This is a genomic window from Streptococcus sp. SP8, from assembly GCF_030440045.1.
GTDB classification, from domain to species: domain Bacteria; phylum Bacillota; class Bacilli; order Lactobacillales; family Streptococcaceae; genus Streptococcus; species Streptococcus parasanguinis_I.
On sequence record NZ_JAQFJL010000001.1, the window covers coordinates 115344 to 173014 of the forward strand.

Sequence of the window (57671 nt, forward strand, 5' to 3'; positions counted from 1 at the left end):
CTTGAGTGAAACCAGCTCTTCAGCCAAAAGTTAGCAATTTTCATCTTTCATCAATAATTCCTGCCCAATAATCAAAATTCTCCTCAAGATAAAGTAACACATTAAATAGTTTTAAAAACTCTTCTTCTGAAATCTCGTCATCCCAACGTCCATGTCCAATCATGTGTCTATTTGGATAGTTAATAGTAAATCGTTGGGTATCTGCAAAAAAGTTATAACACCAATGCAAAAGGCCGTAGTCAAAAACCGTTTTTTCTCCTGGACTTATTTGCTTATTAATTTTTCTTATCGCCCTGTGTCCAACTGCTATCATCTTATCTGCATCACTAGATAATGGCTCTGCTAATCTATTAAGTGCTCCATCAATAGCTAATGAAGCAAGGGTGTAGGCTGCATAGTAGTTTTGTTCTGAATAACTCATTGCCATTGACTGGATTAGATGATAAGAAAAATACTGTGATTTCGCCAAATACTCTACGTTAGATGTATCTGCAATAATCTCTTTAAGATTATCTAACCACTCTACCTCAATTTCTTCAGTATCGTCTAACAAAAGCTGATTAACGACTGCTCTGTCTTGGAAGAAGATAACCCAGCCTTTATCAGCAAAACTTTCTACTTTAGCGATTATCCCTTTTCTCTCTTCTTCCGTGTATGGAGTAAGAGCATTTTTTACTACCTCAGATAAATTTAAAAGCTGTCTCCTTAATTCTATGCGGTAGTCTGTGGCAATACTTTGTTCTAAGATTTGTGACATTTTATTTAGACTCTTGAACAGTTCCTTATTCTGTTCTAAAAATCTCTTCGAACCCGATTGTTCTATCATACTATTTATTTTCTTTGGAAGTTGTGCAATTTCTTTATTTTTCAACAGGCTTGTAGCAGCTGCTATTCTTGATAGATTAGCTTGTTCTGCTACTTTAGGATAAGTTGCAATAGTTGATAGTGCGTCCTTTATAATATGTTTAGATAATTTTTTTATGGGGTCGGCAGGGCTCACATTTACTTCAGTTAAGGATGAATTGGCTTTTATTGAACCTGTTTTATAATTGATGTCTAAACCTTTCTGAGCATTTGGGATAAAGACATTAAATTCATTCATGATAACATCGTCTTCTTCTACTTCAAACGCTTCTTTATTTGGCGTTTTAGCTTCTAAAATAACACCTCTAGGAAGGTATTCAAATTCTTGCTCTGCCCCTTCTGAATTCTTTTTAAAGATAGGCGTAACTCTATATTCAACATCAATTCCTTTTTCTAATGTATTAAGTATAACATTCTCAAAATAGAACATACCACAAGCTTTTCCAGTTTTGTGCTTAGTATTAGCTCGATTGCACCAATTAGTGATCATAACGAAGTTTTCCCGTTTACGGTAATCAAATTCGTCACAATAAGCAATAATTGAATCTGCTATTAAATGTCCTCGATTAAAAATATCCTCACTTGAATACACTGAACAATCAATGTCTATTTGTTGTTTGCCATAGGCATTATCAGGTTTAGTGCTCCAGTCTAAATACTTCCCTTTTTTTTCCTTATGAGTCTCGGAAGATTCAGAATTATCTTTGTTTTTATTAAACCGTTTAGACAACAATACCTTTATTGTTTTAATTTCAATATTTTGTTTTTCGTCCAAAATAATTTTATGCTGACAAATACTAGGCCATTTATCATCATCAAACATCTTATTGTTATTCAGAATGTAGAATCCACCGTCATCATATGAAGAATTTTCTAGCAAATTCTTTAATTTAGGGTAGTCAAGGTAAGCTTGTTTAATATCTAATTCTGAAGGCTTTAACTCTACTGTATATTTATCACTACGGCTCATATGTTGTCCTCCTAAAAGTATAATTTTCCTTTTCTAAATTATAACACGGCTTTTACATGATTTAATCAGATAAATATAGAACTAAAATGTACATTATTCCATCTCACCACATCTACTTCATACCCACTAAAATGTACAATTGAATCTACTACATAATCACTTTAACTCACTACCTAAAATATACATTATTCACCCCTAAAATAATGTACAAAACAAAAATAAAGTACACTTTTTAAAGAATGTACTTTATGCTTCTAATTCAGTTGTATCAATTGTTTAGCTCATGTTAAGTCAATTGTACATAAACTTTTAGTTTTTTAAAGTTGTCGTCTATTCCTCAGAATTACTTGAAGAACAGGAAAAATTCGATAACAAAGTAGTCGATCTATTCAGTTATAAAACCTATGAAGGTCTTTCTGCTGGAACTGGCCACTCCTACTTTGGAGATGTAGATTATACTCTTACTTATTCAACTGAGAATATCCCTCATGGTTTCTCCTCATTTAGTGATAGCTTTCTTCTATACTAATAAACGAAAGCGAAAAAAGTGATTTTAGCATTATACTGTAGAAATAAATATTAACTATAGTAATGATTAACTTTCTAAAATATCTTCAATAAGCGGTTCTATCCTCTGGATAATAAATCAGAAATTCTGAACTGCATGTAAACTCTATAAAATTCAAGTTACTTCAGAAATCAACATCTTCAACAATTTTTTAAACTTACCTAAATATATAAAATAAGGAGGAAAGTTTGTCAACCTTCCCCCTTATGACCTTTTGAAAACCTCTTTCAAGGATTTCACGCCGTCGTGGCACTAAAATATAACTATATTATTCTATCATAACCAGCAACTTTTTGCAACACTTACTTGCCAATTCTATTAAAAAAATTTTTATTAATATCAAACTTCAATAGTAACATGTTTTTTAAGTAATATGATTGAATAGCTCGATCAATCCTTTTAAGAGAGAATCTATTAAAAGAATTTAAAATTTTTAAACTTTGATAAAACTTTAAAACTCTATTATTCCTTTTAGGAGTAAGTAACAAATCAGATATAAAAAGTCTATTGATTAGAATACTATTTCCCGTCCTATATCTGGTTATGAGACCAAAGTGTGCCAATTGGTTTCTCAACTCACGTAGTATTTCACAAGCGTTAACAAATTTCTCCCGACTCCCACTAATAGAGGAATCAAATCCCATCTCACTCATAATTTTATTTTGTATAGCAATGTCTAATCCTTGAAATAAAACCAACAAGTCATTTAACATTAGTGTATCAATAATAACCCAAAGCGGAGGATTTTTATAGCTAGAAATATATGGATATTTTATTTTACAGAAGTCAGAATAAGATAATTCAAAAAATCTTCCCTCTATGTTTTTAATTTGAATCGTCACATTCATAGAACCACTTAATGAAGAAATATAACTAGGAGTATTAGAAATTTTTATTGAAAATCTCCCTCGGTATTGATTTTTTTTAAGGTCATCAACTATTCCATCAAAATCACCTTCTAGGTTGTAATATCCGTTACGAGAGGGACTAATTTTACCTGTAAATATTACATCTTTAATCTTGGCAGAAATATTATGCTCTCTAAAAAAAGAATGCGTTTTTCTATTATTTCCATGAGTATAAAAATACTCTGTAAAAGAATTTCGATTGTGTGCTATCGGTAGCACATAACAATTGATATCTAAATAATTTAAGTTAGAAGCAATACCACTATTGCAATGAACTTTTGAAAATTCGTATGCAATTCTCGACTTCAGTTCAACCTCAATTTTTTCGATTTCTTGAAATAGGTACTTAGCTATATTTCTATCCAATGTGTATATTCTCTCAAAATCTTTAAAAGAGACTCTTTTCATATATTTTTTAGGGTTAGAGGTCTCCAAAAAAATAGTTTCAAAACCATTTATAGAATTAAAATAATTTTTCTGCTGAATAAAACTTTCCATCCCTGGCTCATCGGTAATCTTCAAGTTCCTGTCCCGTTGAATCAAAATCTGCTCTTCAATAGTCTTAAACTCTTTTTCTCTAGTCATATTTTATTATCCATCTGCAATATCTTTGATTATATTATACTTTTGAAAATATAAGTATCAAATATAAAAGCATTAATAGTTATTTTTCTTGTTTACTTTCAAAGTCATTTAACAATTTCAGTATACCACAAAAACGCAAAATAGGCTGTAACGAAAATGTTTTCCCGCTGTTATTACAGCCTTTCTTTTTCTGTAACTGTACCTCAGTTCCCTCAGTGAAGGGTACTCTAATTTTCCCATCCTCTTAAATGCTGATGTGGTCTAGAAGTTAATTCATCATAACTCCTTCAAATATATCTAAATCTAGTATCTGATACCTCTAATCACGTACCTCTCATCATAGATTTTATATATTCCAAATAATCGTAATCCACCTACTTGTCGTTACGATGCAAACCGCTATATATTATCAGCTACTTATCCTTTTTAAACGTTGGATAGAATTTGTTTATGTAGTAGGTGACTCAATGGAGCCTGATTTACCTGATGGCGATGTAGTATTGATTAAGCAATCAACAAATATCGAAGATGGACAAATTTATGCGGTTGAGTTAAATAATCAAACCTACGTTAAAAAGGTGTATCTCCATAAAACCTATCTACGACTTGTTTCAATAAATGAGAAGTATGATGATATTTATGCGCCTTATGAGGAAAATCCTCGAATTATTGGAAAGATAGTGGGTAACTTTACTCCTATTGAGGAGTAAAAAGAGAACGATTAAGAAGACTATATTGCCTTCTTAAATATAGTGTTAGGTATGTAAAAGTTAATGATAATATCAAAAAACGATTTCCATCAGGAAATCGTTTTTTAGAACAAGTTCATTCTAATATTACCACCAAATTTTGGCTTACTAAGAGCAATTTGTGCTAATTGATTAAGAGTTTGCTCACTATTTTCTTTGTTGTAAAATTTAAGCCCTTTGATAATAACATCATCTACTTCATCCTCGAAAATTAAATCGTCTTGATGTTCAGTGATGTAGGAAAGAAGTTCTTCTTTCCATTTATCTTTTTCTACTAATTGCTCGCCTTTAGGTTCAATAAAAATTTGAAGGTAATAGTCTGCGTTTTGAAGAAGTAAGATAAAGTCTGGTTGAAAACCTGAAAAATTGATTTCTCTTGGGTTTTCTTCGAATTGGTGCAGTTTTAAGTATTTAACTTTGTCTGTCCCTTTAAGCATATTTTCATCCATACGAATTAGAAAAACATCTCCATATTTTTCTCTTAGTTCATCAATATGGTTGGCAATAGCATTAACTAGGTTTTCTTCGTTCCTATTGATTATAGCTGATTGATAAGCAAAAAAGTCAAATTTTTCAAATGGAATGTTATATACCTTTTGTTCGATAAATGAAATACTTTGTTTGGCTGTATCATAGTTAGGTACTCGTTTACGATAATCGGCCAGATATTCTGAAATAGGATATCCAATAAAACGATTCGTTCCCCTCTCTTTTTGATATCCAGCTTTTATTTTAGAAGCGAGTACATTTAAAAAGTTGTCAACAATTTTTAGTTTCTCAATAGCTGAAAAATCTTCAACGATAGTTTCCTTCTCTGTCGTGACAGATAGTACAAGGTTCGACAAGTCTAGCCAATTTTCACCCCAAAAATCATCCATAGATTTAAGATTTGGAAGATATTTTCTCAGATTGTCAAATCGGTAAAAATTAGAACGATTAACTGCTTTTTTAAAGTATCTAATATCAATATCTCTTAATTGGGATATTTTTGATTCTACTTCTTCTGCTGCAAGGTAGGTTGTTTCATATGTTGATTTGAAATAAGGTACGTTAGCTATCTTCGATACATCAATTCCATAAGAACTTAAATTTACATAATGTTCATCCGAAATTTCCTCGGTTTCATTATAGTAAAGTTTACCTGTTTTATAGATTTGAGTTTTCTTGAATGATGACTTCAATTTAATTTCAATTGGAGGATTTTTTTCATCTTTTCCAGTAACAAGATTCATCTTATCAAGTGATGCCATTAAATTTTTGATGTATTGTGGCTCATTAAGAGTATGATAGTGCAATGTTTCCAATAGAAGACTTGCTATTTCATCGGATTCATCAAATCGTCTTTGGTATGAGATTTTTTGATTTAAAGGGAAAGGATTATATCGTGCTCCACGTCCAATCAGCTGAGCTTCTGAATTGGTTGATTTAGCATCTCTGTTATCATTTTTCTTACCCAAATTACTAATACGAACAATATCATATAGATTTAGGACATCCCAACCTTCTGTTAATTTTGCCACAGCAAAAACTACACGATACAGGTTGCTTGGTGACTCAAGCGAATTGAGCGCCTGATACTGTCCTGTTTCTAGCAATCCTTTTGCACCGCTATCTGAATCATTTGCATTTAAAATCCTAGTTGGTGCAAATCCACGCTTGATTTCTCGGACAACGGTTGAGAGATCATCATATTCAAGATAATACTGATAAGCCAGTTGTAGGGTATGACTTTGCTCTTCTGATATACTTCTCGATTGCGAAACAAGGAACTCACTTAAACTTTCCACTGTCAGATTTTCAATCATCTCATTGAATAAATTATTTGCTTCATAGGAAGCATCAATTTTATGTGATTTAAAAAGGATGACCGGTTTTATTTCAACACCAAATTTTTCTAGAGCGAATTTGCGACGATATTCACTCAGAAGAACGGTACTAAGCATGTTATCTTCATTGGAATTCCCTGTTTGAATGCGTCTTACATTTTTGGAATAGCGCTCTTTAATGTATGAATCCAATGTATAACGATAAACAATCTTATCTCGATATTTTTGATAAATAGTATCATCGTCAAAATCAAGTGTTGCTGTAAATTCTAGCAATAAGTTGTCATTATGTGCATCAAGAAGTTTCAATAGACTCATTTCCCATGAAGCTTTTTCTAATTCGATTTTTGTTTTCTTCTTAGTAGAAGCAGAATAATGATGAGCTTCATCAGCAAGAATAATCATTTTTGTTTTTTGATAATCGTTCAAAGACATGATATTTTCTGCTTGATTAAGTAATTCATTTTTTAATGTTTGAATTGAAACAAATTTGATGTTGATAGAATTTGAAAGTGGAAATTCTGGAAATCTTCCTGAAATCTGGTTAATAACGATATGTTCACCGTCAATTTCTAGGTTGGAATTGAAAAGAAACTTAGTAGATTGAGCATTTGTAAGGTTGTCAATTGTTTTACTCAGAACTCCATTTGTATTTACAGTGAACAGAAAGTTTTGATACCCTTTTTCTTTGTAGAGATAGAGTATTAAACCAGCCATCAAATCAGTCTTCCCAGATCCAGTTGCCATATTGAACATAAGCTGTCTTGGCTTTCGAAACTTGAAAGTATCTGATGTTTGAGTGTAGTGGAAATAGCGAATAGCTTCGCTCTGATAAGAGCGCGGTTCATGTTTGAGATTTTCTATAATATAGTCTGGTAATTCCCAACCATGTTGCTCGTTCAAAATATCCATGTCCAACTGTTTCAGCTCATCGAAGAGTTCAAACGTCAGCTCTCTCTTCTTTGTATTTTTAGCCATAATTACTCTCCGTAAAAACTCTTATTAAAATCATAATCTGATTGAGATAGTTGCGATTTAATAGTTGCATCATCGATTTCAGAATAGTTGTGGTAGAGCTGATTTTTATCAATAATCTTCACGAGAATTTTTTTCTGCATTTCAAATTCTTCATCCCAGATAGATTGATTGACTTCTTGTAAATCCACTCTGAAATCAAAATCAAGTGTGGATTTCATATCATCAAAGATAGTTTTCAATTCATCAGAATTTTTAGAGTTGAGGACAGCATCAATAAAGGTTGAGTTTTTGTTCATCAACTCAGCATAAATAAATGAACCCCCACCAGTCCAATTGACGTCTTTTGAGATACCACCTTGTTCGCCTGTAATCACCTTTTTCAAACGTTCAACAGAAATTGTCTTAATATAATCCATCTGTTCGATACCGATATATTGGCGGTTCATTTTGTGGGCGACAGCTGCAGTTGTGCCAGACCCCATAAAGAAATCAAGGACAAGATCGTTTTCAGAAGTTACTGCTCGAATAAAAAATGCTAACAGACTTTCTGGTTTAGAGTATGAAAAGTCAAAACCTAATTCATTCAAATGAGTTTTAGCATCCTCATTTGTGCCTACTCCAAATATTTTTGATAAATAGCGTTCATCAATAAATTTTTCTGGGGCAACATTGCCTGCTTCTGCTTTTTGATATCGAATAGAAAATTTATCTGTTTTAATAACAAAGTCCCCTCCTTTTGAAACTTCGTTATCTAGATAGTCTTGTCCCCATTTAAACTTACCTGTCAACCGAATGGCATTTTTATTTTTCCCATTTTCAATTATTAAATCGTCCTCAAGAAATACTGACGGTTTTTGCCCAGCACAATGATGTCCATCTGGAATATTAAATCGAATAACTCCTGCCTTGAAACTAAGTGTCCCAATAGGATTACTTGAATTTAATAATGGTGCGTCTCCATTTTCTGCATCCTTACCAATCCAACGAACACTTGGGTCTTTCTTCTTTTCATAAGCATGGATATATTCCACACCACTACGACTTTTTTTCCCAAGTGAGTCAGCGTTATCAGTATTCCGCCAAATAAAAGTTTCAACAAAATCATTCTTCGCAAAAACATTATCCATCAACACTTTTAAATAGGCTTGACCATCTTCTGCCATAGAAACAAGCAACACTCCACCGTCATCCAATAAATCTTTTGCAACTTCTAGTCTATTCTTCATAAACGTTAACCAAGTGGATAACTTAAAATTCGAATTATAAGGAAACGTATCGGCATCTTTTATTCCCTCAAAATAGTACGGTGGGTCGATATAAATCAACTTCACTTGTCCAGCAAAACGTTTTTTCAAACTATGGAGTGCTAACAGATTATTTCCTTTGATAATCAGATTATCCGTATCCTTGATTTCTGATACAGGTGAAGAGCCATTTTTTTCATATTTCTTAACATTTTTGAAAATCTTGTCATCAAGGAGGACATCAATCTCCTCTCGAGCAACTATCTCATTTAAAAAGGGTTCTTCAGCATCTTCCTTCGATACATCATCTTTACTCATCCCTGCCTTCAAGATAGTATCTTTGTATGGAAAATTTAGCACAACATCTGCCACTTCATCCAAATAACGATTATTCGTTGATAGTCCAATTTTGTTAATGTAACGTGTGTAAGAGTTTGACCAATATTCATCAACTTCAAGCATTTGAATTATATCGTTGATTTTCAAAATAATCGCACCAGCAATATTCTCAGTAAACGCTTCATTTAGAATTGGATTTGTTAAGATTTTTTCAACCAAGTCAGGTTTATAATTATCTATATCTGTTATAATTACATCTTTTTTCAACAAACCTTCAACGACATAGCGCTCATCAAAACTTTCCACCACTTCACGCAGGGCTTGTTGAATCTTTGTTTCTAATTTTTGGCTCATGCAAATACCTCACTTTCAATTGCAATGAAAAAAACTTGTTTTTGAGATTTGTAATAGATACGATTGATTATATAATCATTGTATACTATGTTCGTGTTTATTTCATGCATTTCCTTTGTTTTTTGATACATATATTATATCAAAATCCATAATTTTATTAAATTCTATATATTAAACAAATTTAGACTTTTGCTCTCAATTTTTAGTACATAGAGTTTTAAATAATAGTACTATCTCACATTTATCCATTAATTTAATAAAATAAATTAATTTTTATTTATCGAAAGAGTTTTTAAGATCATTTCATCATCCCAATTTGAAATATCAATTTTTACATTTTTATCTGTACACATAGATTTAATCAATCTTAGTAAATTTTTATCGTCCGCAATTGAGAGTAGATTATCGTAACACTTAATCACATCTTCATTATCAGAAAAAACAATTGGAATTTTTCCTAATGTTTTATTTAATTCTTCTACTTCTCCATAATAGTTATCCTTCAACATAAACCTATTACCAAAGAATTCGACAACAAAATCTCTCTTCATTTTCTTAACCAAGGTTTTACGTTGATAATACTCTGAAATAAAGACACCGATAAGCCCTGATGTGAGGACTGAAGTAATAATAGTATTGATAATATTCAATTTAAAACTTCCTTTCGCAGCTTAATAATTACATTATATCATTAATTAATGATATTTTATTAAAGTGGATATTCAAATTTGTGTTAAAATAGTGTTATAAATTTGAATTAGAGGTTATTGTGATGGAAAATCCTTGGATAGATACTACTTCGGAAATATATAATGGTGAGAAGATAATCGTTGCTACCGCGGACCTGAAATATATTAAAAAGCTATTAAATTCAAAAAAATATCCCCCAGTAGATAAAGTAGACGATGATGCTAATGAAGAAACAAAGAAAGCAGCCAAAGAAAAATACAAACTCCGACTAAATGTTTATCCTCAACATTTTGTTGGTGATATAGATAATGCAGAAATTATAATTTTAAGTTTAAACCCAGGATACAGCACAGAATATTATGATGCTTATAAAAACAGCACTAATAAAAACGGCACTAATTACGAACAAATCATAAAAGAAAATCTAGAAATGAAACAGCCATTCTTCCACGCATTTGAATTAGCAAATGAAAGTGATCTAGGATATTGGGGAAATAAAATGAAATGCTGGGTTGAGGACTATGATGAAAAAGATAATAAAACAATTATTGAATCTTTAAAAAAGATAACTGAAAATATTGCACTTGCTGAGTTCTTTCCCTACCATTCTATATCTTATAACGATATGTATGACAAATTAGGTAAAGGTACTTCTCCAAATAGTAATAGAAAAATAAAAGATTACCTTCCTACACAAAAATTCCTCTTTGAAAAAATAAAAAAAAGAATCGATGACAAAGATGATAGAGTGATAATAATTCTTACTCGTTCCTTTGCAAAATGGTACGAAGCAGTCCCTGAATTGAAAAATTACGAAAATTGTTTTGAAGTGAACAATCCTAACAATCCTTCTTTAAAACCAGAAAACATCTTAAAAGTGACAAGAGTATCGGTTGAATCAAAAATTAACACTTTATTAAATGAACTTAATAAAGAAGTTTAAACACAAGAACAGTAGCTATCAATAAAATAGCTACTTTATTTTTAAAAATGTACAATTGAACCACCACTTCTTCTGCTATTACTTGAGTAAAAAATGTACAAATCAATTTCTTCGATTAGAGGATATTATGTACTAGAAAACATACAAAAAACCACTCCAGAATAATGTACAAAACGAAAATAAAGTACACTTTTTAAAGAATGTACTTTATGCTTCTAATTCAGTTGTATCAATGGTTTAGCTCTTGTTAAGTCAATTGTACATATACTTTTAGTTTATATAGGACTGTTTTGTATCTCTATCTATAATAGATTCCTTTTAAACACAATAAAATCAGCAAATCTCATGGATCTACTGATTATTTTCTTCTCTAACTTATTTTTCTACATATCGAAATGGAATCTTGCTACCACAGAGCCAATTATAGACTCGGTCATTGACTTGAACATTCATAGCTTCGTGGGCATATTCTGGCATGATTAAATGCTCTTTTGGACATTCTAATCGATTATAAATGGCAAACTGCGTTTCAGGATAACAGACATCATCATCCAGCCCTGTAATCATGTGAACCTGTCCTTTGATGCGATGGGCAAAGTTTTTTACATCAATATAGGCCAATGTCTGCATTAAACGATCTTCGGTTTCGTGGAACGGATCATGGAACTTGAAATAACGGAAAAGCTCGTCATAGGCCTCACTGGTATTTCCGATCTCTAATACCCGTCTGAAATCCGATAAGAATGGATAAATGGCGACTGTTCGTTGGATTCGGGGATTTAATCCAGCAGCAATCAGGGCCAGGGCACCACCTTGAGAGGCTCCGTAGCTGGCAAGTTTGCTGTCATCTACTTGAGGAAGGTTGGCTACAATTTCAATTAACTGGTAAAGATCTAAGTAGACATCCTTATAAAAGAGCTCATCCGGACCTTCCACAGCTCCGCGGATAATCTGTCCTTTTACCGTATTTCCAAATGGCGAGCGATCTCCGTCGGTTGAATAGCCTGACTGCCCTCTCACATCCATAGACACAACACCATAGCCGGCTACTGTATAAGCTAACATATCAGCCCAATCCCAACAACGGCCCATATAGCCATGAAAATGGAAAATAACGGGAACCTTTTGATCCGTTTTAGGAAGGATCATTCTTGAATAAACAAGCCCATCTCGTGTTCCTTTAAAGGTTAATTCATAACAAATCACATTTGGAATGCTGAAATCTCGTTCTTCGAGCTTGTATTCTGGCAGTTCAGTAATCTTTGCTAGGGCTTGATTCCAAAAAGCATCAAAATCTGCGGGAACCTCATCCCGTCCCTTGTAATCTTTCATTGTTTCTAATAATTTGGGATCTTTCATAAAATCCTCCTTAAGCATGTGTAATCGCTACCAAAAATGTACCATATTTACCTAAGGATTGCAAGAGACAAATAAAAATTACATAACCGAAATTATGTAATTTAATTATAGATTCAAAAACAGACTTAATTGTTTTACTAGATCTGGATTAGTGGGTAAAGCTGAATGATGAGCCTTACGACCGTTTAAATTCACTTCTGTATAGGCTTGTTTCTCAAAAATAGATTGTGCTGCTTGTGCACTAGAAAGGGGGACGATCCCGTCTGATTTCCCAGCAAAGCTACCGACAAAGTTAAGGACCTCTACTTCTTTTTCTAAGCGATGCTTCCATTTTTGAAAATCGTCATACATTTCTTGATTGAATTGGTAAGGACTACCAATAATAGCGAGCTTGCTCACGGTCACCTTCTTTTTCTCTAAAAAGCCACTTTCCAATAAACCAGTCAAAACCAGTCCACCATTAGAGTGACCCACTGCCTTAAACTCAGTAAAATGATAGTGATCAAGAAGATAGGTTAAAGCAATTTTAAGGGATTCGATTTGCTGCTTGATATTGCTGTAGCCATCTCGATTATTCTCAAAGCCAATCACAATCATAGGGTTTGGCTCTTTTGTATTTAGTCTTCCTTCCATCTCTATAGAATCATCTTTATTGACCTTTATTTTTAAGAGACTTTGCTTTTTTCTAGAAAAGCGATGGAGCATACGAATTGTTCCATTGAAACGCTGAATACTGGCTGAACTCCCAGGTACAAAGATAATCGGTCTGATCGGTGGTTTCTTCGACCCTTTTGGGAATTCAAAGGGCTTGCTGTGCGAAGAAAAGAGTCTTCCAAAGAAACGAATGAGTTGTTGAAATAGTTTTTTTAACATGTTTCCTCTAGTACTAGTTTCTAAAAGAACCCAGAACAGTGTGTTCCAGGCCCTTGCTAGAAATGATTATTTCCGCTTTTTCTTATTCTTGCGCATTTGTTTGGCCATCTTGTTCATCGCCCGTTTCATCATGAATTCGCCGGCTTTTCCTTTGAGACCACCACCAAACATTTGGCTCATATCAGGCATTCCAGCGCCTCCGCCAAGAGCTGACAAGTCAGGCATGCCACCTTGTCCCATCATGCCTTCGAGGGCAGACATATCCGGCATTCCACCAGGCATGTTTTTCGGCATGTTATTTGGATTGAGGCCCATTTGTTTCATCATCTTGTTCATGTCGCCAGAGAGGACGCCTTGCATCATCTGCTTGGCTTGGTTAAAGTCTTTGATGAATTTGTTGACTTCGACAAAGCTGTTTCCTGATCCAGCAGCAATCCGACGACGACGGCTTGGATTTAATAAATCTGGATTTTCGCGTTCAGCTGGGGTCATGGATGATACGATCGCACGTTTGCGAGCAATTTCTCGTTCATCGACCTTGAGGTTCTTCATAGCTGGATTGTTGGCCATCCCTGGAAGCATTTTGAGCAGATCTTCCATTGGTCCCATGTTTTGAACTTGGTCTAATTGATCGATGAAGTCATTGAAATCGAAGGTATTTTCCCGCATCTTCTCAGCGAGTTCAAGAGAGCGTTTCTCATCGTATTCTTGAGAAGCCTTCTCGATCAGCGTCAGCATATCCCCCATACCGAGGATCCGACCAGACATGCGGTCTGGGTGGAAGGTTTCGATATCAGTGATTTTTTCACCAGTACCAGTGAACTTGATTGGCTTCCCAGTAATCTGACGGACAGAAAGGGCCGCACCACCACGGGTATCCCCATCGATCTTGGTCAAGATGACCCCAGTCACTTCGAGCTGTTCATTGAACTCACGCGCCACATTGGCCGCTTCTTGACCGATCATAGCATCGACAACCAAGAGGATTTCATTTGGTTCAGCAAGGGCTTTGACCTCACGCAACTCACCCATGAGTTTTTCATCGATTTGCAGACGACCAGCCGTATCGATCAAGACATAGTCATTGTGATTGGCTCTCGCCTGTTCCAAACCTTGACGAACGATCTCTACTGCAGGGACTTCTGTACCAAGTGAGAAGACAGGGACATTGATCTGTTGACCAAGGGTCTTCAACTGGTCGATGGCCGCTGGACGATAAATATCGGCCGCAATCATCAAAGGACGCGCTTTTTCTTCCTTGACTAATTTATTAGCTAATTTCCCAGCAAAAGTTGTTTTACCAGCCCCTTGAAGACCGACCATCATGATAATGGTTGGAATCTTTGGAGATTTGATAATTTCTGCTGTTTCTGAACCCAAAATCGCAGTCAATTCTTCATCGACAATCTTCACGATTTGTTGGGCAGGATTCAGGGTTTCAATGACCTCATGACCTACGGCCCGCTCGCGGACGCGTTTGATAAAGTCTTTTACAACAGGGAGGGCAACGTCGGCCTCTAAGAGGGCTAGACGAATTTCTTTGGTTGCCTCTTGGACATCCGCTTCAGAGATTTTCCCTTTCTTACGAAGATTTTTAAAGACGTTCTGTAAACGTTCGGTTAAACTTTCAAATGCCATTATTTTCTCCTATTTTTTCAATTCAGTGGAAATCGTCCGAAATGTTGCAAACATTCTAGTTCTTCGGGTGTGACTTCTTTCATGATTTCATTTGGATATCCCCAACAGCTAAAACCTATTTGCATAGCTTTGGAGATATCATTGGGCGAGATAATCTGTAGTCGAGTAGGAAATACTTCCTCTGCGACTAATAGTTTGCAAGGTATTCCTTGATAAATGACGAGACTGTCCATAATCACTCCCGATTATCAATGCTTGATAAAATTTCAACCTGCTCTTGTAGAAAAGTATCTTCCGGATAGCGTTCTAAAATCTGATCAAAAATCTGGCTGCGTACAATGTAATCGGAATACATATGGAGTTTCATTTCGTAATCTTCCAAAATTTTTTCTGTACGTTTAATATTGTCATAGACCGCTTGACGGCTCACTCCAAACTCTTCTGCAATCTCAGCCAAGCTGTAGTCATCTGCGTAATAGAGCTCGATGTAGTTCATCTGCTTGTCCGTCAAGAGCGCTGCATAAAACTCAAAGAGCGCATTCATTCGGTTGGTTTTCTCAATTTCCATACCTTTCATTATATCAAAAAAGCCCGCTAAAGACTAGCAGGACTTGATGCTTTTTGAGCTTGAAATAAGAGTATCTATCATTAGAGTTTCAGTGCCAACATATTGACCGTCATCCCTGCTGCAGTTCCCATTAAAAAGATGGTATCTCCTTCCTTCACATAGCCATGATCCAGTGCATAGGCTAGGCCGAAAGGCACGGCTACCGAAACCATATTACCATAATCACTGACAATATTGAGGTACTTGTCTTTGCTAACTCCCAATTTGTCCATGACGAGTGGCAAGGCACGGCTTGCTTGGTGAGGGATAATGTAGTCTACAGCATCTTTAGAAATGCCTGATTTCTCTTGGAATTCTTGGAACATTTCTGGAATAACACGGGCAGAAAGCAAAAGAATCTTCTTCCCTTTCATATCAAACATGAAATCAGTCTTGGTTGCTTCAGAGTACAATTTCGGATGATAAGCTGTCAAACCACCACGAATTTCAGTATCATGGGCTCCCTCAGACCAGGTACGTTGCATACTGGCAATGATTCCTTTATCTTCCTTTGTTGCTTCAAAAATAAAGGCTGTAGCTCCATCACTAAACAATTCAAAGCTTTCTTTTTGTTTGGGATTCAGCCCTAGGCTTCCTACTTCACTAGATACAATCAGCACCCGACGGTATTCACCACCTTCAATCAGATAAGAGACAGTGCTTAAAGCAGATACAAAACTGGTACAAGTGGTATTGATATCCATAGCAGGAATCGTCAGTCCCTTGGCCACGCGCTCATGGATAAGAGCTGCTGTACAAGGAATGGGCTGAACACCAACTGCACTAGCCGAAACCAGGCAGTCGATGTCTGACATTTCAAGTCCCGCATGGTTTAAAGCCGCTTCAATCGCACGCGCTGCAAGATCAATCTGTGTTTCTTCTCCTTCTTTCACACGGTAACGAGTCTGGTCTTTGAAAGTTACCGTATAAACTGGAAGCGCTGTTCCATAGCCTTTAATTTGCAAATGTCTTTTTACAGTAGTCATAGGATTCTCCTTTTATTGAAGTCGTTGAACACGTTTTAATTTACGTGTTGGGTCCCATTGGTAATCGATAAATTGAATACTTGGGAGGATGAATTGTTTTTGTTGAGCCAAGAGTTCAAATTGGGCAAAGATCGCTTTCTCAATAAAGTCGGAACGATGACTCAAGGCGATGGTAATAGATCCATCTGCCAGCTGAGTCACTTGATAGTCCTGAATATTTTCAACGAATAAAATGCACCGGCGAATAAAATCTGGATAGATGGTTTGGCTGTTCCCATCAACTTTTTTGAAATAGAAGATATCGTCCGATCGTCCTTCGATTTTCGCGATTTGAGTAAAAACGGATCCACAAGGACAGGGAGACTTTTCTTCTACTAAAATATCATTGAGTCGGTAGCGATAGATGGGTTGACTCGTTCGTTTAAAATCCGTAATAATCGGATAAAAGCGGCTATCGTCCAGATACTCTTTTTCGACATACAAAATATCTTCGTTGAGGTGAAGATTACCTTCTGAACAGGTACAAGCTAAAAATCCTTCTGTCGCTTGGTAGACCTGATCAACCTTGTCTAGTTGAAAAGCTTTGGCGATGGTCTGAGCATCTCGATCTTCTAGAATCTCTGCGACAGAAACAACCTTGACAGGTTGGATCGCAAGTTGCTGATTACTGACATAGTTGGCTAACTCAATCAAGGTTGAAGCTGGTGCGACCACAATGGTTGGTTGATAGTCTTTGAGACGCTCTAAATGCTCCTTGCTATCCTTGAAAATATCAAAATATTCCAAGCGAATCAGGCCTGAATTAATGGTTTGATAAAGTTCATTGTCCGCTCGTAAGAAAAAGGCAATGCGATGACCAAAGAGTTTTCCTTTCGGTAGCATCTTGGCTAGAATCGCTGCAGCCCACATACTTCTTTCTTTTTCTGTGGTGACAAAAACTCCTCGGTGGCCTGAAGTCCCAGAAGACAAGCCTACTGCTACTTCTCCATTCATCTCGGTAAAATCTCGCGTCTGTTCTCCGCGAATCGCCATTTCTAAAGCCTGATCTCGATCCACTCCCAGGGTATTGAGTTCATTGAAATGTGTCATCATGAAGGTTTTATCCATGGTTCCAAAGGATTCGGGAGAATGTGTCTGGAAATAGGGAGATTGAGAGGTGATAAATGCATGGTAGCGTGCCAATTTCTTTTTTTGGTACCTTTCTAAGGCTTCCCTTGAACGGAATCGATGGCACCATCTGGTTTCAATAAAGGTTTTCAGAAAGACTATTTTTTTCATTTAAAATCCTTTCAATCCGATCTTGCGGGTCGTGGCTGACCACAACTTGAATGCCATCGTGCAAGAGTGTTTCCAGCAAATCAGCTCCTTTTAAATAAGCCTTCTTATCATCCTGAACCAAGGAAGGAATGAGACGCATTTGCCGTGTGAAAGGCAAGAGGTCTACTCCCCAAGAAAGATCTGCTCCGATGAAGAGTTTGAGCTCATCCAGATAAAGACAACCTTGCCCTCTCGCATGCCCATCGATAGATGATACAAGAATGCTCCCATCATCAAAAAGATCCGTAGTCGGGCGATAGGGGAAAGCAGGATGCCTTTGATCTGCTTTGAGACAAGTCACCCGATCTTTGAAATCAGCTGGCAAAAACTCTTTAAAAATCAGATCTTTAAATTTCGGTTTTTGGTACACCTCATAGACTTCCTGACTGACAAAGAAATGAGCATTTGGAAAAAGGGCTGCTCCACCGAGATGATCCGGGTGCAAATGAGAAAGAATCACATAAGTAATTTCTGCTGGATCAATCCCACGCTCTCGCAATAAATAATCGATCTGGTCTTCCTTTTTCATCTGCATTGGTGTGGCTAGACGGTACCAGAAATATCGAGCTTTTTTCTTAATCTCGTAGTGATAGCCGGTATCGTACAAAATATAACCTTTTTCACGGTGATGAATCAAAAAGACACCTGCAGGAAATTGCATTTTTTCATTTGGAATCCCCTTAAATAAGAGTCCAGAATGACTACTGCAATAGCCTGCTGGGAAATAATCAATGTGCTTGATCATGTTGGACATAGTTGTCAATCCCTTCTTCAATGGTCATTTTTGGATAGTAGCCAAGTTCGGTTTGGGCCTTTTGAATATCGAGGGTTTGGCTATATCGAAGGAGATAATAGGTATAGCGAGTCAATGGAGGTTCAGCTTTCAGATGGAATAATCGATACACTCCTTCAAGGCTATAGGCCGCACCTGCTACTAGACCTGCTGGAATCTTCCGATAGCGAATCGGTTCTCCCAATCCTTTTAGTGTGGTTTCGATCAAATACTTAAAGGTCTTTGGTTCCCCATTTGTAATATTATAAACCTGCCCGTGTGCTTCTTTTGCTTCCAGAGCCAAGCGAATGGCTAGGGCAACATTTTCCACACAGGTCATATCCATGAGCTGCTCTCCTCCTCGAATCAAAGGAATTCCAATTTTTCGACTGAGGCGTAAGACACGAGGCAAAATACTGGTATCCCCCACACCAAATAATCCTCTAGGACGCAAGATGATACTTGGCACATCTGAATAGTCAGAAAAAAGTTTTTCAGACGCCAATTTACTTCGGATGTAATTGTTGAGGTGATTTTCTTTTGGAGCATCACTTTCCTTGATGTTTAATTGATCTTTTCCAGCTGCGTAAATACTAGGAGAAGAAACGTAAACCAAGCGTTTTACCGCATATTCACGACACAATTCAAGGACATTTTTAGTACCAACTACATTCGCCTGATAGAAGGCCTTCCAAGGTCCCCAGGCGGAAGATAAAGCTCCTGCATGAACAACAGCATCAACAGACTGAAAGGCTTGTCTTAATTCCTCAATAGAGCTCAAATCCCCTTTGATAAATTGGACGCGATCATTTTCCAGAGCTTTCCCATTTTTTTCGTTTCGGCCAAAAGCTACAATGGTATAATCGTGAGCCAACAACTCATCGATCACATATTTTCCAAGGAAGCCAGTCGCACCTGTTACAAGTATTTTCATAGTTTCCCATCCGTTCCACGTCTTAATAATCGTTGAATTTCAAACTCCAAGGTATCCAACGGCTTGTAGGTTTTTGAAAGTTTGTTTAGTCTTTCTAACTTTTCCCAAGATTCTTTTTCTAATAGGGCATTAAAACCTGCTTGAATCTCTTCGGTGCGATTGCGATGAGCTTGAAAGGCAATTCCTGCTTCTACTCCTCGAATCGCATAGTCAAATTGGTCATAATCATGTGGCAAGATCAAGGCTGGTTTTTTAAATTCGATACACTGATAAAAGATTCCAGCTCCTCCATGGTGAATGACATAGTCCATCTGCGGAATATATTCTTTGTAAGGCAGATAAGAGACGAGCGTCACATTTGGTGCTACATCTTCTTCAGAAAAGTCTTTTGCCCCATCTCCTAAGGTGACGAAAAAGTGACATTCTGGATGCTCTTTGGCCAACTGCTTGGTTTGTTCTAGCAAATTCTCCTTTGCCCAAGGCAACTGGGTTCCACATGTCACGAGTACCTTCGTCTTGTCCTCGTAAGAACTGATGTCTAAAGGATAATCTTCTGCTTTTTCAAGAGAAGTCCCCAAAGGGCCAAGCCACGCATATTGATGAGGGAAATGTGTCTTCAACTCTAGCTCCATCATACCAATTCCAAAGATGGCATAAGGAGAGTAGATGGTCTCCACTCCATTTTGATTGTACAACTTGAAATTGTAACGTTTTAAGCGTTTGCGTAAGAGGAAAGCCCCACAGTATTTTCCAATGCGCGTGAGTTTACGGCATAGTGCTTGGATCTTCTCTTCCTTCTTCGTGCGCGTGATTCCCATCCCTCCGAAGAAGCAAGGAGGACCATAAGGAGTTTCGATTGCAAATTGGGTTGCCATGGTGGTAATCCAAGGAATTTCCAACTCTTCTGCCACAAAGCCTGCTGATAGAGTGATAAAGTCAGCAATGACAATATCTGGACGGTTGACACGCCACTCCTCTAGCAATTGATCCGATACATGATTAATCAAATCAAGACTCCTAGACAATTGCCGATAAGCTGAAAAGAGATTGTATTTTTTATCGTTATTAGCCACACGTTCAAATTCTTCTACTTTGTCCTCTAGAATCGGAACGACCGTGAAGCCGAGACTTTCTGCGACGGCTTTTTTCTGAGGACCCGTGAAAATTCGGATTTCCATAGTTGGATCATCTAATAAGGGTTTAACGAGATTTAAAGTTGGGTACAGATGCCCACTCAAGGGAACAGCTACCACATCGATTTTAATTTTTTTCATTTTTTCCTGCCTTATATCTTTTTTTAGATCTAAAACTAGCTTCTATCTATTAATTCGTAAAAAAAATCAAAAATTGAAGAAAAAATAAAATATTTTTAAATCTTTTATTTTTGACCGTACTATCACTATTTAGAAAGAATGATTTCAACCTAAAAAAAGCTCCCAAATGCCAAAGAGAGTGAGCTCTCACACATTTGAAGAGTTTTCTATTTTTACGATTTGCGAGCTTAGTTATTTTCTAAATAAAATTCGAACCGCTCGCCGACATACTGACTTTTTACATACTCAAAAGCCGTCCCATCTTCAAAATAGGAAACCTGTGTCAGACCTAAAATAGCCTGCCCTTTTGAAATCTGTAAGTACTCCGCAATCTTATCCTTGGCCAATCGCGCATAGATGGTCTGGTGCGACTTCCCAATCTTATAGCCATGCCGCTCCAAGGTTTGGAAGAAATGGCTGGTAACCTCTTCACGATTGAAATTCTTAATAAATTTCTCTGGAATAGAGGCCACTTCATAAACAACAGGGATCCCATCAGCATACCGGACCCGTTCCATCCGAATGATGGTCTCTGTCTTATCGATGCCCAATTTATCCACTTCTTGGAGGCTAGGAATGGTTTTACGGTAAGAAATCACTTGGCTAGAAGGTTCCTTGCCTTGCGATTTCATAATTTCTGTAAAACTGGTTGTACCTCGCATTTTTTCTTGGACGCGCGTGCTGGTGATAAAGGTACCACTTCCTACACGTCTTTCAAGCACTCCTTCTTCAACCAGAAGGGTAATAGCCTGCCTAAGCGTCATCCGACTCACTTGAAATTTCTCAGCTAGATCGCGTTCGCTGGGAAGACGCTCCCCGATTTTCCATATTTTTTGATCAATCTCAGACTTAATCTGATCATGAATTTGAATGTAAGCTGGAATCATAACCTTGCTCTTTCTCTGTGTTATCTCTATTGTAGCGTAAAATTCCTAATTCTTCAATCAGAGATTGGTAAAGACAAGGCTTTTGTGTTAGAATAGAGGAAAGTAAATTTCTTTAAGAAGGGGATAAGATGACAAACCTATCAACTGATTTGCATGATGTTGAAAAAATCATCGTGCTTGACTACGGTAGCCAATACAATCAGCTTATTTCACGTCGGATTCGTGAAATTGGAGTCTTCTCAGAGTTGAAGAGCCACAAGATTTCTGCTGATGAAGTTCGTGCAATCAATCCAGTTGGGATCGTTCTTTCAGGTGGACCAAACTCTGTATACGAGGAAGGTTCTTTTGATATCGATCCTGAAATTTTTGAACTCGGTATTCCAATCCTTGGAATCTGTTACGGGATGCAATTGTTAACCCATAAATTGGGTGGGAAGGTCGTTCCTGCAGGTGATGCTGGTAACCGCGAATATGGTCAATCTGAACTGACTTTGACAGAATCTTCTGCTCTTTTTGCCGGCACACCAGACAAACAATTGGTCTTGATGAGCCACGGGGATGCTGTTACAGAAATTCCGGCTGACTTTATCCGCACTGGTACTTCTGCTGACTGTCCATTTGCATCGATTGAAAATCCAGACAAGAAAATCTACGGAATCCAATTCCACCCTGAGGTTCGTCACTCTGTTCACGGTTATGACATCTTGCGTAACTTTGCCTTGAACATCTGTGGGGCTAAAGGTGACTGGACCATGGACAACTTCATTGACATGCAGATCAAAAAAATCCGTGAAACCGTCGGAGACAAACGTGTCCTTCTTGGTCTTTCAGGTGGTGTTGACTCTTCCGTTGTTGGGGTTCTCCTTCAAAAAGCCATCGGCGATCAATTGATCTGTATCTTTGTAGACCACGGTCTTCTTCGTAAAGGCGAAGCTGATCAAGTGATGGATATGCTTGGTGGTAAGTTTGGTTTGAACATCGTTAAAGCAGATGCTGCAAAACGTTTCCTTGATAAGTTAGCTGGTGTATCTGATCCTGAGAAAAAACGGAAGATCATCGGTAACGAGTTTGTTTATGTCTTTGATGACGAAGCAAGTAAGCTCAAAGATGTGAAATTCTTGGCACAAGGAACTCTCTACACTGACGTGATCGAGTCTGGTACGGATACTGCTCAAACCATTAAGTCTCACCACAACGTTGGTGGACTTCCAGAAGATATGCAGTTTGAACTGATCGAGCCACTGAACACTCTTTATAAAGATGAAGTTCGTGCGCTTGGTACTGAGCTTGGTATGCCAGACCACATCGTATGGCGCCAACCATTCCCAGGTCCAGGTCTTGCGATCCGTGTTATGGGGGAAATCACTGAAGAAAAACTCGAAACTGTTCGTGAGTCAGACGCTATCCTTCGTGAAGAAATCGCTAAAGCTGGTCTTGACCGCGATATCTGGCAATACTTCACTGTTAACACTGGCGTTCGTTCAGTAGGTGTTATGGGAGACGGCCGTACTTACGACTACACTATCGCTATCCGCGCTATCACTTCGATTGATGGAATGACAGCTGACTTCGCTAAAATTCCTTGGGAAGTTCTCCAAAAAATCTCAGTCCGTATCGTTAACGAAGTTGACCACGTTAACCGCATCGTCTATGATATCACAAGTAAACCACCTGCAACTGTAGAGTGGGAATAAAAAAAAGGTCCGGGGGACCTTTTTTTCACGAGCCAAGAAATAGAAAAGCGAGTTTAAGGTCCGGGGGACCTTGATTCACGAGCATAACATAAAATATCTAATTAAGTATAAAAATAGGAAATCACACACAAAAAGCACTCTGACTTATTGTCTGCAGTGCTTTTGTGCTATTTTTAGCCAACTAAACCACTAAAGAATTTGACAATGGCATTCCAGATGGCTCCGAAGAAGCCGGCAATGGCATTCCACGCATTTGTGAAGAAATTTCCACTGTCTTTTAGAATAGCATTGGTATCAAAATTGAGATCGATATTGTTAAAGGTATCGCCTGCCTTGTCTACGATACTATCTTTCAGATCCGACAAGGTTTTGGTAAAGCTTTTGCTGCTAATGACGCTACTCTTTGAGAGGTTGACTGCGAAATTTACGATCAAATTGATCTGATTACCTGTCACAGTTGTATCCAGCTTATAATTTTTAAGGGTTTCTTCGACGATCTTTCGAATATCATCCTTGCTTAAATCCTGATTGTTCTGTTTGGCATTGGCTACTGCCGTTTTTATGTCGGTCAATGCTACGTTTAACTTATCCGCATCGAAGTTTTTCTTTCCCGCGTTCTCTTCATTGATCCCTGATAGAGTCTTTAACTCTTCTTGGGCCAGATCTTTGCTTTCTTGAGAAACTTTGGCACCATTTTTTTCAAGCGAGTAATAAATACCAGCCAAGGCACTTTCTCCGGTCACTTGGATAGGAGAAGCTACTGTAATTTGAGCATGCTCTAATCCAAGTGTAACGGCTGCATTACGATACATATCTGAAGTGACCTTGGTGATATTTTGAGGTGTCACGATATTCACTTCTAGTGGCTTATTTTTGCCTAATTTTTGAATTTTAACAGAGGAATAAAGTTCCAAACTATCATCGTTGGCAACGTTCATAATCGAAGAATAAACCTCTGGTGTCATGGTTTTCCACTCTTCTTTATCTTTTGAACTATCGTAGTTCAAGAGACTCAAGGTTTGTTCGATTTGACTTTGGTCCAGCGAATAGCCCAAAACATAGTCTGGCTTGACATAGGTTTCATCAATGACTTTCTGCACATTGCTATCTGCAAAAACACGTGGGACAGCTGTCAACAAGGCCAAAGTCGTCGTTACAAACAGTGCAATCTTCTTTAATTTCATCTTTTTCTTCTTTCTAACTCAAATCAACTTTGGGTATCTCTTATTACCTTTCTCACCTCACTAGAGATGAAAAAAGAAGTAAATAAAGAGTTTACCCACTTCGATTTTCATTATACAGTTGATTTCTTAAAACTAGCTTACAGTTTTTTTAAGAATGCATGACATTTTTATTATCCCTCAAAATCGGAGGCAGAACTGATCAGCTTAAAAAAGAGCCAATCGGCTCTCTGGAAAATGATTAAAACCATGAAAATAACTTCATAATCGTCATATTGGTTTCTACTAAACGAGAATAATAAATGTTCCCCCCATTAATGTAGAGTTCCATCCCGTTTAAAAGAGAGATAGGGTGGAGGTAAAGATAAGTTTCACCGGTTACATTGCCAAGACTTGGTGCCACTACATCTCGTGAATAAGCGCGGGCCAACTCGAGGGAATTTGTTCCACCGTGTTTTGCGACGTAATCGATGTAGTCTTTCCCAAAATTATAGGCTTGAACCGCTGTCCAGCTATCAACGCCTTTTTTCTTGGCTTCTTTTAACTCATCTGAAAGAGTTTGAATTCCTTGGCGAATGCTGGCCTTATTATCACTAATAGTATTGGTCTCACCACTTGCACTCTCACTCGCCTGCATGACATCGTCCTCTCGACCTTTGGTCTCCGTATAGATCATAGCAAGAATGAGGTTTTCATTGGCCGTGGTGTCCTCCTCAGCAAGGACTTCTCTAACCAGGGAGCGGTACTGCATGACTTGTTTGACATCATGGTGGATCTGAACCCCCTTGTAGATTCCAAATATTAGTAAGATGAATAAGAAGATCTTCACTATACGTTTAATCATTATTTACTCTGTATATCCTCAATATTTTTGATCAGAATAGAATAGGTCCCGTTATCGTTTAGAATAAATTCAACAGATTCGGCATCCTCATAGACATTATTCGGAACGATCAGTTCAATTCCATTCGACAATGACAATTTCTGATTTTCGAACTTCTTCAACTGGCGACTTGCATCAATTTCTTCAAAGGTGACAGGCTCTGGTACAGCTTCTTTGACTTGGTCAATAAAACTGAGGCGAGCTGTCAGATTGTCGTTGAAGAGATCATCCGCTAATTTCTCAGGAGAGAGTTTATTTTCTTCCTCAATATGGTTAAAAATAGCTGATTTAACCTTTGATTGAAATTGAAAATCATCTGTGTTGAAGCTTTCCGCAATCTTCTGGGCTGTTTTTTCTAGTTCCTTGATCGATTTTTTAGGAGAGATCTTGGGTTGCGCCTGCAACAGATTCTCAGAAAAATAGTTCAAGAACATCCCGTTGTACTTGATCCTTTTTTCAATTAAGTGGTATTTGCGACTTTGAAGATTGATGACCAAAGCCTCATCAGCACCAGTGCCAAAACCAGGTAGATTATTTTGCGTCAGCTTAATCGGATTATCCACTTCACCACCAAGATGCGTCAGGGTTTCCCGTAAGGCAATCCGAAGAAAGGCAAAATGGTCCACCCCTTCTTTTGAGAATTGAATGAACACCAAATCGTTTGTCTTTTGATTCTCAGAGACGACAAATTCTTCCTTCCAACGATTGGCTACGGCTACTGAAGTTTCTAGTAGGTCATCTGAGATCATCTCAAGAAAAAGATTGTCCTCTTCGAAAATACCGGTTCTGGCTTCATCCGAGTAGACCCGTTCAATCTTCTTACGCAAGTATTCCTCGATTTTAGGCGTGATATTGAGAAATTTATCTGCCAAATAGAGATCGGTATCGTCTGGGCTAAATTGATGAATGATGGCTTTTTTTACGTAAATATCCATAAGATGGTTTAGTCCTCGTAAAGTGGAAAGGCGTCTGTCAAGGCTTTAACTTGGCTACGCACTTCGTCTAATACTTCTTGATTGTCCGCATTCTTCAGCGCTTTGATCATCATTTCAGCAACGGTGCGACTTTCTTTTTCACCAAAACCACGAGCGGTGATGGCTGCTGCACCAATCCGAATCCCACTGGTCTTAAATGGAGACAAGGTTTCATAAGGAATAGAGTTCTTGTTGAGGGTGATATTGACTTCATCCAACAAGTTTTGCGCCACTTTCCCATTTTCAACGACTTTAGTGACGTCGACAAGGAAAAGGTGGTTCTCTGTTCCGCCTGAGATGACGCGGAAATCAGGATCTTGCAAGAAGACATCAGCCATGGCCTGACTGTTCTTAATCACATTAGCTGCATACTCTTTAAAGGCAGGATCCAGCGCTTCTTTGAAGGCGACAGCTTTGGCTGCAATGACATGCTCCAACGGTCCTCCTTGAATACCAGGGAAAATAGCAGAGTTAATTTTCTTAGCTAATTCCTCGTCATTGGTCAAGATTAGGCCTCCACGAGGTCCACGAAGGGTCTTGTGAGTGGTCGTAGTCGTGATATGGGCATAAGGAACTGGACTTGGATGAAGACCTGCTGCCACGAGACCAGCGATATGGGCCATATCAACCATGAGCTTAGCTCCTACTGCATCAGCAATCTCACGGAATTTTGAGAAATCAATAATATGAGAGTAGGCTGAGGCACCAGCAACGATGAGTTTTGGCTTCACTTCTTGGGCTTGTTTTAAGATGGCATCAAAATCCAAGAGCTCTGTTTCAGGATCTACACTATAAGACACAAAGTTATAGGTTTGACCAGAGAAACTCACAGAAGCTCCGTGCGTCAAATGCCCACCGGCAGCTAGATCCATCCCCATTACGGTATCACCAGGCTCAATCAAGGCCATATAGGCAGCACAGTTTGCCTGACTTCCTGAATGCGGTTGAACGTTCGCAAATTTAGCCCCAAAGATTTCTTTGGCCCGTTCGATCGCGAGACTTTCGACCACATCGACCACATCTGTCCCGCCATAGTAACGACGGCCAGGGTAGCCTTCAGCATATTTATTTGTCAGAATAGACCCTTGAGCAGCCATCACTGCCTTAGAGACAACATTTTCAGAAGCAATCAACTCAATATTGTTTTGTTGACGCTCTTCCTCTTTAGCGATCGCATTCCATAGGTCTGCATCATAAGCTTTGTAATCTTCTTTATCAAAAATCATGGGTCTACTCCTTTATAAAAAATTATTTATGTACATTATCACTGAGGAAGTTCATCATCCTCAAAGGAAAGCTCGGGCACATGTGCAAGCAAATCAGCTTTGGTAATTGAACCTTGTCGCAAAATCCTTGCTTTGGAACCAGAGATATCCAAAATAGTTGAATCTTGTCCAGTCAGAAATTCATCATCCTCGACACCAGGAACCACTTGATCAAATTCGCTTATAATAGCCTTATACTTTGTTCCACTTGCATGACCTGAAAGATTGGCCGAAGGACCAACTAAAGGACCGTATTTACGAATTAATTCCAACGTTTTTGGGTGAGCCGGAATACGGAAACCAACTGTATCCAAGCCTGAATGAATCCAGTCTGGCACCTTGTCATTCGCCTGAAGAATAATAGTGAGAGGCCCTGGTAAAAACGAATCAATCAGTTTTGTTAAATAGCCAGGTTGATTTTTCGAATAAAGTCGAATATCTTCTTCGCCAGCTACATTTAAATTCAGAGCCTTTTCTCTAGGTCTACGTTTTAATTCGTAAATGTAATCAACTGCCTCTTTATCCAAAGCTTTAGCGAAAATACCATAGACTGTTTCAGTTGGCAGAATAACCACACGTCCTGCTTCTAATTCTTTCTCAATGTGATCCATTGTCTACTACTACCATTCTATCTTGTCCAAATTGGTCTTTCATAACCCGAACGCGTCTATCGGGAAATGCCTCTTGAAAAAGCTCTTTTACCTTGCTTCCTTGCTTATAGCCAATTTCTAGGTAAATCTTTCCATCTGGTGTTAAAACACTTGGTGCTTGCTGGGCAATCTTTTCGTAGATGGCATATCCATCACGATCCGCAAAAAGTGCTAAGTGGGGTTCAGAGGCTAAAACATTGGCTCCAACCTCTTCTACATCATCCCGAGAGATATAGGGAGGGTTGGACACAATCAGGTCATAAGGACCTTCTAGTTCGTCCAGTACATCTGACGACTTGAATTCAAGGACAGCTTCTAACTGCTTGGCATTTTCTTGAGCCAGTGCTAAAACCTCTTCTGAGACATCGCTAGCTTGAATCTGCCAGGAAGGTCTAGCAAGGGCTAGGCTAATGGCAATGGCCCCACTTCCTGTTCCGATATCTAGAACTCGTAAGGCTTCCCCATCGTTTTCCTCCAGTATGAGATCCACCAACTCCTCTGTTTCTGGTCGTGGGATCAAGACGCGCTCATCCACTGTAAAAACATGGCCATAAAATTCTGCACTGCCAATAATATACTGGGCAGGGACGTGATGTTTCAACTGCTCAAAGATGGAATCAAGCAAGGCCTGATCCTCTACTTCCACTTCTTTTTGCAAGGCAAGGACAAAGTCTGTAAAGGTCCAGTTTTTTAAAGCACGATACGCGAAGGAGAGGCTTTCTGCTTCCTCTCCAACGGCTATTAGTTCTTCTTCATACTGGGCTAATAATGGTCCCAACAACATTATTTGTTCAACTCTTCTAGTTTTTGTGTTTGGTCATACAAGACCAAAGCATCGACCACTTCATCTAATTTACCAGATAAGATGGTATCCAGTTTTTGAAGGGTCAAGCCAATCCGGTGATCGGTCACACGGTTTTGAGGGAAGTTGTAAGTCCGGATCCGCTCTGAACGGTCACCAGTCCCGATAGTAGACTTCCGCTCAGCGTCTTGCTCGTCTTGGGCAATCTGAGCAAAGTGGTCAGCCACACGCGCACGGATGATCTTCATGGCTTTTTCGCGGTTCTTCTGTTGCGTCCGTTCTTCTTGCATCTCGACCTTGATATTGGTTGGCAAGTGGACGATACGAACGGCTGTTGCGACCTTGTTGACGTTCTGTCCACCCGCACCAGATGCGTGGTAGATGTCAATCCGAAGGTCTTTTGGATCAATGTCGTACTCGACTTCTTCGATTTCTGGCATGACCAGAACTGTGGCAGTCGAAGTATGGACACGACCTTGGCTTTCTGTCACAGGAACCCGTTGCACCCGGTGGGCACCAGATTCATACTTGAGTTTTGAATAAACTGATTGACCAGAAACCATGGCTACGACTTCTTTGATCCCACCAACGCCATTGTAGGAGGCTTCCATGACTTCAAAGCGCCAGCCTTGGCTTTCTGCGTATTTTTGGTACATTTGTAAGAGGTCGCCAGCAAACAATTGGGCTTCGTCTCCTCCTGCTGCTCCACGGATTTCCAAGATAATGTTCTTGTCATCGTTTGGATCTTTTGGAAGAAGTAAGATTTTCAGTTTTTCTTCGTACTCTTCTTTTTCAGCCTTAGCATCTTTTAGCTCTTGCTTGGCCATTTCTTCCAAATCAGCATCTCCGCCTGCTTCCTTAATCATTTCCTCAGCGTCGACAATGTTTTGAAGGACTTGCTTGTACTCTCGGTATGCTGTCACCGTATCACGAGTGGAAGCCTCTTCTTTTGAAAGCTCCATAAAGCGTTTGGTATCAGAGACCACATCGGGGTCACTCAACAATTCTCCTAACTCTTCGTATCGGTCTTCTACAGCTTGTAGTTGATCATAGATATTCATGTTTGCTCCTTAATTCTAGGTTGTTAGATCATAGATTGCTACAATTTCGTCTTCTATGACTTCGCCAGTTTCTTTAAATCCATAATGGAGATAGCAAGATCTCGCTTGATTATTTTCCGGTTCATAAGATAACCAAAGACTTGTTGCTTTTCCAGCTGGCTCTGTTCGAACAAAGTCAATGACTGCATCCATAGTCGGTTTAAAATAGCCTAAACCTTGAAATCGTTTATCGATCATAAAACGAAATAACAAGTAGTTCCCCTTGCTGATCCCAATTTTCTGGTCATAGGCAATCATAACAAAACCAACTAATACTTCCTTATCATAAACTGCTAAGGGAGCTATAAAATCACCATTTTTATCATATACATAAGCTTCAGCTAAACTAATGGAATTGGATGCAATAAAATTCCTTTGGTTTGGATGAACTTCTAGATTTAAAACGTCAAAATAATTCTCTATTGTAACATCTTTTAAATAAATAGACATTATTATCCTCTCTATAACATTCTAGACGCTTTCAGTTGGAATGTCTGGATTAAAATAATGCTTGCGGCAAACGGAGATATAGGTCTCGTGTCCACCGATCTGGATCTGCTCTCCATCATAGACAGGTTTACCTGCTTGGGTACGCAAGACCATAGTCGCCTTGCGGGAACAGTATTGGCAGATGGTTTTGATCTCCTCGATCTTGTCGGCTAACAAGAGGAGGTGTTTAGAACCTTCAAAGAGTTCATTTCGGAAATCATTTTTGAGGCCAAAAGCCATGACCGGCACATCTAGTTCATCCACGACTCTTGCCAGATCATAGACATGGTGGCGTTTCAAAAACTGAGCTTCATCGATCAAGACACAGTAGGGTTTGATTGCTTGGTTTTTAATAAAGCCAAAGATATCGGTATCGTCTTCGATCGCAACAGCTTCCCGTTTCATACCGATCCGGCTAGAAACCACTCCTACTCCATCTCGTGTATCGATTGCCGAGGTCATGATGACGACGCTCTTGCCTTGCTCTTCATAATTATGGGCCACCTTCAAAATCTCAATGGTTTTCCCCGAGTTCATGGTCCCATATTTATAATATAATTGTGCCATTTTCCTTTTGTTCTCTCTAAAATGTGTTTCATTATCATTTTACCATAATTTCGCTAAGCTTTGTATCCCAAAATGTGATAAAATAGTCCTATAAAAAATTTAGGAGGTGGCCATATGCCATTTGTACGAATTGACCTATTTGAAGGACGCACATTGGAACAAAAGAAAGCCTTGGCCAAGGAAGTAACCGAAGCTGTTGTCCGCAATACTGGTGCTCCTCAGTCAGCTGTTCACGTCATCATTAACGATATGCCTGAAGGAACCTATTTCCCTCAAGGTGAAATGCGCACCAAATAATGGTTCCACTAAAAAAGCCTTTCTTGCTTGTGATATCACATAGCAGGAAAGGTTTTTTCTTATTTTTCTTGGGCTTGACGTTCTGCTTTCCGTTCTTCGAATTCTTCGTCACTCATCAAGGTTCCGCCAACATTGGCTGATTTGGCAAAGGCTGTATAGCGACGCAACCAACCGCTGGAGATTTTTGATTTGAAAGGTTTCAAATGTTTGCGACGTTCTGCAAGAGTTGCATCATCGACAAGCAAATCAATAGTACGATTTGGAAGATCAATCACGATTTCATCCCCATCTTCGATTAAGGCGATATTTCCACCTTCTGCTGCTTCTGGAGAAACGTGACCAATAGCAATCCCACGAGTAGCCCCTGAGAAACGACCATCGGTAATGAGAGCCACATCTTTACCAAGACCGCGTCCGACAATCTTAGAGGTTGGCGCTAGCATCTCTGGCATACCAGGACCACCCTGAGGACCCTCGTAACGAATAACAACGACATGGCCCTTCTTGACTGTTCCATTGTCAATCAACTCAAGGGCTTGATCTTGTGAATCACAGCAGATGGCCTTTCCACTGAAAGTGGTCACAGATGGATCTACCCCACCGACCTTGATAACAGCTCCATCCTGAGCGATATTTCCGTAAAGGATCGACAAACCACCTACAGGTGAAATCGGATGCTCGATTGGATGGATAATTTCTTCATTTTTGATTTCAGCACCAGCTACGTTTTCTTTCAAGGTTTTACCAGTAACTGTGATACGATCACCCTTAATGGCACCTTTTTTGATCAACTGATTGATAATGGCTGGAACACCACCAGCTTCATGCACATCATGCATAGTGTAAACACTTGAAGGTGCAATTTTAGAAAGATAAGGTGTCTTCTTGGCAATCTCGTTGATATCTTTGAGATCATAGTCAATCCCTGCCTCACGCGCAATAGCAAGGGTATGGAGAACAGTATTGGTTGAACCACCCATGGCCATATCGAGCGCAAAGGCATCGTCGATGGCCTCTTTGGTCACAATATCACGTGGACGGATATCCTTTTTAATATTCTCTACCAATTGTTTGGCTGCTTGGCGAACCAATTCTCGACGTTCATCTGAAACAGCTAGGATGGTACCATTTCCAGGAAGAGCAAGGCCTAATACTTCCATCAAACAGTTCATGGAGTTGGCAGTAAACATACCAGAGCAAGAGCCACAGGTTGGGCAGGCATTTTTTTCCAAGAAATCCAGCTCATCCATGCCCATATCACCAGCTTGATAAGTACCTACAGCTTCAAACAAACTTGAGAGAGTCGCCTGATGCCCCGTCATGTCAACGCCACCCTTCATGGGTCCACCAGAACAAAATACGGCAGGCACATTGGTCCGCATGGCTGCCAAAATCATACCTGGTGTAATCTTATCACAGTTGGGAATATAGAAAACACCATCAAACCAGTGGGCGTTGATGACTGTTTCAGCAGCATCTGCGATCAACTCGCGAGATGGCAAACTATAACGCATCCCGATATGGCCCATCGCAATCCCGTCATCGACACCGATGGTATTAAATTCAAAAGGAATCCCACCAGCCTCGCGAATAGCTTCCTTGGCAACATCTGCTAATTCACGCAGGTGAACATGTCCTGGAACGATATCAATATAGGAGTTACAAATGGCAATAAAGGGCTTTTGCATATCCTTGGCTGATTTTACTTGCCCTGTTGCATAAAGGAGACCACGCGCTGGTGCTCGGTCGATCCCCATTTTGATCATATCACTTCTCATCTTGTTCTCCTTCTAGTTCTTCATTTCTACCTCCTAATCTTACCACTTTGACATCAATTGTCAAGAACTTTCAGAAAATTTATAATATTCACGGCACATAAAAAGCCTGGTTTCCCAGACTTCATTCTAGTTTGTTTGCTTTTTTTCGATCTGCCAGAGCCGAAGTTGGTAGCAAATTCCACTCACGACAAGGCTAGAAATAAGGCCGATCCAATAAGCATAGGGACCCAAGTTGGTCACATGGTCAAGGAAAATCCCTAGTGGGATAGAGATACACCAATAACTAAAGACTCCTAATAAGAAAGGAACCGTTGTATCCTTATAGCCCCGCAAAATCCCTTGTAGGGGTGCTGCAAAGGTATCGGCTACTTGGAAAAAGAGACTATAGGTCATGAAAATCGCTGTTTGCTGCACAAAGACTGGATCCTTGCCATACAGCCCTGCTAGTTGGAAGCGGAATGTATAGAGAAAGACGAGAGTGACAATGGCAAATCCAAAGGCTGTCAGTCGTCCCAAACGGCAATATTGTTTGACCACTTCTGGTCTTCCTGCTCCCAGTTCGTAAGATACGATAATCGCCATGGTACTAGAGATACTAACCGGGAAAGCATACATCAGGGTAGAAAAATTCATGGCTGATTGGTGGCTCGCGATGGTCAGTGATGGGAATTTTGCCATTAACAGACCAACCAACGAGAAGATGATGACTTCTGCAAAAACAATTCCACCGATTGGAAGCCCAAGTCGCAATACTTCTTTCATCCCTTTAAAATCATAAGGCTGCGGCTTCCACAATTGGAAAGGTGCTACCTTGGGATGCTTGCACAAGATCAAAACCGCAATAACCAGCAAGACCCAGTAGGCCAGAGAGGTTCCAAGTCCTGCTCCTGCTCCTCCCATCTCAGGAAAACCAAATGCCCCATAGATCAGGATATAGTTAAAACAAGCATTCAAAGGCAAGAGCAAGAGCATCAAGTACATGGATAGACGCGTCATTCCCAAAGTATCGAGGAAGGTCCGCACGATACTAAAGAGCAACAAAGGTAAGATTCCTAGAGAAAGGAAATATAAATAGCGAATGGCTATTTGGGCAACAACATTTTCTAAACCGATCTGCCTGAGAATCATGGGCGCAATCCCCCAAACAAAGCCTATTAAGAGAATGGCCATACCAAATGACATATAGAGGAATTGGTAAAAATCGCCAGCAATCCGTTCTTTATTTCCCTTGCCTAAATGATGCCCAACAATCGGCGTCAGCGCAGAGACAATCCCTGTCAGGAAAGTAAAAAATGGATTCCACAGACTGGTAGCTGTAGAAACACCAGCCAAATCAAGGGTCCGGTACTGACCAGTCATGGCTGTATCGACAAAGCTGGCTGAATAATTGGCTAATTGGTAGATTAAAATCGGCAAAAATAGACTCAAAAACAAGCGCAAGCGCTCTTTAAAGTGATAGGTTACATACATGATTCTAACTCTCTTCTCATCAAATAAGATTTTCTCCTCTTCCACTCTACTATATGTTTCCTTAAAAGTCAAAAAACCGAAGATCCAAGGACCTCCGGTTCATGTGAGATTAGTGTTTGTTGCGGTTTAAAATAGCATTGAGAACGATCGCCAAGACACTGGCAACGACAATTCCGTTAGCAAAGAACATTTGGAATCCTGTTGGAAGGCCATTGAAGAGGGTGCTGTTGTTCAAACCAACCCCTGCAGCAATCGATACAGCAGCGATCAAGAAATTGTGCTCATTGTGTTCAAAATCAACACGCGCAAGAATCTGCATCCCTTGAATCGATACAAAACCAAACATGACTAGCATCGCTCCCCCAAGAACTGGACTTGGAATGATTTGTGCCAGAGCTCCAAACTTAGGCAGGAGACCAAGAAGAACAAGGAAACCAGCCGCATAATAGATTGGGAGACGAGTCTTGATACCAGACAATTTCACCAAGCCAACGTTTTGTGAGAATCCGGTGTAAGGGAAGGTGTTGAAGATACCGCCGAGAAGGACGGCCAACCCTTCAGCGCGATAACCATTGCGAAGGCGCGTGCTATTAATTGGATCTTTAGTAATATCAGAAAGAGCAAGATAGACACCTGTTGATTCCACCATAGAAACTGTTGCGATGATACACATCATTAAGATGGAGGTGATTTCAAACTTAGGAGCTCCAAAGAAGAATGGCGTTGGAACGTGAATCACTGGTGCTTGCGATACAGGTGTGAAATCCACCAAGCCCATAGAAGCCGCAATGGCAGTACCTGTGATCAAACCAATCAAAATTGAAATGGATTTAATAAAACCAGTCGTATAGATATTAACAACTAAAATGATGAGAATAGTCACCACAGCCAAAATCAAGCTTTGAACGGTTGGTTTTGGCGCATTATTTCCCATATTTCCAATCGCTACTGGAATCAAAGTCAAACCAATGGTTGTAATAACAGATCCCGTTACAATAGATGGGAAGAGATTGGCGATCTTAGAGAAGAAACCAGATACAAGGATGACATAAATCCCTGAGACAATCAAGGCACCAAACATGGCCCCACTTCCATGGCTAGCTCCGATCATGCTAAGAGGTGCTACCGACTGGAAGGCAACCCCAAGGACTACCGGAAGACCGATCCCAAAGTATTTATTGAGCTGCACTTGAAGGAAAGTTGCGACCCCACACATGAAGATATCTGTAGAGATGAGGTAGGTTAGTTGATGAGCGTTATAGCCCAAAGCTCCTGCGATCATGATCGGCACCAAAATAGATCCCGAATACATGGCCAAAAGATGTTGCAAGCCTAGAATGGCCGCCTGTGAATGGCTTTCTTGTTTTTGCATTAGATGTCTGCCTCCTTGAATACAACCTGACCATTTTCAAAACGGTCCAAACGTGCGAGGGATACAACTGGATATCCCAACTCTTCTAACAATCCCCGTCCATCTTGGAAGGATTTTTCAATCACGATCCCAATCGCTTCGACTTGAGCCCCGGCTTGTTCGATGATTTGAATCAAGCCTTTGGCTGCTTGCCCATTTGCAAGGAAATCGTCAATGATCAAAACCTTATCTGATGGATCCAAGAATTTACCAGCAATCGAAACTGTGCTGGTGACTTGCTTGGTAAAGGAATAAACCTCAGCCGTCAAGATGCCCTCATTCATCGTGATGTTTTTCGCCTTTTTAGCAAAGATCATGGGAACATCCAGTGCTTCAGCTACATAAAGGGCAGGTGCAATCCCAGATGCTTCAATGGTCACGACTTTGGTCACGCCAGCATCTTTGAACCGGTCCGCAAAAGTCTGACCAATTTCTTTCATCAATTTGAAATCCACTTGGTGGGTCAAAAAGGAGTCCACCTTGAGGATATTCTCACCTAAAACATTGCCATCTTTTAAGATGCGCTCTTCAAGTAATTTCATACTTCCTCCTACTTTTTTAAAAAATCCTCTACTTCATTCACAAAATACAAAAAGGCCTGCTAAGCAAGCCTTGAAATCTCTCTAGAAAGAGAAATAATCCCGACTTACTTATTGTTAGGTGTTCCGGCACCTTGTAGAAACATCACGCCTATTCGTGAAATAAATAAGTAATTCAATTAGTGTGCATCGCCATTCCAGATAGAATTCTTAACGATCACATAGTCAACATGTTTCAAATCTGCTAATTTTCGGCCTCCTGCATAAGAGATCGAACTTTGCAAATCTTGTTCCATTTCTGTCAAGGTATCTTGCAAATGACCCTTGGCAGGCAATAAAATCTTCTTACCTTCGACGTTTTTATAAGCACCTTTTTGGTACTCTGAAGCAGATCCATAGTACTCTTTGAAAGACTCTCCATCAATCTCTACTGTTTTACCAGGACTTTCAATATGTCCTGCAAAGAGAGAACCGATCATGACCATAGATGCCCCGAAACGAATCGATTTGGCAATATCACCATGAGTCCGAATACCACCATCCGCAATGATTGGCTTACGCGCTGCTTTTGAGCACCAGCGAAGAGCAGCCAATTGCCAACCACCTGTACCAAATCCAGTCTTCACTTTGGTGATACAAACCTTACCAGGGCCGATTCCGACCTTAGTCGCATCAGCTCCCGCATTTTCCAATTCACGAACAGCTTCAGGAGTTCCAACATTTCCAGCAATGACAAAGGTATCTGGTAATTCTTTCTTGATGTGTTGAATCATCCGAATGACACTATCCGCATGACCGTGTGCGATATCAATAGTGATGTACTCAGGCGCATCTGCCTTTAATTGACTCACAAAGTCGTATTCGTATTCCTTAACACCAACCGAAATGGAAGCGATCAAACCTTGATCATGCATGCGTTTGACAAAAGGAATCCGACCCGCTTCATCAAAACGGTGCATGATGTAGAAGTAACCACCACGCGCCAACTGCTCTGCGACATTCTCATCTAAAATCGTCTGCATATTGGCAGGAACGACTGGAAGCTTGAAGGTATGCTTTCCAAATTGGACGGTTGTATCTGCTTCTGACCGGCTATTGATGATACATTTGTTGGGAATCAACTGAATATCTTCATAGTCGAAAATAGGAAATTCATTTAACATAGATTGAAAAATCTCTTTTCTAAAAACTGACCTACCTATGCGCAAGCGCATCGCTACGTCTCTTGACGTTTCCTTGATAGATTATACCAAAGATACGGACCTAATGCAATGGGAATGATTTTATAGGAAATAACGTTCGGAAATTACAAGACAAAAACCCGTTTCAAAAAGAGAAACAGGTTTTATTTATGAACATTTTGGAGCCAATTGTTCACTTCTCTAGCTACAATTCCTGGCGCCTCTGTATACAGTTCGTGCCCCAAAGCATCTAGCAAGACTTGCTTGATCTGGGGATCTAGTTGCTTCAGAGCTTCTTTTCTCCATTCAGGTTCTTCTTGGTAGCAAGGTCCAATAAAAAGGACAGGCAGGTCCGCCAGTGGAATCTGGTAAGTCTTCATCTGACGCCGTAGGCGTAATAAGGCCAAAACCTTTTCTAGATCCAGATTTAACTCATATTGTTCACTCGCTGAATTCCAGCGATAGCTAGCCTCTACTGCTTTTCGCGCTATAGGCGTAGGATCTGCTCCAATACCAAGTTCTGATAACACAGCTTCTTCTAAAGTTGCAAAGACTTGCTGCTTCATGAAAGACGCCGTTCCTTCTAGTTCTTCTTCAAGAGGCAGGATCGTTTCCATATCCAGGTAGCCACCATCCAAGAGAATCAAAGCCTGGATCTGAGGAAACTCAGCAGCCAGATAACGAGCCAAATCTCCACCCAAGGAATGCCCTAATAAACCGATCTCTTTCGCCTGGCCGATCTGATCTTGAAACCAAGCACGAAGATCGTTTTCTGTCTGAATCATTTCCCTGTAGGGATCTAGAAAAGTCACAGGAAAGCCTAGTTTTTCAATAAGTGGAGCCAAATGGTAGCTATTGCTACCTAGGCCACCAATAAAATAATACTGCATGTGTTTTGTCCTTTCTTTTTCATTCTATTTCATTGGTTAGCGCTACTCTCTCGCGTCTCCTTTATGGAGTTCCGTATTATAAACAATTTCTGCACCAGGGCTTCCTTTATCATCCTTTACGACTCCTATTAACTGACCATCTTCTACTAATAATTCAATATTTTCATCTGTACTACTTGCCTCTGTGAGTATAGCTCTCTTAGGCAAATGCTCCTCATTTGAAACGTCTACAGGTTTGCCATTTGAGTCCAGTAACTCAATGACTTCATTGCCACCTCCATCAAAATCAAGAACAATGTCTGAAATCAATCCATAACTTAATGGAATAAATTTCTTTATTTTATCTCCCAGAGTAGCTTTATTTCCATACTTGTCATAGATCGTCGGACGCACATAGGCATTTGAGAATGTTGACCCTTCTTCAGTAACGTAGATTGGGGAGAACTCAATCTTCTCAATCCCAGTATAGTGTTCTTTGATGTAGGTTCCGATTTGTTCTTCTAGCAAAAGAAAACCATGCTTATAGAGCTTTGTTGTTTTCGGTCCAAGATTCGGCTTCGTTAGTTTATTGTAGACAAAGTAACTACCGGATAGGATGAAAATTAAAATAGCAATGATCTTTACCCACTTTCTGCTCATCAGTCGCTCCTCCTTCTATCTACTTCAGTATAGCATATTTGGTTGGCTTTCCATCGCTATTCCTAACGAAACGGAATATAAAGATTTGAAATGTGGCGAAATTTTAAAGCATTTCACAGTCTCATGAAATACTTTTAAACTGTATTATTTTTATATGAATAGAAGACTAGTTCCTTCAGTTTTCTTGGTCTCTTCAATCCAATATTGCTCCTCTTTGGGGATCAAATGATCAAAACGTCCTGAAAAAAACTTCCATCCGTTTGGCACATATCTTTCGTAGTTTTTCATCCCCAGATGGTTTGAATAAAATTCTTCTTTATCAAAATCGATGAAAAGATCCGGAAGCAAGGCTTTTCCTTCCAGAATAATCTCTGAATTCAAGTTCTCCTCTTCCATTGAACGTTTGATCATTGAGATCAATTCTTCAACCGTCACCTTCAGCCAATCATCTTTATACATTTCTAAGTAGCTCTCAAGATTGCTTTTTGTAATCACATGAAGATTCTGCTGAATCTCAGGTAAATAGGAGAAATCAACATCCAGACCTGCTTCTTGGTATGCCTGAATATATTTATCGATATCCATTGTCCACATTTCGTTTGAACAAATATACCAGTTAAACTGATGATTTGCAATAACCCCAACAATATTTATTTCTGGTTTCTCTATCAATTGGTCTTTATTCACTAGTTTTTTCTCCCCTTCTCCTATCTACTTGTTCCGAACTGACAATAGGACTTACTTACCAAACATTATATATCTATGATACCGAATTATATTTTGACAAGCAAGTTAATGACCGAGTCGCTAACAAAAAAGCCAGCTAAAAGGGTTTAGCTGACTGATGTCATATCTAATAAATCTTTCTCTGCTCGATCATCTAGCAGAGAAAGCAAGTATCCCACATTCTCTTATATTCTATAAAACAAAAAAGCACTCTGCAAAAACAGAGTGCTATCGTCTTTAATACTTTATATTCCGTTCGACAAACTTGAAGTTGTTTACTTACAGTACTCCTCTATTTTGTAGCTATATTCTTTTAGAAGTCCCCGTGAATAAATTTTTTTATTTTTTGAATCTCTAACTTCATTCCAAAGGATAGCCGCAACTTTTAACTTGTTGGAGTAATGATTGCTAAATTCATCGGCACAAAAGTCTTTTAGAAATTGATTCCATTGGCAAGCTGAATTATCATACTTGGCGTAGTCTGACTCTCCATAGTATATTTTAATCATATCTTGGATTGTAAAATTTATGTTGTTGTCCCGTTTTACTTTTCTCCAAGCAGTTGCCATATCAGCATTAAACTTAAACGGATTAACACCTGTTACAGCTGAAAAATAATCACGAAATTTCTGATTAAAGGAAAACCCACATTCAAGTAATGATGTATTTAGGGTTATTATTTCGGTTTGATTTTTGTTTCTTTTCCTCAAAACTTTTTCTACTCTATTTCCCCTAAAATATTGTTCTATAATATGATTTAATTCTTTTTTTGTACATCTGTATTCTAATCCAAGGTACTTACAAATTTGTGAAAGCTCTTCTCGATACCAGTAGTATCTGTTAAATTCTTCAAATGATTTTATATCTCTAAAATCAGGTCTATGTTCTTCCAAATGCTCGCCTCTACAACTCCAAATTTATCTCATTATACCATAGATAATAAAAGTCATATCAATTTATACCCATGCCACATAAAGCTATAACAGAATATATTACAATCTTGTAATTACTGTATTTCTATTAAGCTTAACATTCTTATAAAATAAATAAGAAAAACAAACGATATAGTCCATCACTAGTAACAAGAAATACTAGAAGTTGAAAGATATAAAAACATTTAAATGGAAAGCATAGCAATAAACAAAACAGTCAGTAAAACGATGGTTTTGTTGTGTTGTTTCACTTGCTTTCTAATTTCCTCTTTTGACTTTATCCGCAGACGCCCTTTGTATTTTGATTTAGTCATGGAACTTCTAATAAGTTCGCTGACGTCCGTACTCACTTAAGGAAAGTTTTTTATATGACTTTATCTTCAATCTGAGACCGTTAAAACCTCTTTGTTTGAATCTTTCTAACTGAATTGGACACAAAAAATCCACTCACTCGGGGTGAAATGGATTGTTTCTTCATTAACGGTTCAACAAGAAATTGAACAATTTTTCGACAATTTTTACGACCAACCAGCATAAGAATCCGATATAGCTAAAATAGAAAATGAGTGACAAAATCGTAATAATCATGGTTTCCTCCTTCGTCGATTGCAAGTACTTGTCTTATTATACCTTTTTATGCAATCGAACTCAATAGAATTTTGAAAATTGTCTGATTATTCTTTTTCTTCTTTAGCTTCTTTGGCGTCTTGATCTGCTTCTTCACTGCCTTTATTGACAGCTGTCTTAAATTCAGCAAACATTTTGCCGATGGACTGGCCCAATTCTGGCAGGCGTTTTGGTCCAAAAATCAAGAGGGCGCCCAGGATGATGATGATCAAACCTGGTGCTCCAATATCACGTAAAATTCCCATTAGTTTCTCCTTTTTCTTGAATAGATGACTTTACTGATGGCGACACTGACTTCAAATAAGAGGATCAAAGGGAGTGTCATGGCCAAGTCACTGATAAAATCCGCAGGGGTTAGCACGACGGCTAAGACCAGCAGGACAAAGTAAGCGTATCGTCGGTAGGTTATTAAAAACTGTGGTGTCAAGAGCCCAATCGAGGTCAGAAAAGCGACTAAAACTGGTAACTCGAACAAGACTCCTAAAGGTAAGGTGGTGTGCCATAAAAAGGTTAAATAATTTTGCGCCGTCAATTGGGTATCAAACAGTCCTTCTCCCAAGCGCATCAAGACCTCTAAAATAGCTGGGCTGACAAAGAAATAACCAAATGCAAGCCCTAGCACAAAGCAAATAAAGCTAGCTGGGATGTAGGCAAAGACTGCACGCGCCTCCTTCTCCTTCAGAGCCGGCCTTACAAATTGCCAAATCTGGTAGACAATAAAGGGCAAGGTCAGGCTAAAAGCTGTGAGATTGGCCAGCGATACATAGATCCAAAGGATATCATTTGGACCCAGTACCAGCAATTTTTGATGCAGGCTAGCGGTCAAGATCTGGTAGAGTTCTCCAGCAAAAACAAAGGCTACGATGAAGACGATAATATAACACAAGACCACTGCGATCAATCGTTTTCGAAATTCGACCAAGTGCTCGACAATGGTCATTTCATCTGCTCTACTCTTTGCCATGTTGTCTCACCGTGATAAGGGCGATCAGGGCCACAAAGAGTAGTTGGGGAAGAAGAACTTCCCAGCTTGGATAGATCCCTGCCCAATCGATGGTTGGAAGTCCATTGACCAAATGACTAGGTAGGATATTGGTCAACTGAAGGGCGTGGATGCTGACACCGAGCATCTTGAAGGCCAAGGCGTAAATCAACCACGTCAGAATGAAAAAGATCCGATGAGGTTGGATAGCTTGACTGGCCTTGGTCATCGCCACTGCAATGATAATGAGAACGGCTACGGCAAGCCCGATTCCTAGTATGAAATGAGCGGTTGTAATCCGTGGAATAATCCCAACGTAGAAGAGAATGGTCTCAGCCCCTTCACGAAAGACTGCTAAGAAACTGAGGGCAAACATAGAAACAAAACTTCCTGTAGCCGTTACCGTCTTCATCTGACGGTCCATAAAGGCATTCCACTGTTTGACAGAGGACTTGCTGTGTAGCCAAATTCCAATGAGGATCATCATGACCACAGCGAAAATCCCAACGCCCCCTTCAATGATTTCCCGGTTAGACCCCGAAGTAACAGCAGGAAAAGCTACTTGCAAAACAAGAGCGATCGCTGCGCTGGCAAGAACCCCCGCAGCAGCTCCACCGTAAACCCATTTAAGGCCTTTCCTCATCTTAGTGGCTTTAAGGGTCGTTACAAGCGCCATGACGATCAGAAGAGCTTCTACTCCTTCACGCAGAAGAATCAACATGGCGTCAAAGACGTTGTAAGAAGCTGTCGTATCGATCGCAGACAGGTCCTTGATCAAGGCTTGTAATTTCTCTTGATAGGCCTTTTCTTTCCCCTTGACCATAATGACCGGGGATTCGCTCTCTACGCGCGTGTAGAGACTGGGATTGGTCGTGCTAACATCTCCCTCGATGGTTGGCCAGATGGTGATGAACTGCTTCATAGTTGCTGCAGCAGATTTATCGTCGCCGGATTGGAATTGGCTTTGCGCCTTCTCCAAAAGCTTGATCCCATCTTTTAGTGTCAAATCCGTACTAGCACTGCTAATCGCTTCTCCTTTTACAAAGGCATCAATCCCATTTTTTAGGTCATCATAGGAGGACTGGATGCTGGTGAAGTCGGTAGGCTCTGTTTCAATGCTACTACGTAAGAGCGAAATGGCCGTCTCGATTTTGCCATAGTAGGCTGTGCTGTGATCCCTTACCACCGCTTCGTTTCGTGTCCAGGTATTATTGAGATCTGCATAGGTTTGACGGGTTTTATCTAGATCCTTAGCTGTAATGGCATCTTGTAGGTTCTTAAAATAAGGAGCGAGGCGACTCACGAGTTTGTCTTTTTCCGCCTCTAAATCGACCGGATTTTGCTCTTTTTCAAAAGCTAGCAAGGCTGATGAAATCTTGGTGAGATCCTCTTTGGTTACCTCCCCTTTTATAGCTAGAGCTTGGCTAACTTTTTTTCCTGCCTTGGAATCATGGTGATCTTTGGATTCAAAATTATCCTGAATCTCAGCGATTAATGCCTTGGCCTTATCCTGGTTCTTATTTTCTACAGCGGTTGTTGCATCTGTGATCTTGATAAAGAGATCGCTATAAGAGTCTGCAGCCACTGGATGAGTCCAGAACAAGGCTAGAAGGCCTAACAAGATCAAGAGTTTATTCAAAGAGTGCTTGACCAAGATAGCCTCCTTTCTCTACGCCTGCAAAGCAAGCAAAGAGTCCACTTCCGATATGGGTGATGTACTCGTTCATTTTATCCTCTGCACCTAGATTGGTTTGGATTTTAACAAAACTGTTTGGATCTTTTTGAAAGGCGATAAAAATCAAGCCTGCATCAAATTGCCCAGTCTGTTCATTGATGCCATCCGAATAGGAATAAGAACGCCGTAAAATCGGACGATCCACTTCTTTGGCCAAACGGACATGTGAATCTACTGGTAGTTTAGATAAATCTACTTCATCAAATTCGTTGGTTTTCCCAAAGGGAGCGCCTGACTCCTTGTAGCGACCAAAGGTGTTTTCTTGCTCCTGCAAATTGGTCCGGTCCCAAGTTTCCAAGTGCATTTGGACTAGGCGAAGAGCCATATAGGAACCACCCTTCATCCAGTCCTTACTGTCAGTCCAGACGACCTTATCAAAGTCCTTCTCCGTCGTGACATTTGCTGTTCCATCCTTGAAACCAAAGAGGTTACGCGGCGTTTCTTTTCTGTCACCAATCGCCGCAAAACCGGACTTGCTCCACTTCATGGTGATGGTATTGCGACCTTTGCGGATGAGATTTCGCACCGCATGAAAGGCTACTTGCTCATCGTCTGCACAGGCCTGAATGACGATATCACCACCTGTGTATTTGTCCTGCAACTGCTCCTTTGGAAATGGAGGCAAATCACGAAAGAGCTTGGGACGTTTGGACTCCAAACCTAATTTCTTGAGAAAGCTAGCAGAGACACCAAACGTCAGACTCAAGCGATAGGGGTTGAGTCCTACTGTTTCACCTGTATCCGTTGGCGGCAAGAGGGCATTGGCGCCATCTTTTTTAACCAACTGTCCTTCGACTAATTTACTACTATAGTCAGTCCAGTCTTTAAAAAGCTGGATGACTTCTTTTTTGTCCGTCGTGTGAAGATCCAGCACCACCAAGTAGCAAGCCTTCTGCATGGCCGTCGTAATCCCGGCTTGATGCTTGCCATAAAAGGAGATATCTTCATCCCCATCATAAGCTTTTTTACTGGAACTGTCTTGATTAGCGAAAAAAGCAGATGCACCAGAGAGGCCCAGCGCTAGACCAGCCCCTCCAATACCTGCTTTTTTAAGAAATTCACGACGGTCCATTTTTTTATCTAAAAATTTTTCGTCAGCCATTTTTCTTATTTCCCATCTAAAATCACACCCATTTGAGACAAAGGTTCACCAAGTTTGGTCACCGCTTCAGCCAATTCCTTGGTATCTTCCTTGGTCAAATCTGTGTAAGACTTGTAATTTGTTTCATCAGTCATGTGTTTGTCCAATAAATCATTGACATTTTTGAATTCTGCTTCCAAGGTTTTAACCAACTTGGCATCTTTTTTCTCAATCAAAGGTTTAAAGAGAGAGAAAATCTTTTCAGCTCCTTCAATATTGGCACGGAAGTCGTACAGATCTGTATGAGAGAAGACTTCTTCTTCACCCGTGATCTTTTGCGTTGCCACTTCATTGAGCAGATCAACAGCCCCAGTTAGCATCACATCAGGAGTCACATCAACGGTTGCGATCTTAGCTTTCAACTCCTTGATATCGTTCACCAGTTGGTCTGCATATTTGTCAGTGCCATCTGTGGTATTGTTTTCCCAAAGGATACGCTCAATCCGATGGAAACCTGACCAGCCATCTTCTGATTTATTTTCATCCACATAGTCCACCAAACGGTAGTCAATCTTCACATCAGACTCCCCAAAGGTTTCAGCAATCGGTTCTGAGCGTTCATAGGCCATGCGGATCAAGGGATATTGTTTTTTAGCTTCTTCCAAATTCCCAGCTTTTAGGGTATCTCGGAAACCTTCTGTATCCTTGAGCAATTGGTCGATTTGCATTTCAACAAAGTCTTTGTATTCAGCTGTCGCATTGTCCAAGGTCTTCTGGTCAGCCTTTGACAACTGCACCGTTGAGCTGGTTTGCGTCTTTTGACTGGACTGTTTGCTACTAGAATTCGCACACCCTGCTAAAAGAGCAACACTCAATAAGAGTAGACTATATTTTTTCATGAAAGACTTCTCCTCATTTGTTCTTGCCCTTATTTTACCAGATATTTTCTCATTTTTCAATAATTGTCTGAAAATTTAATAATAGAAAAACTTTTCTGAGAATCGGTCTTTTACAAAAGAATATCCTTGACCCGTCCGATTTCGGATTCTTTCACCACCACAAAGATGCTATCCCCTAGATACAAGCGGGTTGCACCATTGACCGTATAGCTCTTACCGCTTCGCATTTGCGTAGTAATCAAAATATCTTGGGGGAGTTCGAGTTCATGAACTTGTTTTCCTGCAATCTTTTCGGATACAGGAATCTCAATTAAGGTCAGTTCTCCTTCTTCTTCTTGCGCCTTATCTGGCAAGAGTTGCTCCAGCATGGCTTCATAGACTGGCGCACCATGGAAGAGATCCATAATCATATAAGCAACCAAGGTGACCATCCCTAGTGGCATTAAACTTCGAATATCGCCTACCATCTCTGTCACTAAGATCATCGCTGTTAAAGGAGCTTTCGAAATGGCCCCAAAATACCCACTCATTCCTAAAATAATGAAGAGAGGAAGCTGATTTTGAGAGATAAAGCCAATGTTTTGAAGGAAAGTTCCAACGATGGCCCCTAACAGCGATCCTAATGCTAGTATAGGCAGGAAGATTCCGCCAGGTAGACCACTACCATAGCTCAACATACTCCAGATAAAACGGATCGTAAAATAGAGAAGGATGGTCAGCACTGGATACGGTACTCGAGCTAAATCCAAAACCAATTGGTTCCCGCCACCAAGAATTTGTGGAAGGAAATAGCCGATTGGAAGAATCGAGACAAAGGCAAATAAGGAAGAGTAATGAGAGGGAACATGAAAAATCTTCTCAAGTAAACGATACAATCGACCGATATTCAGCACCACTACTTCATAGACATAACCTGCTGCCCCTAAAAAGATTCCAAGAAAAAGGTAAATCCAGTACTGAGACAAATGGAGTGGCGGAATATTTTGCGGCATATGAAGTACGGGTGTTTGACCAAAGACATTGAGTGAAATAAAATTAGCCGTCAGACTAGCGGCCAAGGTCGAAATCCAAAAGAATCGAGAAAAATGATGGTAGACCTCCTCAACCACAAATAAAAGTCCTGCTATAGGTGCATTAAAGGCGGCTGCAAGACCTGCAGCCGCTCCACTTGCAATCAAAGACCGCTCCTCAACTGGGCTGACCTTCAAATGATGGGCCACTCCTTTTCCACCCATAGCCCCTAATTGAATACTAGGACCTTCACGACCAAGCATCAAGCCACTTCCGATGGCCAAGACACCTAAAATATACTTCTTCCACAAGGTATCCCACCAGCTCACCGCCAAAAGACCCTTGAGCTCTGCTTCGACTTGCGGAATTCCCGATCCCTTGATATCCCGATTGGTGCTTATGAGACGACCAGCAATCAGTACGATCACCCCATACCCCAACAGCATCGCCAGCAAATAAAGTGGTTGACCAGACATCTCCTTGTAGACGCCTTGAACAAAATGAAAAATATGTTCGATCAAAAAACGAAAACTCGAGACGACACAGCCCACAACGATCCCAACCAGAACACCTCTGACAATATGGGCTACAATCGAACTAGAGGCAAAATGAAATTCCTTTTTTAAGGCTTCTTCTTTAGCAGACATTCCCTAACTCCTTCAAACTCTTATCCTATTCATTATACCTTATTTCACTGCCTCTGAATACATGAAAAATCAGAAAAAAACAAAACCACCCTTGATAGTTTTGTTTAGAATGTAGACAAACCATTTTATCAAGTAAAATAAGTTAAGAAATTCTACAAAGAAATATAAGTACATTCTATTTATGGAACGAATAAAGAAAAGTCGAAACTTTCCGCTGTGAGAAAAGAGCCTGAAACAATACAGTTTCAGGCTCTCGGAATTATTGAGACCTTAGGCTCAATAATTAGTCATAGAACTTCTACGAAGTTCGCTGACGTCCGTACTCACCTAAGGAAAGTTTTAATATAAACTTTAGCTATTATTCAGCAGTTAAAGCTGCCATTGTGATGTAGTTGTAAGGTTTGTTGAAGTGTGGCAAGAAGAACAAGTCTGTCAAGGCTAACTTATCAATCGTCACGTGTTCTTGAATCGCAAGTGAGAACATGTGGATGGCCATAGAGATGGAAATATCACGGGATACCATTTGAGCACCAAGAATTTTACGAGTGTCTTTATCATACACAATCTTAATAGCAACTTCATGGTTATCATGTTTAATAAATTCAGGTTTTTGAAGGTCGTTAAAACCAGTTTCTCCAGCATTGAAGCCAGCAGCTTTTGCTTTTTCAAGTGTCAAACCAGTTGAAACCATGTGAAGGCCGTAGATAGAGATACCGTTAGAACCTTGAACACCGATTCCTTCCAATTCATGACCGGTCGCATTGTAGGCACCAACAATACCTGAACGAACCGCATTAGATGCAAGTGCGATGTAGCTCATTTCACCACGTGCATTGTCATAGATAGTCGCACAGTCACCAACTGCATAGACACCTGGAAGTGACGTTTCTTGTTTCTTATCGACAAGGAAGGCACCGTTGCGGAAGAGTTCAATCTTACCATCTGCAAGAGCTGTATTTGGACGGAAACCAACAGCCAAGATGACCATGTCTACATCGAAGGTTTCTTTATCAGTTACAAGACGTTCTACCTTACCATCTCCTTCAACTGCTTGAACAGTTTGTCCAAGAGCCAAACGGATGTTGTGGTCTTCCAAGTTTTTCGCCATGATGTCTGTAAAGTCTTTGTCATAGTAGCCGTTTAAGACAGTGTCTACGATATCCACCAAGACAACGTCTTTACCAAGACGTTCGAAGGCTTCAGCAAGTTCTACACCGATGTAACCACCACCAACTACGGCAATACGGTTCAAGTGTTTGCTGTTGTCTTTCAATTTTTCGATCACTTCTTCAGCATTTTGATACAATTTAACGAATTGTAGATTTTCAAGAGTCGCTTTAAATTCACGGTTTCCTGAAACAAGTTCCACACCTTTAATTGGAGGAATGATTGGTGTTGAACCAGTCGCAAAGATCAATTTATCATATGTTTCTTTGTGTTCTTTACCATCTACTTCTGCTGTTACGACTTTTTTATCATAATCAATCGAAAGTACAGGTGAATTCATATAAACACGAGCACCTTTTGCTTCCAATTTTTCTTTATCTGAGTAGAAGAGACCTTCAGGACCATCGATTTGCTCACCGATCCAAAGTGCCATACCACATCCTAGGAAAGAAATGTTTGAGTTTTGGTCAAAAACTACAATTTGGTTTTCATTTCCAAAATTATCTAGCATTGTGTTGATACAAGCTGTTCCGGCATGGTTTGCCCCTACAACAACGATTTTACTCATAGAATAAATCCTACCTTTAATTTAATTTACCCCTTGAGTATATCATAAACTTGGCATCGTTTACAATGGATTTGCTCAGTATTTGTGATTTTTTTTTCAATTTTTTGAAATCAAATTTTCACATTCTTCAACAAATGTCAAATAATTTGCTTGAAAAGGATTGTGAAAACGGTCTCTTTCTGATATACTATAAGTAAGTGAAAATTGGAAAGGATAGATTTTTAGTGAACCTAAGCAGTCGATCCGAACGTCTGATGGGAACCACCATCACCGTTTCGATCTTTCACCCGCAAGCGGATGAAATTTTAGCACAATGCTTTGAACTTCTCCGTACCTATGAACATCGCTTTAGTGCAAATGATACTAGTTCCGAACTAATGGTGGTCAATCATCAGGCTGGTATTAGACCTGTTCAGGTCCATCCAGAACTTTTTGAACTGATTACATTAGGAACGATACATAGCCAAGCGAAAGATAGCCATATGAACATCGCGATCGGTCCTCTTGTACAGACCTGGCGGATAGGATTTTCTGACGCCAGACGGCCTGAATCAGAAGAAATCGAGCAAGCTCTCTTAACAATTGATCCCGAACAGATCCAACTAGACCAAGAAAGCCAAACAGTTTTTCTAAAGCGTCCTGGAATGAAGATCGATTTAGGTGCTTTAGCAAAAGGCTATAGTGCTGATTTGATTGCTACTTTTCTAAGAGAGAAAGGTATCTGTGATGCTTTGATTGATTTAGGTGGCAATATCCTTACACTAGGTCAACACCCTATTAAACAACAGCCTTGGCGGATTGGTATTCAAAATCCTGTTGAATCGAGAGGTCAGCATCTACTGGTTCTATCGATTGAAAACAAGTCTGTGGTTACCTCAGGGATCTATGAGCGCCATTTAGAAGTCGATGGTCAGTCATTTCACCATATTTTTGATAGTCAGACAGGCTATCCAGTCGAGACAGATTTGGCTAGTATCACTATTATTTCCGATCGATCTGTAGACGGAGAAATCTGGACCACACGGCTGTTTGGGGAAGCACCAGCTTCCATTTTAGACATTGTTAACTCACTGCCTGGTATCGATGCTCTTTTGGTATCGCAATCAGGCAAGATTGCCTATACCAATGGGCTTCAAACTTATTTATAATTTCGCTATCAGAAAGGATCTTCCATGACTAAACTTATTGCGATCGTTGGAACAAACTCAAAACGTTCTACAAACCGTAAACTACTTCAATATATGCAAAAACATTTTGCTGATAAAGCTGAGATTGAATTAGTTGAAATCAAAGATATTCCTGTCTTTAATAAACCAGCTGACAAACAAGTTCCTGAAGCTGTTTTGGAAATTGTTGCCAAAATCGAAGAGGCTGATGGAGTGATTATTGGTACTCCAGAATATGACCACTCTATTCCAGCAGTCTTGATGAGTGCTCTAGCATGGCTTTCTTACGGAGTCTTTCCATTGTTAAACAAACCGGTTATGATCACTGGTGCATCATATGGTACTTTAGGATCATCACGCGCCCAACTACAACTTCGTCAAATCTTAAATGCTCCAGAAATTAAAGCAAACGTCCTTCCTGACGAATTCTTACTTTCACATTCTTTGCAAGCATTTGACAACTATGGAGATTTGGTAGATTTGGACATCATTCAGAAATTAGATGCCATCTTTGATGATTTCCGTCTGTTTGTAAGGATTACAGACAAACTGCGTAATGCTCATGAATTACTTCGCAAAGATGCTGAAGAATTTAACTGGGAAAACTTGTAAGATAGGAGACTGAAAAGAATGAAATTTGTTGGACTTGTAGGATCAAACTATGATCAATCTTATAACCGTAAACTCTTGGAATTCATTCAACGCAAATTTAAACTCAAATTTGAATTGGAAGTTCTAGAAATCGACGAAGTTCCAATGTTTAACCAAGATGAAAAATGGGACGAAAGTTTCCAATTGCGTCTCTTATACAATAAAATTAATCGTGCAGACGGGGTTATTATTGCAACTCCTGAGCATAACCATACGATTTCTGCAGCTCTCAAGTCTGTCCTTGAATGGCTCTCTTTCGAGGTACATCCATTTGAAAACAAACCGGTTATGATCGTCGGTGCTTCTTACTATGATCAAGGGACTTCACGTGCGCAAGTTCACCTCCGTAAGATCCTCGATGCCCCAGGTGTCAATGCTTATACCCTTCCAGGAAATGAATTCCTTCTTGGAAAAGCAAAAGAAGCTTTTGACGAAGACGGCAATATCATTAACGAGGGAACCGTCAAATTCCTTGAAACCTGCTTGGATAATTTTATGAAATACGTTGAGGTTGTATCGAAATTGAAAAAACCAAAACCAATTGAACCAGAAGACTTGGATTGTAATCATCCAATCGCTACAACTGTTACTGAAGTCGATCCTGACGATCCAAATTGGGTAGAAAAAGTAGCTGAAATCACTGGTGCCGTTTCCGGCGATACCTATGTCAAACTCGACCACGGTATCCTAACCGTTAACCAAATTGATATGTTCTTAAAGGCTATGCCATTTGAATTGACCTATGCCGATGATAACAACCAATTCCTCTACTACAATAATGCCCATCAAGATCCTGATACCATGTTTGCCAAACGCGTGCCACCTCAATCAGGAAGCCGGATGTCAACCGTTCACGGCTCCCTTCCACCAGCACGTATGAAAAACGTTGAATGGGTAATCGGCACTCTTCGCAACGGAAACCAAGAATATGTTCGAACTATTGTTCCAGGATCTCCTGAAGGCGTGATCAACACCCACAACTACCAAGCTATGTATTATGAAGATGGTTCTTACGCTGGTATCAATGAGATTGTCTTCAACTTCAAACCATGGTTGGACTGGTACCTACAAACAACAGGACAACGTCTAGTTGGCGGAAGCGGTCCATTTGCTCCTGCTGGTGGCCATGGCGATTCAGATGCAACTTCTGGTGCTTCTGATGCTGGAGGACACAGTGATGGAGCTGCTGATGCTACATCTGGTGCAAGCAACTAAGAAACTAGAAAAAAATGAAGCTTCGTGCTTCATTTTTTTATTGTAACTCTTTAATGATCTTCTTAGCATCGTCGTTTGAAATAACCCCTAATTGGACATGTCCAATTTTCCCATGACTGTCTATAAAGACTTCTGTAGGAATAGAGCGAACCTGATAATCTGCAAATGCAGAACCGTCTGGATTGTACAAGACCGGTACGGACTTGTAATCTTGTTGATCAAACCATTTAACGAATTCTTCTTCTGTTTTTTCACCTTGGAGTCCTGGTGCCATAATGGTTAGAATTTCAAAGTCTCTATCCGAATCCTTGACCAATTTCTCTAATTCAGGCATACTTTGCCGGCAAGGTCCACACCAGGTTGCCCAAAATTTCAAATAGACTTTTTTGCCTCTATAGTCTGAAAGTTTGACCGTATTCCCCTTCATATCCTTTAGTTCAAAGTCACTAGCGTCTTTTCCTACCAAAGGATTCTTATTCGTTGTTGTATTCATTGTTGGCTGATTGCCCATACTACTCTCGCTGGATTGATCCATGGAACAAGCTGACAGCAAAGCTAGAGAAAGTACTGAGAAACAAGCGTATTTAAAATCTTTCATCATGCGTTAAACCTCCGGATTATTTTATGAAAAGATAGATGACAAACTGTTCAATTGTCCCAAAAGTAAGAGAATTCCCATCAGAATAATGATGGCTCCGCCGATTTTCTTCAGCAACAACAAATGGGGTTTGAGACGATTAAAGTAAGGTAGGACCAGACTAGATGCTAAGGCCAACAGTAAAAACGGAAGAGCCATTCCCAAGGTATAAACAAGGAGATAAATAGCTCCCATAAGAGCATCTTGCCCATCCGATGCTGCTAGAGCAAGAACTGATCCCAATACAGGGCCGATACAAGGCGTCCAACCAAAACTAAAGCCAAGACCAAGGAGAAAAGCTGAAAACAACTCATTCTTCTGTTTGTTGGCTCCAAAATCCATTGTTTTTTGCTTCTCAAGGAAATGAAAGTGAAAGACTTCCATCTGATGAAGACCAAGGATAATGATGAGGGCTCCCATCAGATAACGGAACCAATTGGTGTACATGATCTTTCCAAGCAAGCCCGCTCCAAAACCAATGAGGAGGAAAATAACAGAAATACCAGCAATAAAACATAGGGTTTTCAGCAAGCCATGCCAGCGAATTTTTTTCCCGAACAATTGGATAGCCTTTTCCTGATCACTTCCTAGCAAGATTCCAATATAAACAGGTAGCAAAGGAAAGACACAGGGAGAAAAGAAAGACAGAATACCCGCAAGAAAAACTGTCAATGAAAAAATGATTGGATTCATAGTTCACTCCGTATATTGATATGCTACATTCAGTATAACATTGACTGACAAAAAATAAAAATTTCTGCTACGTTTTTTTACTAAAGTTTGGATTTAGATACTAGTTTCAAAAGAAAGACCCTAAAGCCAATAACTTTAGAGTCTAAGTTGTGGTGAAAAACTAAAAGAATATATAAGGCACATTCAAGTATACATTGAAACTTTCCGCCGTGAGAAAAGTGCTAGAAACAGTGATGTTTCTAGCACTCGGGAGTTTTGAAACCTTAGATTCAAAACTAAGTCATGGAACTTCTATGAAGTTCGCTGACGTCCGTACTCACCTAAGGAAAGTTTCTAAGAAGATATTATCTTCAATCTATTTCTAAAGCATAAAACTTTAGAGTTTCTAATATAACTTATTCTTCTGCCGTTTGTTTATTTGGTAATACGAGCGATAAAAGAATTCCGATAACTACTGGCACTAACCATGGAAGAGATTGAGCCGCAAATGGAAGCAAAGCAATCCACTTTTCTACAAGTGAAATTTTAAAGGTACTTGCCAGAACACTCGCAACAGAGACCAAGCTGGCCAAGAAAATAGTCAGTTGCATTCCTGGTTTTGAAAGAGCCACAAATTTATTCACTATCACAATCAATACAATGGTAATGGTGATTGGGTAAAGAATCATCAAGACTGGCAATGAGAAAGCAATAATGGCATTCAAGCCTAGGTTGGCAATCGCAAAACCAATCAAAGTGAAGACACTTGCATAGACCTTGTAAGAGACCTTAGGGAAGGTGCTATGGAAGAATTCACTGGTAGAGACGATCAAACCAGCGGTTGTGGTAAAGCAAGTTACCGTCACCATTCCTGCTAGAAAAATCTGAGCAGTCGGACCAAAGATCGCTTTGGTCGCTTCTGATAATACATACACCCCTTTATTGGTATCAGATGCCATAACAGAAGCCGGAATTGGAAAATGATTCCCCAGATATCCTAAACCGATATACAGCACACTAAAACCAAGCGCTACGACAATCCCAACCAACCAAATGGTCTTGATGTATTCTTTCTTACTTGAAAATCCAAGTTGATTCAAGGTAGTCACTGCGATCACACTAAAGGCAACAGATGCCAAGGCATCCAAGGTATTGTAGCCCTCTAAAAATCCTTGCCCAAAGGCAGAAGCCTGATAGGCTTTTGTAGCCACCATTGGAGCATGTCCACTGTATTTTAGAGCTCCAAGAACGACCAAGATCAAAATGAGAATCGCAAAGATTGGAGTCAATATACGACCGATCCGATCTAGAATCTTAGATGGATTCAAAGCAATCAGAAAGGCTAACAAAAAGTAGACCAGGGTAAAGATGAAAAGTGCTAAACTGGCATTCATTCCACCTAATAAGGGGGCTGTCCCCACTTCGAAAGATACCGTCGCCGTTCTTGGAATGGCAAAGAAAGGACCAATTGAAAGATAAAGCGCAACTAAGTATACTATCGCAAAAATAGGTGAAATCTTACGAGAAATCTCATGAATATAGCCTTTGGGATTAAGCGTCCCGATAATCAAGGTCACAATGGCAATTCCCACACCTGAAAGGACAAACCCAGCAATAGCTGGCCAAAATTGATTACCCGATAAAGCACCAAGAGCCGGTGGGAAAATCAGGTTTCCAGCACCAAAAAAAATACCAAACAGTAATAAACCTGTCAGGGAACCTTTTCGTAACATACGATCTCCTTAAAAAAACGATAATCTTAACTTTATCAAATTCATTTGAAGAATGCAACTTATTTGCATGAACAATCCGCTATTTCTATCAGTCATTATGGTACAATGGATGTAAGATTTTACGAGGGGCAAAACATGTATCTATATCTATTCTGGTTATTTCCAGCTCTTATCTTTTTATTGTTCTTTATGAGTGATCGCAGAAGACTGTTCAATGCTTATCTATTTTCGATAAACCTAGGACTTCTTCTACTGATTTCTGCATTTTTACTAGTCGTTCGAACTGAGCTATGGTTTAATCAACAAATTGCAATGATTGTCTTTGTAGTGATTTCCATCCTCGTTTTTCTCAGCGTTATTTTCTCCTCTCTTTTTCTTCTCTTTAACGGCCGTCAAATGATGACTTTTGAAGGAAAAAGACTGTCCAACCTCCTCTCTCTGCTCTATGGACTGTTTATTATCGGAGCTTTGGCACTTCATTTTCTACCTTATTTCCCAGGGAATGACATCCTCATTTATCTGACTGACTTTGCCCTGTTTTACATGACCTTTCTCTACCTCTCTTATGTATCCTATGGGACCTTTTGCAATCTCTTTCCGGTTCGCAAAGAGCCAGACGCCATCATCATCCTTGGCTCAGGTTTAATCGGAGACAAGGTTCCCCCACTCTTGGCCCAGCGTCTTGATAAGGGAAAGGCCATCTATGAGCAGTTTGAGAGACGACCAAAGCTGATTGTTTCTGGTGGTCAAGGGTCAGATGAGCTGATCGCTGAGGCAGAAGCTATGGCTGGATACTTGATGGAACACGGGGTTCCAGAAGACGCCATTCTCATCGAGAATCGCTCTCGTACTACTTTTGAAAACCTGACCTTTAGCAAGCGTATCCTTGAAGAAGAGGGGCTTGGCAAGAGAGTCCTTGTGGTGACCAATTCTTTTCACGCGCTCCGTGCAGGTGTCTTTATGAGACGATTGAAAATACCTGGTCGAAGTATCGGTTCAAGAACAGCCTTTTACTATCTCCCATCCGCTTGGATTCGAGAAACTGTTGGCTTGGTTTCACTCTATTGGAAATGGCATGTTGCCTTCCTAGCTCTTCTGTTTCTGCCTTGGTTCTTTACACAAATCATGAAACTAATTGAGTTCTTCATTAAATATCTAAACTAAAAGAGAGAGGGACAGAAATCGGTCATTCGTTAGAATTCGATTTCGTCGTCCCACCTCCGCACAGTTGAGTAGGGCTGTAAAAGCTGATGAAATCAGCGTAGTAGAGCCCACTCAACCACTGCGTCTTGCTCGACAATCCAAAAATAAATGAGAGGCTAGGACTTTTGTCCCAGCCTCCTTCTTGTCTAGTGGTCACTAAAGCGTCTATATTTAATGCGGAAATCGAAATAATTTTCTTCCTGCAGTTTACGGAAAATATCGCGATAAGCCTCTTCGTCAAAGTGGTCACCCCGATAGAGAATTTCAAAGCTCAGTCCTTCGTATTCTAAAAAGGCATTGGCAGTTTTAAATCCATTTCGCTTATAGAAATCCATCCGAGACTGACGTTGCTCTAGATTGTCACATTCTTCATCTAAACGTTCCACTTCAAGAATCATGGTTCTTTGGTAAAATTCTACCAATTTTTCAATGATTTCTTGACCATAACCGTGGCTACGTAGGTGGGGCATAATGGCAAAGAAGCTAACATAAAAAGCTTTCTGAT

General features: G+C 39.6%; 53 protein-coding genes and 1 riboswitch (1 of these 54 only partly in view). Of the genes, 8 read left to right on the forward strand and 45 right to left on the reverse strand.

Annotated features, from left to right (window positions below; all coding sequences use genetic code 11):
* Positions 1-40: 40 nt before the first annotated feature.
* The gene (locus PCY11_RS00545) at positions 41-1834 is read right to left on the reverse strand and encodes a DNA/RNA non-specific endonuclease (protein ID WP_070845516.1); all 1794 of its coding nucleotides are present in this window, start codon (positions 1832-1834) and stop codon (positions 41-43) included.
* An 870-nt stretch (positions 1835-2704) separates the two neighbouring features.
* Positions 2705-3895 (reverse strand): Abi family protein, encoded by a 1191-nt coding sequence (locus PCY11_RS00550; RefSeq protein ID WP_070845515.1) that lies wholly within the window; start codon positions 3893-3895, stop codon positions 2705-2707.
* Between the two features lie 389 nt (positions 3896-4284).
* On the opposite strand from PCY11_RS00550, the gene PCY11_RS00555 reads away from it, so the two are divergent.
* Positions 4285-4605, forward strand: coding sequence for a S24 family peptidase (locus PCY11_RS00555; protein ID WP_367400480.1), 321 nt, complete (start codon positions 4285-4287; stop codon positions 4603-4605).
* A gap of 104 nt (positions 4606-4709) precedes the next feature.
* Here PCY11_RS00555 and PCY11_RS00560 read toward each other — a convergent pair whose 3' ends face one another.
* The 3 genes from PCY11_RS00560 to PCY11_RS00570 all read right to left on the reverse strand — a co-directional run bounded on the left by PCY11_RS00560 (position 4710) and on the right by PCY11_RS00570 (position 10035).
* On the reverse strand, positions 4710-7448 hold the full coding sequence (locus PCY11_RS00560; RefSeq protein ID WP_070845514.1) for a DEAD/DEAH box helicase family protein: 2739 nt from the start codon (positions 7446-7448) through the stop codon (positions 4710-4712).
* A 2-nt stretch (positions 7449-7450) separates the two neighbouring features.
* A complete protein-coding gene (locus PCY11_RS00565) occupies positions 7451-9385 on the reverse strand; it encodes a site-specific DNA-methyltransferase (protein WP_070845513.1) in 1935 nt (644 codons plus the stop codon).
* 266 nt (positions 9386-9651) lie between these two features.
* The gene (locus PCY11_RS00570; protein WP_070845512.1) at positions 9652-10035 is read right to left on the reverse strand and encodes a DUF6680 family protein; all 384 of its coding nucleotides are present in this window, start codon (positions 10033-10035) and stop codon (positions 9652-9654) included.
* 122 nt (positions 10036-10157) lie between these two features.
* On the opposite strand from PCY11_RS00570, the gene PCY11_RS00575 reads away from it, so the two are divergent.
* Entirely contained in the window at positions 10158-11018 is an 861-nt protein-coding gene (locus PCY11_RS00575) for a hypothetical protein (protein WP_301362309.1), read from the forward strand.
* A 375-nt stretch (positions 11019-11393) separates the two neighbouring features.
* On the opposite strand, the gene PCY11_RS00580 is transcribed toward PCY11_RS00575, so the two are convergent.
* The 11 genes from PCY11_RS00580 to PCY11_RS00630 form a co-directional block, all read right to left on the reverse strand.
* Positions 11394-12377, reverse strand: a complete 984-nt coding sequence (locus tag PCY11_RS00580; protein WP_070846583.1) for an acetylxylan esterase — start codon at positions 12375-12377, stop codon at positions 11394-11396.
* Between the two features lie 105 nt (positions 12378-12482).
* Positions 12483-13250, reverse strand: a complete 768-nt coding sequence (locus PCY11_RS00585) for an alpha/beta hydrolase (RefSeq protein WP_070846584.1) — start codon at positions 13248-13250, stop codon at positions 12483-12485.
* Positions 13251-13316: 66 nt separating this feature from the next.
* On the reverse strand, positions 13317-14888 hold the full coding sequence (gene ffh / locus PCY11_RS00590) for a signal recognition particle protein (RefSeq protein WP_049522988.1): 1572 nt from the start codon (positions 14886-14888) through the stop codon (positions 13317-13319).
* A 17-nt stretch (positions 14889-14905) separates the two neighbouring features.
* Complete coding sequence (locus PCY11_RS00595; RefSeq protein WP_042766187.1) at positions 14906-15121, reverse strand: hypothetical protein; 216 nt, start codon at positions 15119-15121, stop codon at positions 14906-14908.
* 2 nt (positions 15122-15123) lie between these two features.
* Positions 15124-15456 (reverse strand): putative DNA-binding protein, encoded by a 333-nt coding sequence (locus PCY11_RS00600; RefSeq protein ID WP_003001435.1) that lies wholly within the window; start codon positions 15454-15456, stop codon positions 15124-15126.
* An 80-nt stretch (positions 15457-15536) separates the two neighbouring features.
* On the reverse strand, positions 15537-16481 hold the full coding sequence (locus PCY11_RS00605; protein WP_049522987.1) for a 3-oxoacyl-[acyl-carrier-protein] synthase III C-terminal domain-containing protein: 945 nt from the start codon (positions 16479-16481) through the stop codon (positions 15537-15539).
* A 12-nt stretch (positions 16482-16493) separates the two neighbouring features.
* Entirely contained in the window at positions 16494-17759 is a 1266-nt protein-coding gene (locus tag PCY11_RS00610; protein WP_301362310.1) for a F390 synthetase-related protein, read from the reverse strand.
* The gene (locus tag PCY11_RS00615; protein WP_070846585.1) at positions 17725-18552 is read right to left on the reverse strand and encodes an MBL fold metallo-hydrolase; all 828 of its coding nucleotides are present in this window, start codon (positions 18550-18552) and stop codon (positions 17725-17727) included. Before PCY11_RS00615 ends, PCY11_RS00610 begins: the two co-directional genes overlap by 35 nt.
* The gene (locus PCY11_RS00620) at positions 18527-19504 is read right to left on the reverse strand and encodes an NAD(P)-dependent oxidoreductase (protein WP_031573276.1); all 978 of its coding nucleotides are present in this window, start codon (positions 19502-19504) and stop codon (positions 18527-18529) included. The genes PCY11_RS00615 and PCY11_RS00620 overlap by 26 nt, the downstream gene beginning before the upstream one ends.
* Positions 19501-20778 carry a glycosyltransferase gene (locus PCY11_RS00625; RefSeq protein WP_070846586.1) on the reverse strand — a complete coding sequence of 426 codons (1278 nt, stop codon included), beginning with the start codon at positions 20776-20778 and terminating at the stop codon, positions 19501-19503. Before PCY11_RS00625 ends, PCY11_RS00620 begins: the two co-directional genes overlap by 4 nt.
* 227 nt (positions 20779-21005) lie before the next feature.
* Positions 21006-21704, reverse strand: a complete 699-nt coding sequence (locus PCY11_RS00630; protein ID WP_003007291.1) for a GntR family transcriptional regulator — start codon at positions 21702-21704, stop codon at positions 21006-21008.
* Positions 21705-21832: 128 nt separating this feature from the next.
* Between PCY11_RS00630 and guaA the strand changes: the two genes are divergently transcribed.
* Complete coding sequence (guaA, locus tag PCY11_RS00635; RefSeq protein WP_003012033.1) at positions 21833-23398, forward strand: glutamine-hydrolyzing GMP synthase; 1566 nt, start codon at positions 21833-21835, stop codon at positions 23396-23398.
* 173 nt (positions 23399-23571) lie between these two features.
* Here the strand turns inward: guaA and PCY11_RS00640 are convergent, their stop codons facing one another.
* The 9 genes from PCY11_RS00640 to PCY11_RS00680 all read right to left on the reverse strand — a co-directional run bounded on the left by PCY11_RS00640 (position 23572) and on the right by PCY11_RS00680 (position 31309).
* Positions 23572-24582: a DUF1002 domain-containing protein gene (locus PCY11_RS00640; protein ID WP_301362312.1), complete on the reverse strand. Its 1011-nt coding sequence runs from the start codon at positions 24580-24582 to the stop codon at positions 23572-23574.
* Between the two features lie 238 nt (positions 24583-24820).
* Positions 24821-25423: a lysozyme family protein gene (locus PCY11_RS00645; protein WP_023918108.1), complete on the reverse strand. Its 603-nt coding sequence runs from the start codon at positions 25421-25423 to the stop codon at positions 24821-24823.
* Complete coding sequence (locus PCY11_RS00650; protein WP_301362313.1) at positions 25423-26397, reverse strand: nucleoid-associated protein; 975 nt, start codon at positions 26395-26397, stop codon at positions 25423-25425. Before PCY11_RS00650 ends, PCY11_RS00645 begins: the two co-directional genes overlap by 1 nt.
* An 8-nt stretch (positions 26398-26405) precedes the next feature.
* Entirely contained in the window at positions 26406-27662 is a 1257-nt protein-coding gene (gene glyA, locus PCY11_RS00655) for a serine hydroxymethyltransferase (RefSeq protein WP_301362314.1), read from the reverse strand.
* A gap of 38 nt (positions 27663-27700) precedes the next feature.
* A complete protein-coding gene (locus tag PCY11_RS00660) occupies positions 27701-28312 on the reverse strand; it encodes an L-threonylcarbamoyladenylate synthase (RefSeq protein ID WP_049474936.1) in 612 nt (203 codons plus the stop codon).
* Positions 28299-29135, reverse strand: coding sequence for a peptide chain release factor N(5)-glutamine methyltransferase (gene prmC / locus PCY11_RS00665; RefSeq protein ID WP_049474935.1), 837 nt, complete (start codon positions 29133-29135; stop codon positions 28299-28301). Before prmC ends, PCY11_RS00660 begins: the two co-directional genes overlap by 14 nt.
* Positions 29135-30214 (reverse strand): peptide chain release factor 1, encoded by a 1080-nt coding sequence (prfA, locus tag PCY11_RS00670; RefSeq protein ID WP_003007273.1) that lies wholly within the window; start codon positions 30212-30214, stop codon positions 29135-29137. The genes prmC and prfA overlap by 1 nt, the downstream gene beginning before the upstream one ends.
* Positions 30215-30229: 15 nt before the next feature.
* Positions 30230-30703 (reverse strand): GNAT family N-acetyltransferase, encoded by a 474-nt coding sequence (locus PCY11_RS00675; protein WP_301362316.1) that lies wholly within the window; start codon positions 30701-30703, stop codon positions 30230-30232.
* 21 nt (positions 30704-30724) lie between these two features.
* Positions 30725-31309 carry a thymidine kinase gene (locus PCY11_RS00680; protein WP_003001444.1) on the reverse strand — a complete coding sequence of 195 codons (585 nt, stop codon included), beginning with the start codon at positions 31307-31309 and terminating at the stop codon, positions 30725-30727.
* A gap of 114 nt (positions 31310-31423) precedes the next feature.
* On the opposite strand from PCY11_RS00680, the gene PCY11_RS00685 reads away from it, so the two are divergent.
* Complete coding sequence (locus PCY11_RS00685) at positions 31424-31606, forward strand: 4-oxalocrotonate tautomerase (protein ID WP_001117401.1); 183 nt, start codon at positions 31424-31426, stop codon at positions 31604-31606.
* A gap of 59 nt (positions 31607-31665) precedes the next feature.
* On the opposite strand, the gene ilvD is transcribed toward PCY11_RS00685, so the two are convergent.
* From ilvD to nox, 16 genes are all read right to left on the reverse strand, one after another.
* A complete protein-coding gene (gene ilvD, locus PCY11_RS00690; protein ID WP_024055670.1) occupies positions 31666-33384 on the reverse strand; it encodes a dihydroxy-acid dehydratase in 1719 nt (572 codons plus the stop codon).
* Positions 33385-33510: 126 nt separating this feature from the next.
* Positions 33511-34854 (reverse strand): MATE family efflux transporter, encoded by a 1344-nt coding sequence (locus tag PCY11_RS00695; RefSeq protein ID WP_024055671.1) that lies wholly within the window; start codon positions 34852-34854, stop codon positions 33511-33513.
* A gap of 109 nt (positions 34855-34963) precedes the next feature.
* Entirely contained in the window at positions 34964-36226 is a 1263-nt protein-coding gene (locus tag PCY11_RS00700) for a nucleobase:cation symporter-2 family protein (protein ID WP_195529457.1), read from the reverse strand.
* Complete coding sequence (locus PCY11_RS00705) at positions 36226-36807, reverse strand: xanthine phosphoribosyltransferase (RefSeq protein WP_003001484.1); 582 nt, start codon at positions 36805-36807, stop codon at positions 36226-36228. Before PCY11_RS00705 ends, PCY11_RS00700 begins: the two co-directional genes overlap by 1 nt.
* A 91-nt stretch (positions 36808-36898) precedes the next feature.
* A riboswitch (purine riboswitch) is annotated at positions 36899-36994 on the reverse strand.
* Positions 36984-37967, reverse strand: a complete 984-nt coding sequence (guaC, locus tag PCY11_RS00710) for a GMP reductase (RefSeq protein ID WP_021153179.1) — start codon at positions 37965-37967, stop codon at positions 36984-36986. Its footprint overlaps the riboswitch before it by 11 nt.
* A gap of 182 nt (positions 37968-38149) precedes the next feature.
* On the reverse strand, positions 38150-38875 hold the full coding sequence (locus tag PCY11_RS00715) for an alpha/beta fold hydrolase (RefSeq protein ID WP_301362318.1): 726 nt from the start codon (positions 38873-38875) through the stop codon (positions 38150-38152).
* Positions 38876-38917: 42 nt separating this feature from the next.
* Positions 38918-39514 (reverse strand): hypothetical protein, encoded by a 597-nt coding sequence (locus tag PCY11_RS00720; protein WP_023918094.1) that lies wholly within the window; start codon positions 39512-39514, stop codon positions 38918-38920.
* A gap of 150 nt (positions 39515-39664) precedes the next feature.
* Positions 39665-40201: a hypothetical protein gene (locus tag PCY11_RS00725; protein WP_023918092.1), complete on the reverse strand. Its 537-nt coding sequence runs from the start codon at positions 40199-40201 to the stop codon at positions 39665-39667.
* Positions 40202-40515: 314 nt separating this feature from the next.
* On the reverse strand, positions 40516-41133 hold the full coding sequence (locus tag PCY11_RS00730) for an SAP domain-containing protein (RefSeq protein WP_023918090.1): 618 nt from the start codon (positions 41131-41133) through the stop codon (positions 40516-40518).
* Between the two features lie 713 nt (positions 41134-41846).
* The gene (locus PCY11_RS00735; RefSeq protein ID WP_023918087.1) at positions 41847-42044 is read right to left on the reverse strand and encodes a twin-arginine translocase TatA/TatE family subunit; all 198 of its coding nucleotides are present in this window, start codon (positions 42042-42044) and stop codon (positions 41847-41849) included.
* Positions 42044-42763: a twin-arginine translocase subunit TatC gene (gene tatC, locus PCY11_RS00740; RefSeq protein ID WP_301362319.1), complete on the reverse strand. Its 720-nt coding sequence runs from the start codon at positions 42761-42763 to the stop codon at positions 42044-42046. The genes PCY11_RS00735 and tatC overlap by 1 nt, the downstream gene beginning before the upstream one ends.
* The gene (locus PCY11_RS00745) at positions 42750-44435 is read right to left on the reverse strand and encodes an FTR1 family protein (protein ID WP_301362320.1); all 1686 of its coding nucleotides are present in this window, start codon (positions 44433-44435) and stop codon (positions 42750-42752) included. Before PCY11_RS00745 ends, tatC begins: the two co-directional genes overlap by 14 nt.
* Entirely contained in the window at positions 44413-45618 is a 1206-nt protein-coding gene (gene efeB / locus PCY11_RS00750; RefSeq protein WP_195487205.1) for an iron uptake transporter deferrochelatase/peroxidase subunit, read from the reverse strand. The genes PCY11_RS00745 and efeB overlap by 23 nt, the downstream gene beginning before the upstream one ends.
* 5 nt (positions 45619-45623) lie before the next feature.
* On the reverse strand, positions 45624-46496 hold the full coding sequence (gene efeO / locus PCY11_RS00755; protein WP_301362321.1) for an iron uptake system protein EfeO: 873 nt from the start codon (positions 46494-46496) through the stop codon (positions 45624-45626).
* 110 nt (positions 46497-46606) lie between these two features.
* Positions 46607-48154 carry a ClC family H(+)/Cl(-) exchange transporter gene (locus PCY11_RS00760; protein ID WP_195487203.1) on the reverse strand — a complete coding sequence of 516 codons (1548 nt, stop codon included), beginning with the start codon at positions 48152-48154 and terminating at the stop codon, positions 46607-46609.
* Positions 48155-48512: 358 nt separating this feature from the next.
* The gene (gene nox, locus PCY11_RS00765; protein ID WP_195487202.1) at positions 48513-49889 is read right to left on the reverse strand and encodes a H2O-forming NADH oxidase; all 1377 of its coding nucleotides are present in this window, start codon (positions 49887-49889) and stop codon (positions 48513-48515) included.
* A 224-nt stretch (positions 49890-50113) separates the two neighbouring features.
* Here nox and PCY11_RS00770 point away from each other — a divergent pair, with 224 nt between their 5' ends.
* From PCY11_RS00770 to PCY11_RS00780, 3 genes are read left to right on the forward strand one after another with little or no spacing between them, the layout of a single operon-like run.
* Complete coding sequence (locus PCY11_RS00770) at positions 50114-51037, forward strand: FAD:protein FMN transferase (RefSeq protein ID WP_301362322.1); 924 nt, start codon at positions 50114-50116, stop codon at positions 51035-51037.
* Between the two features lie 24 nt (positions 51038-51061).
* On the forward strand, positions 51062-51667 hold the full coding sequence (locus tag PCY11_RS00775) for an NADPH-dependent FMN reductase (RefSeq protein ID WP_195487201.1): 606 nt from the start codon (positions 51062-51064) through the stop codon (positions 51665-51667).
* A gap of 18 nt (positions 51668-51685) precedes the next feature.
* Complete coding sequence (locus tag PCY11_RS00780; RefSeq protein ID WP_301362323.1) at positions 51686-52921, forward strand: NAD(P)H-dependent oxidoreductase; 1236 nt, start codon at positions 51686-51688, stop codon at positions 52919-52921.
* Between the two features lie 37 nt (positions 52922-52958).
* Here PCY11_RS00780 and PCY11_RS00785 read toward each other — a convergent pair whose 3' ends face one another.
* From PCY11_RS00785 to brnQ, 3 genes are all read right to left on the reverse strand, one after another.
* The gene (locus PCY11_RS00785; RefSeq protein WP_301362475.1) at positions 52959-53519 is read right to left on the reverse strand and encodes a TlpA disulfide reductase family protein; all 561 of its coding nucleotides are present in this window, start codon (positions 53517-53519) and stop codon (positions 52959-52961) included.
* A 24-nt stretch (positions 53520-53543) separates the two neighbouring features.
* Entirely contained in the window at positions 53544-54251 is a 708-nt protein-coding gene (gene ccdA2, locus PCY11_RS00790; RefSeq protein WP_150906038.1) for a thiol-disulfide oxidoreductase-associated membrane protein CcdA2, read from the reverse strand.
* A 395-nt stretch (positions 54252-54646) separates the two neighbouring features.
* A complete protein-coding gene (gene brnQ / locus PCY11_RS00795) occupies positions 54647-55963 on the reverse strand; it encodes a branched-chain amino acid transport system II carrier protein (protein WP_045759414.1) in 1317 nt (438 codons plus the stop codon).
* Between the two features lie 135 nt (positions 55964-56098).
* Between brnQ and PCY11_RS00800 the strand changes: the two genes are divergently transcribed.
* Positions 56099-57127: a YdcF family protein gene (locus PCY11_RS00800; protein WP_045759413.1), complete on the forward strand. Its 1029-nt coding sequence runs from the start codon at positions 56099-56101 to the stop codon at positions 57125-57127.
* 185 nt (positions 57128-57312) lie between these two features.
* Here the strand turns inward: PCY11_RS00800 and PCY11_RS00805 are convergent, their stop codons facing one another.
* On the reverse strand, positions 57313-57671 hold the 3' portion of the coding sequence (locus tag PCY11_RS00805) for a GNAT family N-acetyltransferase (RefSeq protein WP_031576258.1). It continues 196 nt past the right edge of the window; the window shows 359 of its 555 coding nt (coding positions 197-555); the start codon falls outside the window, past its right edge; its stop codon occupies positions 57313-57315.

What these genes read in the sequence shown, in the direction of transcription:
- PCY11_RS00545 (WP_070845516.1), bottom strand. Translation starts at nt 1,834, where the DNA reads ATGAGCCGTAGTGATAAATATACAGTAGAGTTAAAGCCTTCAGAATTA.
- PCY11_RS00550 (WP_070845515.1), bottom strand. Translation starts at nt 3,895, where the DNA reads ATGACTAGAGAAAAAGAGTTTAAGACTATTGAAGAGCAGATTTTGATT.
- PCY11_RS00555 (WP_367400480.1), top strand. Translation starts at nt 4,285, where the DNA reads ATGCAAACCGCTATATATTATCAGCTACTTATCCTTTTTAAACGTTGG.
- PCY11_RS00560 (WP_070845514.1), bottom strand. Translation starts at nt 7,448, where the DNA reads ATGGCTAAAAATACAAAGAAGAGAGAGCTGACGTTTGAACTCTTCGAT.
- PCY11_RS00565 (WP_070845513.1), bottom strand. Translation starts at nt 9,385, where the DNA reads ATGAGCCAAAAATTAGAAACAAAGATTCAACAAGCCCTGCGTGAAGTG.
- PCY11_RS00575 (WP_301362309.1), top strand. Translation starts at nt 10,158, where the DNA reads ATGGAAAATCCTTGGATAGATACTACTTCGGAAATATATAATGGTGAG.
- PCY11_RS00580 (WP_070846583.1), bottom strand. Translation starts at nt 12,377, where the DNA reads ATGAAAGATCCCAAATTATTAGAAACAATGAAAGATTACAAGGGACGG.
- PCY11_RS00585 (WP_070846584.1), bottom strand. Translation starts at nt 13,250, where the DNA reads ATGTTAAAAAAACTATTTCAACAACTCATTCGTTTCTTTGGAAGACTC.
- ffh (WP_049522988.1), bottom strand. Translation starts at nt 14,888, where the DNA reads ATGGCATTTGAAAGTTTAACCGAACGTTTACAGAACGTCTTTAAAAAT.
- PCY11_RS00595 (WP_042766187.1), bottom strand. Translation starts at nt 15,121, where the DNA reads ATGGACAGTCTCGTCATTTATCAAGGAATACCTTGCAAACTATTAGTC.
- PCY11_RS00600 (WP_003001435.1), bottom strand. Translation starts at nt 15,456, where the DNA reads ATGGAAATTGAGAAAACCAACCGAATGAATGCGCTCTTTGAGTTTTAT.
- PCY11_RS00605 (WP_049522987.1), bottom strand. Translation starts at nt 16,481, where the DNA reads ATGACTACTGTAAAAAGACATTTGCAAATTAAAGGCTATGGAACAGCG.
- PCY11_RS00610 (WP_301362310.1), bottom strand. Translation starts at nt 17,759, where the DNA reads ATGAAAAAAATAGTCTTTCTGAAAACCTTTATTGAAACCAGATGGTGC.
- PCY11_RS00615 (WP_070846585.1), bottom strand. Translation starts at nt 18,552, where the DNA reads ATGTCCAACATGATCAAGCACATTGATTATTTCCCAGCAGGCTATTGC.
- PCY11_RS00620 (WP_031573276.1), bottom strand. Translation starts at nt 19,504, where the DNA reads ATGAAAATACTTGTAACAGGTGCGACTGGCTTCCTTGGAAAATATGTG.
- PCY11_RS00625 (WP_070846586.1), bottom strand. Translation starts at nt 20,778, where the DNA reads ATGAAAAAAATTAAAATCGATGTGGTAGCTGTTCCCTTGAGTGGGCAT.
- PCY11_RS00630 (WP_003007291.1), bottom strand. Translation starts at nt 21,704, where the DNA reads ATGATTCCAGCTTACATTCAAATTCATGATCAGATTAAGTCTGAGATT.
- guaA (WP_003012033.1), top strand. Translation starts at nt 21,833, where the DNA reads ATGACAAACCTATCAACTGATTTGCATGATGTTGAAAAAATCATCGTG.
- PCY11_RS00640 (WP_301362312.1), bottom strand. Translation starts at nt 24,582, where the DNA reads ATGAAATTAAAGAAGATTGCACTGTTTGTAACGACGACTTTGGCCTTG.
- PCY11_RS00645 (WP_023918108.1), bottom strand. Translation starts at nt 25,423, where the DNA reads ATGATTAAACGTATAGTGAAGATCTTCTTATTCATCTTACTAATATTT.
- PCY11_RS00650 (WP_301362313.1), bottom strand. Translation starts at nt 26,397, where the DNA reads ATGGATATTTACGTAAAAAAAGCCATCATTCATCAATTTAGCCCAGAC.
- glyA (WP_301362314.1), bottom strand. Translation starts at nt 27,662, where the DNA reads ATGATTTTTGATAAAGAAGATTACAAAGCTTATGATGCAGACCTATGG.
- PCY11_RS00660 (WP_049474936.1), bottom strand. Translation starts at nt 28,312, where the DNA reads ATGGATCACATTGAGAAAGAATTAGAAGCAGGACGTGTGGTTATTCTG.
- prmC (WP_049474935.1), bottom strand. Translation starts at nt 29,135, where the DNA reads ATGTTGTTGGGACCATTATTAGCCCAGTATGAAGAAGAACTAATAGCC.
- prfA (WP_003007273.1), bottom strand. Translation starts at nt 30,214, where the DNA reads ATGAATATCTATGATCAACTACAAGCTGTAGAAGACCGATACGAAGAG.
- PCY11_RS00675 (WP_301362316.1), bottom strand. Translation starts at nt 30,703, where the DNA reads ATGTCTATTTATTTAAAAGATGTTACAATAGAGAATTATTTTGACGTT.
- PCY11_RS00680 (WP_003001444.1), bottom strand. Translation starts at nt 31,309, where the DNA reads ATGGCACAATTATATTATAAATATGGGACCATGAACTCGGGGAAAACC.
- PCY11_RS00685 (WP_001117401.1), top strand. Translation starts at nt 31,424, where the DNA reads ATGCCATTTGTACGAATTGACCTATTTGAAGGACGCACATTGGAACAA.
- ilvD (WP_024055670.1), bottom strand. Translation starts at nt 33,384, where the DNA reads ATGAGAAGTGATATGATCAAAATGGGGATCGACCGAGCACCAGCGCGT.
- PCY11_RS00695 (WP_024055671.1), bottom strand. Translation starts at nt 34,854, where the DNA reads ATGTATGTAACCTATCACTTTAAAGAGCGCTTGCGCTTGTTTTTGAGT.
- PCY11_RS00700 (WP_195529457.1), bottom strand. Translation starts at nt 36,226, where the DNA reads ATGCAAAAACAAGAAAGCCATTCACAGGCGGCCATTCTAGGCTTGCAA.
- PCY11_RS00705 (WP_003001484.1), bottom strand. Translation starts at nt 36,807, where the DNA reads ATGAAATTACTTGAAGAGCGCATCTTAAAAGATGGCAATGTTTTAGGT.
- guaC (WP_021153179.1), bottom strand. Translation starts at nt 37,967, where the DNA reads ATGTTAAATGAATTTCCTATTTTCGACTATGAAGATATTCAGTTGATT.
- PCY11_RS00715 (WP_301362318.1), bottom strand. Translation starts at nt 38,875, where the DNA reads ATGCAGTATTATTTTATTGGTGGCCTAGGTAGCAATAGCTACCATTTG.
- PCY11_RS00720 (WP_023918094.1), bottom strand. Translation starts at nt 39,514, where the DNA reads ATGAGCAGAAAGTGGGTAAAGATCATTGCTATTTTAATTTTCATCCTA.
- PCY11_RS00735 (WP_023918087.1), bottom strand. Translation starts at nt 42,044, where the DNA reads ATGGGAATTTTACGTGATATTGGAGCACCAGGTTTGATCATCATCATC.
- tatC (WP_301362319.1), bottom strand. Translation starts at nt 42,763, where the DNA reads ATGGCAAAGAGTAGAGCAGATGAAATGACCATTGTCGAGCACTTGGTC.
- efeB (WP_195487205.1), bottom strand. Translation starts at nt 45,618, where the DNA reads ATGGCTGACGAAAAATTTTTAGATAAAAAAATGGACCGTCGTGAATTT.
- efeO (WP_301362321.1), bottom strand. Translation starts at nt 46,496, where the DNA reads ATGAAAAAATATAGTCTACTCTTATTGAGTGTTGCTCTTTTAGCAGGG.
- PCY11_RS00760 (WP_195487203.1), bottom strand. Translation starts at nt 48,154, where the DNA reads ATGTCTGCTAAAGAAGAAGCCTTAAAAAAGGAATTTCATTTTGCCTCT.
- nox (WP_195487202.1), bottom strand. Translation starts at nt 49,889, where the DNA reads ATGAGTAAAATCGTTGTTGTAGGGGCAAACCATGCCGGAACAGCTTGT.
- PCY11_RS00775 (WP_195487201.1), top strand. Translation starts at nt 51,062, where the DNA reads ATGACTAAACTTATTGCGATCGTTGGAACAAACTCAAAACGTTCTACA.
- PCY11_RS00780 (WP_301362323.1), top strand. Translation starts at nt 51,686, where the DNA reads ATGAAATTTGTTGGACTTGTAGGATCAAACTATGATCAATCTTATAAC.
- PCY11_RS00785 (WP_301362475.1), bottom strand. Translation starts at nt 53,519, where the DNA reads ATGAAAGATTTTAAATACGCTTGTTTCTCAGTACTTTCTCTAGCTTTG.
- ccdA2 (WP_150906038.1), bottom strand. Translation starts at nt 54,251, where the DNA reads ATGAATCCAATCATTTTTTCATTGACAGTTTTTCTTGCGGGTATTCTG.
- brnQ (WP_045759414.1), bottom strand. Translation starts at nt 55,963, where the DNA reads ATGTTACGAAAAGGTTCCCTGACAGGTTTATTACTGTTTGGTATTTTT.
- PCY11_RS00800 (WP_045759413.1), top strand. Translation starts at nt 56,099, where the DNA reads ATGTATCTATATCTATTCTGGTTATTTCCAGCTCTTATCTTTTTATTG.